Source organism: Pseudomonas sp. FG86, from assembly GCF_057808775.1.
In genome coordinates this window covers 1-55273 of the sequence record NZ_JBMDIS010000040.1, presented here as the reverse complement: position 1 = coordinate 55273, position 55273 = coordinate 1, and the positions used below count along the sequence as shown (strand labels likewise).

Here is a 55273-nt window from a genome sequence, read left to right as displayed (position 1 = left end):
GCTGGTGAGCAGTGAGGGTACAAGCTCAATCAGCTTTGCCGACTACGCCATCGCGATGATTGACGAAGTGGAAACACCGAAGCACTCGCGCCAGCGCTTTACCGTCGGTTACTGAGGCAACTCGGTCAAGGAATGTAGGAGGGGGCTTGCCCCCGATAGCAGTGTGTCAGGCAAAGATGCTCCAACTGAACCACCGCCATCGGGGGCAAGCCCCCTCCCACATTTGCCCTTCAGTGTTCTGGAAATTGTGCCTGGCTCACCAACCAATCCATCAGCGCTTCGAGCCCGGCCGACGGCACCGTTCCCGGTGGATACACCAGGTAATACCCCTTCCCCGTCGGCACCCGCAGTTCAAACGGCATCACCAACCGCCCCGCCTTGAGATCCTCGCCCATCAACGCACTGTCGCCCATCGCAACCCCGGAGCCCTGCGAGGCAACATTCATCGCCAAATCCAACGTCTCGAAATGATGCCCCTGGCTCAAATTGCTCAACCGCGTGTCCGCCGCCTTGAGCCACCTCGCCCAATCGCGCTCATCCCGCGTGGGGTGCAGCAACACCTGTTGCTGTAAATCCGCCGGGGTGTGCAAACCGGCGAGCAGCGCCGGTGCGCAGACCGGGGTGAGTTGCTCATCGAACAAATGCCGCGCTTCGGCCGATTGCTCGGCGATGGGCGCGTAGATCACCGCCGCATCGAATCGCTCCCGGCGAAAATCCACGGTGTAAGCCACGGTGGTGGTGAGTTCCACCGGCACATCCGGGCGCTCCCGTTGCCATTGCATCAAGCGCGGCAACAGCCAGCGCATTACGCAGGTGGACGCCTTGAGTTGCAGGGTCGCGCGGCGGCTGCCGATCTGCTCCACCGCATCCCCCAGCAGGCCAAACACCTGTTGTGCGCGCAGCGACCATTCGCGACCTTCGTCGGTCAGGCTCAGGCCGCGTGCCTGGCGCAGGAACAGCGCATAACCCAGGTGGCTTTCCAGCCCGGCGACCTGTCGGCTCACCGCGCCCTGGGTGATGTGCAGTTGCTCGGCAGCACGGGTGAAATTGCAGCACTGTGCAGTGACCCAGAAGGTATGCAACGCGGGCAGCGGCGGGAGGCGTTTCATAAGGGCTGAGCCATGACGTGGGGACATGGCTAGTATGACTTTTTATCGATTGTTACCGCTACGGGCCAACCGTTCCAATACCGCCTCGAATCCCCGACAAGAGCGACATCAATGGCGACCTGCGGCGAAGTATTGGTCCACCTCCTGGAACGCTACGGCGTAGAACAGGTGTTTGGTATCCCCGGCGTACATACCGTGGAGCTGTACCGCGGCCTGGCCCGCTCCAGCATCCGCCACGTGACCCCGCGTCATGAGCAAGGTGCCGGCTTTATGGCCGACGGTTATGCGCGCACCCGCGGCAAGCCGGGGGTGTGTTTCATCATCACCGGCCCCGGCATGACCAATATCACCACGGCCATGGGCCAGGCCTATGCCGACTCGATCCCGATGCTGGTGATTTCCAGCGTGCAATCGCGCAGCCAATTGGGCGGCGGGCGCGGCAAACTGCATGAACTGCCGAACCAGGGCGCGATGATGGCCGGCGTGGCGGCGTTCTCCCATACCCTGATGTCGGCGGCAGAATTGCCAGCGGTACTGGCGCGCGCGTTTGCACTGTTCCAGGCCGCTCGGCCGCGCCCGGTGCATATCGAAATCCCGTTGGATGTGTTGGTGGAAAACGCCGATGCGCTGCTGGGCACCGCGCCAGTCAGCATCGCGCGTGCCGGTGCGGCGCCGGCGGCGATCCAGCAGATGAGCCAGTTGCTCGCCGCCGCCCAACGCCCGTTGATCCTGGCCGGTGGTGGCGCCATCGATGCCGCCCCGGCATTGACCCGCCTGGCCGAAACCCTCGGCGCACCGGTCGCCCTGACGATCAACGCCAAGGGCATGCTGCCCGGCGCGCACCCGTTGTTGATCGGTTCCACGCAAAGCCTGGTGGCCACCCGCGCCCTGGTTGCCGAAGCCGATGTGGTGCTGGCCATCGGCACGGAGCTGGCGGAGACCGACTATGACGTCACCTTCGCCGGCGGCTTCGAGATCCCCGGCGCATTGCTGCGCATCGATATCGACCCTGACCAGACCGTGCGCAACTACCCGCCCCAGGTGGCCCTGGTGGCCGACGCGCACATCGCCGCCGACGCCTTGCTAGCCGAACTCAACCGCCAACCCCTGCCGCCTCGCCGCAACGACTGGGGCGCTCAACGCGTGACCCGGCTGTGGGCCGACCTGACGCCGACCTGGGACGCCGCCACCCGCGCGCAAAGCGTGTTTCTCAACACGGTCCTGCAAGCGCTGCCCGGCGCGGTGATCGTGGGTGACTCCACCCAACCGGTGTACAGCGGCAACCTGACCCTGAACCCCGACCACCCACGCCGCTGGTTCAATTCGTCCACCGGCTACGGCACTTTGGGCTACGCCCTCCCCGCCGCCATCGGCGCCTGGCTGGGGCGTGGCGATGGGCAGCCGGTGGTGTGCCTGATCGGCGACGGCGGGCTGCAATTCAGCCTGCCGGAACTGGCCAGCGCGGTGGAAGCGCGCACGCCGATTATCGTGCTGCTGTGGAATAACCAGGGCTATGAAGAAATCAAGAAATACATGCTCAACCGTGCCATCGAGCCGGTCGGCGTAGACATCTACACCCCGGACTTCGTCGCCGTGGCCAAGGGGCTGGGCTGTGCCGCCGAGCGCATCCAAGGCCCCGCCTCACTGCGCATGGCCTTGCGCGCCGCGGCTGATCGCGAGGGGCCGACACTGATTGAAATCGACCAAGGGCTGTGGATGAACGAGGTGGCGGTATGAGTGCGGTATTGAACGGTGTGTATATCGATGGCGCGTGGCGCGCGGGCCATGAGGTGCTGGAGGTGATCAACCCGGCCACCGAGGCCCGCCTGGCGCAGGTCAGCGTGGGTGACGCGCGTGCCGTGACCCAGGCGGTCGACGCCGCCAGCGCGGCATTTATCGACTGGGCGAAAACCACCGGGCGCGAGCGCGGCGCGCTGTTGCGCAAGGTCGCCCAGGGCGTCAGCGAGCAACGTGAACCCCTGATGCAGCTGCAGTCGAGCAACAACGGCAAGCCCCTGTTTGAAGCGGGGATCGATGTGGACGACGTGATCGCCACCTTCGAGTACTACGCCACTGTCGCCGAAGGGATGGATGCCGCGCAGGACTGCCCGGTGGCGTTGCCCAGCGACGACTTCAGCGCCCGCCTGCGCCGCGAACCGTGCGGCGTGGTGGGGCTGATCGTGCCGTGGAATTTCCCGATGGTCACCACCGCCTGGAAACTCGCCCCAGCCCTCGCCGCCGGCTGCTGCGTGGTGCTCAAGCCGTCGGAAGTCACGCCCTTGGCGGAGTTGCAACTGGCGCGAATCATTGCCGCAGCCGGCTTCCCTGCGGGTGTGTTCAACCTAGTCTGCGGCACCGGTTTGGCCGTGGGCGCGCCGCTGGCAGCAGACCGTCGCGTGGCCAAGATTTCCTTCACCGGTAGCAACGCCGTGGGCGTGCAGGTGATGCAACGCGCCGCCGAAACCATCAAGGGCGTGAGCCTGGAGTTGGGCGGTAAATCCTCATTGCTGGTGCTGGCGGATGCCGACCTCGACCTGGCGGTGGAACTGGCCTGTGGCGGTGGTTTTTTCAATGCAGGGCAGATGTGTTCGGCCACCAGTCGCGTGCTGGTGGCGGACAGCCTGGCGGATGAATTCCTGCAGCGTTTGCAGGCACGGGCTGACGGCATTCGCGTGGCCGACCCGTTTGCCGAGGACGTGGAAATGGGCGCGCTGATCAACCGTGCGCAGTATCAGCGGGTGCTGGGGCATATCCAGCGCGGCGTTGAGGCTGGCGCGCGCTTGTTGTGTGGCGGTGAACGCCCGGCGAATCTGGCGAAGGGCTACTTCATTCGCCCGACGGTGTTTACCGACGTGCCATTGGACAGTGCGTTGTGGAACGAAGAAATCTTCGGCCCGGTGCTGTGTGTACGACCTTTTGCCACTGAGCAAGAGGCCGTTGCCCTGGCCAACGACAGCGAGTTCGGCCTGGTGGCCAGCGTGGTCAGCCGTAGCGTCGAGACCACCGAGCGCGTGGCGAATGCCTTGCAGGCCGGGATGGTGTGGATCAACGCCCCGCAGGTGATCTTCCCGCAAACCGCGTGGGGTGGTTACAAGCAGAGCAGTATCGGCCGTGAGCTGGGCCCGTGGGGGCTGGCGACGTTTCAGGAGATCAAGCATGTGATTCGGTCTAACTGACGGCGCAGCCTCCCTGTGGAATGTGGACCCATGTGGGAGGGGGCTTGCCCCCGATAGCGCCGCTTCAGTTGGAGCATCTTTGACTGACACACCGCTATCGGGGGCAAGCCCCCTCTCACATTTTGATTGGCGGTATTTCAGTTAACTGCAATTTTTAGATAGCCCCAGCGACTTTCTCATTTGCCCCCCTCCCCCATGCGTGGCCTGATTCGCCCTTGTTCCCACAAGGCAGGCCCATGGAAAACGTTCAGGCAAAACCCACCACCGCCGTTTGGCTGATGATCAGCGTGGTACTCGTCGCCCTTAACCTGCGCCCATCGATGGCCGCCGTGGGGCCGTTGTTGTCGTCGATTCGCGGCGAGGTGCCGTTGAGCTTCAGCAGTGCGGCGTTGCTGACCATGTTGCCGGTCATGGCCATGGGCCTGGCGATGTTTTTCGGCATGGGCCTGGCCAAGCGTTTTGGCGAGCATCGCAGCATTGTGCTGTCGCTGCTGGTGATTGGGTTGGCGACGGTGTCGCGGCTGTTCCTGGATTCGGCGCTCGAACTGATCGTCAGCGCCATCGCCGCCGGCGTGGGTATCGCAATGATCCAGGCGTTGATGCCGGCGCTGATCAAGTCGCGGTTCAGTGACAACGTTTCGCTGTTCATGGGCCTGTACGTCACCGCCATCATGGGCGGCGCGGCGCTGGCGGCGTCGTTCTCGCCGTTCGTGCAGGTACACACCGGCAGCTGGCGTATCGGCCTGGCCATCTGGGCGCTGCTCGCGCTGGTGGCCGTGGTGTTCTGGTGTGGGCAGCGCTCGGGCCTGGCGCCGTTGCCCCAGGCCAGCGGCGGCCCGCAGGAATCATTTTTCGGCAATGGTCGCGCCTGGTTGCTGGCGGTCTTTTTTGGCCTGGGCACCGCGTCCTACACCTGCGTGCTGGCGTGGTTGGCGCCGTACTACGTGGAGCAAGGCTGGAGTGAACAGCACGCCGGGTTGCTGCTGGGGTTCCTGACCGCCATGGAGGTGGTGTCCGGCCTGGTCACCCCGGCCATCGCCAACCGCCGCCAGGACAAACGCGGGGTGGTTGCCGTGTTGCTGGTGCTGATCATCCTCGGTTTCTGCGGCTTGATCATCAGCCCGCAACACCTCAGCCTGCTGTGGCCGTGCCTGCTGGGCCTGGGCATTGGCGGGCTGTTCCCGATGAGCCTGATCCTGTCGTTGGACCACCTCGACAACCCCCGCCGCGCCGGCGGCCTCACCGCGTTTGTGCAAGGCATTGGCTACCTGATCGCCGGCCTGTCCCCCCTGATCGCCGGGATGATCCGCGATCAACTGGGCAGCTTCGAATGGGCCTGGTGGTCGCTGACGGCAGTGATCGTGGTGATGCTGCTGATCGTCACGCGCTTCAACCCCAAGCAGTACGCACAACATATTCGCTGAGGTCGTGTTGCAAACAGTATTTGTCCCACACGAAACATAGAAACGACCTACAGAGCTTTCTATTGGTACGTCCGTTCCGTTAAGCTTTTGCCCTCGTCGCGCGCTGCCACAGTGCCAAGGCTTACCGGATGGAATGGATGCTAAACAGTAACTTGCTCAGAAAGCTTGATATGCAGGACTTGATGGTGTTTATCGCCGTCTACGACCAGAGCAGCGTTACCGAGGTGTCAGAAACGCTGTTCGTCAGCCAGTCCACCGTGAGCTACAGCTTGAAAAAGCTGCGCACCAGCTTCGAAGACGAGCTGTTTATCAACACGCGGGCGGGCATGCGTCCGACGTACAAGGCCACCACCATGTACGGCCATGTGCAGAAGATCCTCGAGAGCATCAACCTGTGCCACGCCGGTGGCCAGGCCTTCGACCCGACGCAGAAGGCGGTGACCTTCAATGTCTGTGCCCCGGAATATTTCGAACAACTGATCCTGCCGCGCCTGTTGAAAAACTTCGACCAGGCCGACCTGCCGGTGATCGTCAATGTGCAGAAGCTGGAAGCCGATATCCCCGCCGATGACCTGCGCGAAGGCCGCCTCGACCTGGTGATCTGCTTCGGCCCGCACTTTCATCGCGCCCACAAGGACTTCAAGACCCAGATGCTGCTGGAGGACGACCTGGTGTGCGTTTTCGACAAATGCGCGGCGCCCCGGGAGTCCACGTTCAGCCTGCAATCCTTCGTCGAACGACGCCATGTGTTCCCCACGCCGTGGACCTCCGACACCAACATGATCGACGGCTGGCTGGCGCGCCAGGCCCACAAGCGCCAGGTGATCGCCCGGGCCAACAGCTACAGCGCCGCCTTGAAGATGATCACCGGCACCGACTTTATCGTCACCCTGCCGCGCCGCGTGCAGAAGCTGCTGGCACAGCCGGAGGTGTTCGGCCATTGCGAGGCGCCCAACGGGTTGCCGGGGTTCACCCTGGATATGCAATGGAATGAAAGCAGTGGGCAGGACAGCGCCAATACCTGGTTCAGGGAACAGGTGGTGAAGGTGTGCGCGGACCAGGGATTACTCTAACCCCCTGTGGGGGGGGGTTAGCCGATAGCGACTTTGCTGTAGGAATCGCGATCCATATCGACCAGCTGGACGCTGAGCTGAACCTGTATATCCGCCGGCCAGTCGCCCAGATCCTGCAATGCGGTCAGCAGGCTTTGCGACAATTGCTGCTTGACCTGCGGCGACCGCCCGCTGAGCAGCGACAGCTTCACCGCGACGAAACCGCGCGGGCTGAGGGAGGTACCCACCTGAAAACTCTCGACCTTCACGGCGCGGCTTTTGATATCGAACTCGGAACCGAACTGCCCGGACGCCATCAGCACATTGTTGAGCCGCAACAGGGTCTTCTCGACGGCCAGGTTGGTCAGGTTGGCGGTGTATTCCAGGTTCAGGTGTGGCATGGATGACTCCGAGTCATTCGTAGGAAGGTTCGTAGATATACCACGGATAAAAGCCTCAGGCCTTCTTCCCCAGGCCGCGATCACTCATGAACGCCTCCAGCCGCGAACGCACCCAACGCTCGGCCGGGTCGGTGTCCACATGGCTGAGCCAGACCATGGACAAGTCCAGGGTCGGCGTCTCGAACGGGAACGGCTCACAGAACAGGTTGCCGGACACGGCCATGGCTTCGGCGGTGTAGTCCGGCAGGCTGGCGATCAGGTCAGTACCGGCCAGCAGTGCAGGCAGCGCGCTGTATTGCGGCACCGACAGCACCACATGGCGCTTGCGGCCGATTTCCGCCAGCCACTCATCGGCGAACCCCGACACGTTGGCGGTGTGGGACACCAGCACATGGGGCCGCGCGCAATATTCATCGAGGGTCAGCGGCCTGTCAGAAGCGTCGGCACGCAGCAGGCGTGGGCGGATATGGCGCAGCAGCTTGCGCTTGGCGTTGGCCGGCAGGCCACGGGTCTGGGTGATGCCGACGGTGATATCGCCGGAGGCCAGCAGGTCGGGGATACGCCAGTAGTCCACGTGCTGCACCACGAACACCACCATCGGCGCTTCCTGGCGCAAGGCACGCAGCAACGGCGGCAACAGGCCGAACTCCACATCATCGAACAGGCCGATGCGAAAGGTCATGGTGCTGATGGATGGGTCGAAATCATGGGTCAGGCTCAGGGCCGAAGACAGTGAATCCAGGGCCGGTGACAGATGCTGGATGATCTCCTCGGCGCGGGCCGTGGGCTCCATGCGGTGGCCGACACGAATGAACAGGGGGTCGTTGAACAAGGTCCGCAGACGGTTAAGCGCCGAACTGATGGTCGGCTGGCCGAGAAACAGCTTCTCCGCCACCCTCGTCACATTGCGCTCGAGCATCAGTGCTTCGAAGACCACCATCAGGTTGATGTCGGCCTTGCGTAATTCATTGCGATTCATCGGCGCCTGCCCTTTCCCCACGACAAGCCGCAGTTTAGAAAGCTCGAGGAGCTGCGTCTATGCGCGCACTGTTCATCCTGGGGCTTTGGGACTATAAATCAGCAGTCCAGGGTCACAGGAATACTGTCGTGCTGTTCATTTTCGCCTTAAGCGTCCTGGTCAGCGGGGTTTTGCTGTGGGCCATCAAGTTCATCGCCCACCCCACTGCCAGGACATTGCTGCGCGTGTTCGTCGGTTTATGCCTGGCAGCCGTGGTGGCTTACCTGGTACTCGCTTCGGGGTTTCCGACCTCATTGCTCGTCTGATACACCTCCTGGCCCTGACGCAAACGCAGCGCAGCCAGCGCGGCGACCACCAGCACCACGGCGATCACCTTCAAACCGTTCATCGCGTTGCCGGTACTCATCTCGATCGCCCCCATCACCGAAGGCCCGACAAACCCGCCCAGCAGGCCACAGGCGTTGACGAACCCGAGGCCACCGGCCAGCGCCACGCCCTTGAGCCGCGACGCCGGGTAGAGAAACACGATCGACTGCACCACGAAAAACATCACCGCCGACAGGCAGAAGCCCAACAGGCTGAAGACCGGCCCCGACACCGACGCAATGCCCAGGCCTAGCGCCATGGTCAGCAACCCCGTGACCAACAGTCGACGACAACGCCCCGGCGTGGTGGCAAACCGCGGGATCAGTACCGCGCCGAGTGCCGCCGCGATCCACGGCAACGAGGTCAGCAGGCCGACGCTCATGGTGCTCAGTTCACCGTATTTACTGATGATGCTCGGCAGGAAAAAGATCACGGTGTAGACGGTGATCTGATGGCAAAAATACACAAAGATCGCCAGCAGGATTTGTGGGGTCAGCCAGTTTTTCAACGAGTGCCCGCCTTCGCCGGCGCCCTCTTCCGTTTCCTGAGCAATACGCTGTTCGATCCCGCGCGCCTCGTCCGCCGTCAACCACGGGGCCTTGCTCGGACGGTCCGGCAACTTGCGCCATACCACCCAGGCAAATGCCACCGCCGGCAAGCCTTCGAGCAGGAACATCCACTGCCAGCCGTGCCAGCCGAGCAGGCCGTCCATGCGCATCAACGCCGCGCCCACCGGGCCGCCGATAATGTTGGCAAAGCACACGCCGAGCAGGAAATAGCCGGTGGCCCGCGCCCGCTGTTCACGGTTGAACCAGTACGTCAGATAGAGCATGACGCCGGGAAACAAACCGGCTTCGGCGATGCCCAGCAGCAGGCGCAACACGTAGAACGAGGTCTCGCCCTGCACAAACGCCATGGCCGCCGAGATCAGGCCCCAGGTCACCATGATGCGGGCGATCCAGAACCGCGCGCCGACCTTGTGCATGATCAGGTTGCTGGGGATTTCCGACAGGGCATACGTGAGGAAAAACAGCCCCGCCCCCAGCCCGTAGGCCGCGGCGGAAATGCCCAGGTCGACGTCCAGGTGGTGCTTGGCCAGGGCGATGTTGGTGCGGTCGAGGAAACTCAGGATGTAGGCGATGATCAGCAAGGGCATCAGCTTGGCGAACATCAGCTTGTTCAGCGCCTGCGGTTCGCGGGCCGGGGTGGCGGTAGTCATCGGGCAGTTCCTCCTGGCGCCCCGCCAGCCTGGCTGGGGGGCGCATCAATGTTGTTCTAGGGTTGAAGTTGCACGGCCATGGCCCGCGGGCGATGGGAAAACAGTTGCAGCACAGCACCGCCCAGGGCGCAGCCGGCCATCACGAAGAAACACACGGTGTAGCCATGCAAGGTGGTCCAGCCGCCGCCCATGGCGATCAGGCTGCCCATCAGCACCGGCGCCAGGCCACCGCCGATAAACATCGCCGTGGTGATGATGCCGTTGGCGGTGGAGGTTGCCGACGACTCGGCCGAGTCACAGGCCACTGCGTAGTAGATCGGCCACACCGCGTTGGCCACCAGGCCGAACAGCAGTTGCACGACGATGATCAGGGTCAGGGTGTTGGCGAAGTAAAACGCGCCGACACTCGCCGCCATCCACAGCCCGCAGATGATCAGGGTGGTACGGCGGCCGATGATGTCCGACAGCGACGGCCACACCAGTTGCCCGAGAATGCCGGTGAGCGTGAACACCACGCTCATCCCCGCCGACTCCGCCAGCGACAGCCCGGCGATGTTGTAGAGGTAGGCCGGCAGCACGATGTTGACGCCCATGTACACCACCTGCGTGAGCATCGTGTTACCCGCCGTCAGGGCGATGTTGCGATTGCGCAAGGTGGCGACAAAGGTGCGCCAGGCATCACCCTTGATCTGGCTGGCCGGGGTGTTGTCCGGTGGGGTCATGCCTTTGGCGGCGATGTCGACGTACAGCGCGGTGATGCGCTCGGCAGTGGAGTATCGCGCCCAAAAGATCATCAGCGGCAGCGCGACCACGAAAGCGAAGAAGAACACGTAGCGCCAGTTGTCCTCGCCAAACACCGTGATGACAAAGCTGGCGACGATGCCACTGAGCATCGCGCCGATCGGGTAACCGGTGTGGTGCGCGCCCAGGGCAAACCCGCGCCGCTCCACCGGCCACCATTCGGCGGTGTTGCTCACGCCGACCGGCTCGCCCCAGCCGGCGCCAAGGTTGACGCCGACACGCAGGGCGATAAACGTCGCGAGGTTGCCGCTCAAGGCTTTGAAGCCCGACAGAAACGAAATCGCCGTGTAGCCGAGCACCAACGGCACCTGGAACCGCGCACGTTTCCAACCACCGCCGTAGCGGTCGCTCCACATCGAACCGGGGATATCCAGCAAGGCCAGCGCGAGCATGACCACCGTGGCCACGGTGCCCCACTGATCAGCCGACAAATCGAAATGCTTGGAGATGGTCGGCCCCAGCCGCAACACGATCTCACGGTCGTAGGCGTTGAGGATCCAGATCATCCAGCAGACCAGCAGCGACACCCAGGAATGCCGGTGAATGCTGCGCAGCGACGCTTTTTTTAAAGTTGCCATGGGCCTCTCCAGGCGCGCGAGGGCGCGCACTGACACAAGGTTGCGGAAGGAAGGTGCCTGGTTGAAAAAACGCGCTAGCTGGCGAACCTTCGCTCGGCTATTCCTTGCACGCCCAGCCCGCTGATCGCGAACAACGCACCGCGCTGCTGACCGTCGGCCGGAAAACGCGGCAGCGGCGGCCTGGCCATGGAGGTCACGAACAGGGTGTCCAGGTTCGGCCCGCCGAAGGTCAGGCTGGTGACCTTTTTCACCGGCATCGGGATCACCCGATCGACCTGCCCATCAGGGGTGTAGCGCACCAGTTGCCCGGCATAGACCAGCGCCTGCCACAGGCAGCCTTCGGCATCCACGGTGCAGCCGTCGGCCGCACCGCCAGCGGCGGTATCGACCTTGGCGAAGGTGCGTCGGTTGCTCACGGCGCCGCTGGCGAGGTCGTAGTCATACGCCCAGATCTCGCCGGACCAGGTGTCGCAGAAGTAGAAGGTTTCGCCGGACGGGCTCCAGCACGGACCATTGGACACGATGATGCCTTCGTCCAGGGTGTGCAGGCTCAAGTCGGGGTCGAGGCGATAGAGCTTGGCGCTGGGGCTGTCTTCCAGGGTGTCCATGGAGCCGAAGACAAAGCGGCCCTGGCGGTCGACCTTGCCGTCGTTGAGGCGGTTGTTCGGCAGGTGCGGTTCCGGGTCCTGGATCAGGGCCAGTTCGCCACTGGCCAGGTCCAGGCTGTGCACGCCGTTTTGCAGGGCAACGATGGCCGCCTCGCCGGTATGGCGCAGGGCCATGGAACCGATCTTCTGGCCGACGTCCCAGGCCCGCAGTTCGCGGCCGTCTTCGGTGCAGCGCAGGATGCGGCCGTCGGCGCTGTCGATCCAGTACAGCCGTTGTTGTTCGACGTCCCACACCGGGCCTTCGCCCAGGGTGGTCTTGACGTCCACAAGCACTTCGATACGCATGGTGTGATCCCCTTATTGTTGTTGTGCGGGATGCAGGCCACGCCCAGATGGGTAACCCCTTGTAGGAGCGAGCAAGCTCGCTCCTACAGTGGATCGGTGAATATCACCGGGGCGCGACCTCAGTTGTGGGTTAGAAGTTGACCTGGTCACGCCCCTTGAGCCCGAGGATTTCCCGTGCTTCATCCGGCGTGGCGACGCGATGGCCGAGGGCTTCGATCACCGTGCGAATGCGCCGCACCTGGTCGGCATTCGACGCCGCCAACTTGCCTGGGCCGTCCCACAACGAATCCTCCAGGCCGACACGGGCGTTACTGCCCATGGACAGGCCCATGGTTGCCAGCGGAATTTGCCCACGCCCGGCACCGAGGATCGACCACACGTAGTCATCGCCAAACAGGCGGTCGGCGGTGCGCCGCATGTGCGCCAGGTCTTCGGGGTGACCACCGATGCCGCCCCGCAGGCCGAACACCGACTGGATAAACAACGGCGGCTTGAGCAGGCCCCGCTCCAGGAAGTGCGCGGCGGTGTAGAGGTGGCCGATGTCGTAGCACTCGATCTCGAAACGGGTGCGGTTCTCGGCGCACGAATTGAGGATATGGGCGATGTCGCGGAAGGTATTGCGAAAGATCCGGTCGTCACTTTCTTCGAGGTACGGGCGCTCCCAGTCGTGCTTGAACTCGGTAAAGCGGTTGAGCATTTCGTACAGGCCGAAGTTCATCGAGCCCATGTTCAGCGAGGCCAATTCAGGCTTGAACTGCATCACCGGTTGCAGGCGTTCTTCCACGCCCATGGTGGGAGCGCCACCCGTGGTGATGTTGATCACCACGTCGCTGGCGGCCTTGATGTGCGGCAGGAATTCAGCGAACAGGGCCGGGTCCTGGCTGGGGCGACCGTCAATCGGGTCGCGGGCATGCAAGTGGACAATGGCCGCACCCGCTTGGGCGGCACCGATGGCGGCGGCGGCGATTTCCTGGGCCGTGATCGGCAAATGCGGCGACATCGACGGCGTATGAATGGCGCCGGTGACGGCGCAGGTAATGATCACAGGGCGATTTTTGGGCATGACGATTCTCCGACTTTTATTCTTATGAAAAAAAATCCCGGTGCAGCGGTGGGTTCTTCCTTGGCGAAGCGCGTGCGGCTTACAGGTACTCGACGTTACCGTCGACGCTGATCGCTTGGCCGGTCACGTTGCGGGCGGCGGGCGAACAGAGAAACAAGGCCATGGCCGCGACGTCTTCGGCGCTGACCATGCGCTTGAGGGAAATCTTGTTGAGGTACTCCTGGCGCATCTCGGCTTCCGGCACGCCGACCTGTTCGGCGCGGGCGCGAATCACACTGTCCATGCGCGGGCCTTCGACGATGCCAGGCAGCAACGCGTTGACGCGGATATCACTCTCGCCCAACTCCGAGGCCAGGGATTTCATCAGGCCGACAATCGCCCATTTGGTCGCCGCATACGGCGTGCGCCACGCGTAGCCCAGGCGCCCCGCCACCGAGGCGATATGCAACAGGTGGCCGTGGGAGGATTCCTTGAGCATCGGCACCGCGTGGTGGGCAAACCGATATTGCGCAGTCAGGTTGATGTTGATGGTGGCTTGCCATTCGGCGTCGCTGATCGCATCGATCCCGCCGGTGGGCCCGGCGATCCCGGCGTTGTTGACCAGCACATCCAGGCCGCCGAATTGCTCGCGCTGCACCGTGAACACGGCTTCGATCTGCGCGGCATCGCTGACGTCGGCACGCGTGGCGACGGTGCCTGGGTATTTATCGCGAAAGGCCGCCAGGGCCGGTTCGCTGACATCACACACATGCACCTGGGCACCGGCTTCCAGGTACGCCGCCGCCACGACCTCACCGATGCCGGCAGCCCCGCCGGAAATCAACACACGTAACCCAGGATAGGGCTGCAACCGTTGTAGGACACTCATGCCCGTTTACCTCCTGAAGCAGACGACCGCGAACGGTCGTTCTTGACGAGCAGGCGCGCCAGGGAGTCGGCGGCCTGCATGATGTCATCGGTCACCGCCGCGCGGGCACCGGCGCCATCGCGGGCAGCCAGGGCCTCAACGATGCGCGTATGCGCCTCCATCGAGCGTTGCAGGTGAGCTTTATCGGGGGCGACCAGGGCAAAGCAGGGGCCCATGTGCAGCCAGAAGTTTTCCACGGCGGCCATGGTCAATTCGGCCTGGGCCACAGCGTAGATGCGCCGGTGGAACGCGAAGTTGGTCCACAGGTAGCGCGACACGTCGACTTCATCCGCGGCGTGCTGCATCTGCTCGCACAGGTCGGTGATTTCGTCGAGGTCAGCCTTTTGCAGGAGCAACACGGCCTTTTCCGCCAGCAGCCCTTCGAGGGCGACCCGCGCATCGCGAATTTCGCGCAGGCGTTCGACCGTCATCATGCGTACGCGCAGACGCGAGGTTTCCGTGACTTCAAAGGCGTTTTCGGCACTGAGGCGTTGCAGCGCTTCGCGCACTGGCATGGGGCTGGAGCCAAGCGCTTCGGCCAGGCCACGGATGGTGAGTTTCTGGCCAGGCTGGAAACGGCCACTCATCAAGGCTTCACGGATCTGGCGATAGACCTGGTCTTGCAAGGTATCGCGGGACACCTGGCGCAGGGTGGGCAGGAGAAGCGGACCATCTGTCATGAGGCAAACCTGTGTTGTCGTTCTTATGGCGACAATATGTGATCACAAATCAAATATGTCAAATAATTTCCCAAACCCACGACAGCACACTTGTCACAGAGTTGGCCCCTGTTGATCATGAATACCCTCTGGAATGGACGCTGACCCCCTGATGAAAATCCACTGCGTTGTGCTCCCGCTGCTGTTGGCCGGATGCACGGCCATGGCGCCCTATAAGGCACCGCTCGACGGCCCCCGAGCACAGGTCAAAAGTGAATTGAGCACCCACGACAGCTACAACGAAGGGCTGTCTGTCAGCGTTTCGACGGATCATGAGTGCCTGGAAGGCAGGGTGGGAACGCCGAGTCAGGAAACCGCATTATTTGCCGTGCACGGCACCACTTCGCGCCCCGACGGTTACGTGGACATCGCCGCCAACCAAGCGCTGCACCTGATCGTGTCGGGCCTGGCGAGCGCCGGGCGGCGCTGTGTGATCGAGTTCAACACTGAGTTCGCCGCCCAGGGGCGTTACCTGCTCAAAGGCGGGATTGCGGACAGCGACAGCGGCTGGTGTCGCGTTGAGGTGATTAATGCCGATACCGGTGCCTCGCTGGTTAAATTCGAGACCCCGACCCAGGTAACACCTGCCCCCACGGAGCGCTATTCGTGGAGGCAGTTCATGGCCCATCAAGGTTGCTTTTTGCCCTCGATCGAACATTGATCAGGGCTTGAGCGGACGCTCCTGATCGCGCTCGGACAGCTCTGTTCCGTCGTCCGGATGCTTCCAAGTCTGGGGTTTTTCCTCTTCGTGTCGCCGGGGTTGCTCACGCTTCGGCTGCTCTTGACGCTTCTGTTCATTACCCATAGCCACCTCCCATCCGTAAGAATTGGACACACCTGCAAGCATAGAACACGGCAGTCATTTGGGGCGGGCTCGCGGATTGATAATCTGCACGCATCAATACATCCAAATAACTCACTTATCATTTCTAAATGTGTCAGCCACTATCCGCGGTCTTAAGCGAAACAAGCACTTTAAAAGAACGCTGGAGACACAAAACCATGAATAGCCCTTCTCGGCCTGACGCCGCTCGCTCGAAAATTGGTGCGGTTTTCCGCGTGACTTCGGGCAACTTCCTCGAACAGTTCGACTTCTTTCTGTTCGGCTTCTATGCCACCTACATTGCTGCCGCGTTCTTTCCCGCCGCTAATGAGTTTGCGTCATTAATGATGACCTTCGCCGTGTTCGGCGCAGGCTTCCTGATGCGGCCATTGGGCGCGATCATTCTGGGCGCCTACATTGACGACGTCGGTCGCCGCAAAGGGTTGATCGTGACCCTGTCGATCATGGCCAGCGGCACGCTGCTGATCGTGTTGGTGCCCGGTTATCACAGCATTGGCCTGTGGGCCCCGTTGCTGGTACTGGTCGGCCGCCTGCTGCAAGGTTTCTCGGCCGGCGCGGAACTGGGCGGTGTGTCGGTGTACCTGTCCGAAATGGCCACGCCCGGCCGCAAGGGCTTCTACACCAGCTGGCAATCGGGCAGCCAACAGATCTCCATCGTGGTGGCCGCCGCATTGGGTTATGGCCTGAATGTGTGGATGGAACCGGCCGTGGTGGCCGATTGGGGCTGGCGTATCCCGTTCGCCTTCGGTTGCGTGATCATCCCGTTCATCTTCGTACTGCGCCGCAACCTGGAGGAAACCGAAGAGTTCGCCAACCGCAAACATCGCCCCACCATGCGCGAAGTGTTGGCGACCCTGGCGAAGAACTGGACGGTGGTCATCGGCGGCATGCTGATGGTCGCCATGACCACCACGGCGTTCTACCTGATCACCGTGTACGCGCCGACCTTCGGCAAGACCGTGCTGCAACTGAGCACCTCCGATGCACTGCTGGTGACCTTGCTGGTGGCCGTGTCGAACTTTGTCTGGCTGCCCATCGGCGGCACCTTGAGCGACCGCTTTGGCCGCAAGCCGGTACTGGTCGCCATGACCGTGCTGACGGTTCTCACTGCTTACCCGGCGTTGTCCTACGTGGTCAACGCGCCGAGCTTTGCGCATATGTTGGAAGTCCTGCTGTGGTTCTCCTTCCTCTATGGCATGTACAACGGCGCAATGATCCCGGCGCTGACCGAAATCATGCCGGTGGAAGTGCGCGTGGCGGGCTTCTCCCTGGCCTATAGCCTGGCGACCGCACTCTTTGGCGGTTTCACTCCGGCGATTTCCACCTGGTTCATCCACCTCACCGAAGACAAGGCCTCCCCGGCCTACTGGATGATGTTTGCCGCGCTGTGCGCTTTGTGCTCGACCCTGGCGCTGTATCGCCGGGCCAACACCCGTGGGCAAGTGATGCAGGAGGCCGTGTGATGAAGACGCTATTCAAGACCCTGACGACCCTGGCCCTCGGCACCCTGGCACTGACGGCCCAGGCCGAAGAACTCAAGGTCATGACCTCGGGTGGCTTCACTGCGGCGTATAAATTGCTGGGCCCGCAATACGCCAAACAGAGCGGCGATACCCTCGACACGATCCTCGGCCCCTCGATGGGCAAGGCGCCGGAAGCGATTCCCAACCGCCTGGCCCGTGGCGAACACGCCGACGTGGTGATTATGGTCGGCTACGCCCTGGATGAGTTGATCAAGCAAGGCAAAGTCGACCCGGCGTCCCGCGTGGAATTGGCGGATTCGCGCATCGGCCTGGTGGTGAAAGAAGGCGCGGCGAAACCGGCGATTGGCACTGACGCCGAGCTCAAGGCCGTGCTGCTCAAGGCCAAGTCCATAGCGTATTCGGACAGCGCCAGCGGTGTGTATGTCGAGAAGGAGCTGTTCAAGAAACTCGGCATGCCCGCCAAGGGCAGCATGATCGAACGCATCCCGGTGGCCGAGAAGGTTGCCAAGGGTGAATACGAGGTGGGCTTGCAACAGGTCGCGGAACTGTTGCCGGTGCCGGGGGTGACTTACGTGGGCAAGATCCCGGAAGACGTGCAGTCGGTGACACGCTTTGCGGCGGGCATTCCGGTTAACGCCGAACACCCGGCCCAGGCCAAGGCACTGTTGCAGTACCTGGCCTCGCCCGAGGCACAACCGCTGGTGCAATCCACCGGCCTGGACTCGGTGTCACGCTGACCGAAACGGCATCTCCCGCACCAACCGCTCCAACTCCAGCGCCGCGGGCGGCAATGTCCGCCCGCGACGCTTGATCAAGCCCACGTTGCGCATCACCGGCGGCTCGACCAGCGGCACACTCACCAGAATCGGGTGTTCGCCCGCCGGCATGGCGATCGACGGCACCATTGCCACCCCCAGCCCCGCCTCCACCAAGCCGATCATCGTGGTCACGTGGTGTGTCTCGCAGACGCTCGGTTTTTTCACCCGCACGCCGTGCAAGGCCTGGTCCAGCAGGGCGCGGTTGCCCGACGTCTTGTCCACCGTGATGTAGTCGTGCTCGTAGGCCTCGGCCCAGGTCACGCTGTCGCGTCCGGCCAACGGGTGGTCCCGACGACACGCCAGTACATAGCGCTCCTGCATCAGCAACTCGAATTCCACTTCATCGGCCAGGCTGCCGCTGAAACTCACGCCAAAATCCGCCTCGCCACTCCCCACCGCGCTGCACACCTCACCGGCACTGGCGTCCAGCACCCGCAGGCGAATCTTCGGGTACAGCTTGTGGAACTCGGAAATCACGTGGGGCATGAAGTAATACGCCGTAGACGGCACGCAGGCGATGGTGACGTCGCCCATGCGCGTGGACGCCACGTTACTGATGCCCATCAAGGCAATGTCGAGGTCGTCGAGCATGCGCTCGACCTGAGGCAGGAATGCACGCCCGACCATGGTCAGGCTGACCCGGCGCGTGGTGCGTTCGAACAGCTTTACATCGAGGGCGGATTCAAGCTTTTCGATACGGCGGCTGAGGGCCGGTTGCGAAATCCGGATGGCCTCGGCGGCGGCGCGAAAACTGCCCTTGTCTACCACGGCGCGGAAGGCTTGGAGGTCGTTGAGGTCGAAGTTGATGATCACGGAGGATAGCCAGTGGGAATCGGAATGCCGGCATTATCGTATGGGCGACGACAGGGCGCCATGCGCGCGGGGACGGCCGCCCGAACACTGCGGGGTCTGCTGCGGGTCTTCAGCATGAAACTGCGCAGTATGGCGCGCTTTGACGGCCTTAGAACCTGTCAGAAATGACAGTACCGTTGGTCTCGCGCCGTGTTGACGGCTGGCTGACGCGGGGCTTTTATTAAGTATGTTGCGTCGCATCGGCGCGCAGCAGGACACAAGGGTTTAGAGGATACGAACAATGAGCAACAGACAGAACGGCACGGTGAAGTGGTTCAACGATGACAAAGGCTTTGGGTTTATCACTCCGGAGAGCGGGCCCGACCTGTTCGTACACTTCAAGGCGATTGTGGGCGAAGGATTCAAATCATTGAAAGAAGGACAGAAAGTCAGCTTCGAAGCGGTGCAAGGGCAAAAAGGCATGCAGGCCGACAAAGTCCAAGTGGTCGGTTGATAAACCGTTGAATGACCGCTTCACCCCGCCCACCACGGGCCATGTATTGCACTGAAAAAGGAGAACGGCCATGTCCAGAACAACTCCACAGACTGCAATCTTCATCAGCAGCGAAACTGCCGTCCACGATACGCAAGACGTGTTCTTTCGCAGCAGCACCGCCCAGGGCGGTCGGGTGCTGCGCGAGGGGCAAATCGTCAGCTACGAATTGGAACGGGGGCCGGGGGGTGAGTGGCAAGCGGTCAATATAAAGATCGAGGAAGAACCGACGCTGAATTAGCGCTCTCCTGCCCGCCGCCACTCACGGCGCACGTCACTACAGCTGAAAGCGTGCCACCGCCTCGTTGAGGGCGACCGCCAACTGCGCCAATTCACGGCTCGACCCATTGATCTGCCCGGCGCCGGAAGACGACTGGGCAGACAGGTCGCGAATATTAACGATGTTGCGATCGACCTCCTTGGCCACCTGGGCCTGCTCCTCGGCGGCGCTGGCGATCACCAGGTTGCGCTGGTGAATCTGGTCGATGGAGTCGGTGATCTGACTCAATGCACCACCGGCCCCTTCGGCCAGGGCCAACGTGTCAGTGGCGCGCTGGGTACTCGACTGCATCGATGTCAGTGCCTGGTCGGAGCCCGTGCGCATCGCGGTGACCATCTGGTCGATTTCCAGGGTCGATTGCTGGGTACGGTGGGCCAGTGCGCGCACTTCGTCAGCCACCACCGCAAAACCACGCCCGGACTCACCGGCCCGCGCCGCTTCGATAGCGGCATTGAGGGCCAGCAGGTTGGTCTGCTCGGCAATGGAGCGAATCACGTCGAGCACCTTGCCGATATCCCGCGATTGCTCGGCGAGGTTCTGTACCAGGGTCGAGGTTTCGCCGATGTTGGTGCTCAGGGCTTCAATGGCGCTGACGGTTTCGCCCACTCGGTGCTGGCCCTCGCGCGCCGTTTCATTGGACAGGCGTGTGGATTCGGAGGTGGACACCGCATTGCGCGCCACCTCATCCGCGGCCGAGGTCATCTCGTTGACCGCCGTGGCGGCCTGCTCGATTTCAGCGGTCTGTTTTTGCAGGCTGCGGCTGCTTTGGTCGGTGATGCCATTGAGGTCGGTGGCGGAAGACGCCAACTGACCGGCCGACTGGCGAATCAGTTGCAAGGTCCCGCGCAGGCTGGCTTGCATGCTCTGGAGCGCCACGAGCAGGCGGGTCACTTCGTCGTCGCCGGTCACCGCCACCGTTTGGGTCAGGTCGCCTCGGGCGACGTTTTCTGCGGCCCGCACTGCATGGCTCAAGGGGCCGACGATGCTGCGCGTCAGCAACCACGCCAGCGCCACGGTGCTCAACGCGGCCAGCAGCACAAAACCGAAGACCATCGTACGCGAACGGCCGTACTGCGCCTCAGCCGCCTGGCCCTGCTGGTTGATCTGCGCGTTGTAGTAGTCGGCCAGGGCGTTGAGTTGGGCTCCGGAGCCATCCACCACGGTTTTCATGTCCACCAGCAGCAACTTGTTGAGCTCGGCGCCCTTCTGCTGGTCGGCAAGGACAAACGACTGGGCCAGCCCCTGCTGGTATTGGCGCAGCGAGACCTGAAACTGCTCATACAGCGTGCGCACCTCGGGGGTGTCGATCACCGCGTTGAGGTCGGCCAGCCGCTTGGCCAGGTCCTGGCTGCGGGTGTCCATCTGGCTGCGGTATTGCGGGATGCTCGCGGGGTTCGGGTCCAGCGCCATGCGCAAAGAAATCGTACGAATGCGCAGCATGATTTCGCGAATGTCCGCCACCAGGCGCATCTTGGGCACCAGCCCGCTTTCCACCTGCACCGCACTGGCACGAATGCTGGCCATGTTCGAGAGCGCGAAAAACCCCAGCAGAGCGACGAGCAAGGCAATCAGGGCAAAACCCAAGCCCGCGCGACGGGCGATGGACAGGCTGCGAAGGGACATGTTTGGCGACTCTCTTTTTTTTAGGAATACGACATCGTATGAGAGCGTGTCGGCCTGCTGGGACAGTACTTTAGCCGCACGGAAGAAAGTGTTGCCAACGCGTCTCACAGTGTTTGGCAACCACTGAACGCCTGCTGGGCATGGAGCCCAGCAGGCGTTTCGGTTTCAGCCCCTGAGAAGTTGCCTGATTACACTCTCCAAGCCTGTGGGCCGTTGAAAAACGCCTGGGCATTACTGTCCAGCGTCTCCAGGTGATACCCCCCTTCCTGCACGATCACACAGGGCAACCCCAGCCCACGGATACAGTCTCCCAACTGCGCAAACCCCTGCCGCGTCACCGCGACTTTGCTTTGCGGGTCGAGTTCGTAGATATCGAAGCCCAGGGACAACACCAGCACCTGCGCCGAGAAGTCTTTGACTGCCTTGAGCGCCCGCTCCAGTTGTGCAAAAAACACCGCCTCGCTGGCACCGTGCGCCATCGGCAGGTTGAGGTTGCAGCCTTCACCGGCGGCGTTGCCGCGCTCTTCGGCGAAGCCGGCGACGCCGGGGTAGAAGTTGGTGGGATCGCCGTGGATCGACACGTAGAGCACATCGTCGCGGTCGTAGAAAATTTCCTGGATGCCCTGGCCGTGGTGCATATCGGTGTCGAGGATGGCGACGCGCTGGAAGCCTTCGCGCAACGCCTGTGCCGCGACGGCCGCGTTATTGATGTAGCAGAAGCCGCCTGCCGCATCGAAGCGCGCGTGATGACCTGGCGGGCGACACAGTGCATAGGCTGCGGGCGCCCCGTCGAGGATGGCCCTGGCGGCAGCGACGGCGCTTTGGGCTGACCAATATGCCGAGCGCCAGGTGAGTTCACCCACCGGGCAACTGCCGTCGGCCAGGTAGCGCGCAGCCTGTGCCAGGACGCCGCGCAGGGCGTTGGGCTCGCGCACGAAGATATTGGACATGACTTCGTCGCCCCAGTCCTCGGGGATTTCTTTCCAGAGCGCGTGGGCTTGCTGGAGGAAAGTCAGGTAAGACGCGCCGTGGACGGCCAGCAAGGGCTCAAGTCCATAATCCTGCGGTTGTTGAATGTCGAAGCCAAGGGTTTGCGCAGCCAGCAGCAGGTTGCGGGCACGCTCGGGGACTTCCTGCGGCGTGCGCATCTGGCCGCGGGAATAGTAGCTGCGCGGATGGTGCAGCAGCTGTTCGGGGTGGAAAAACGTACGCATAAGAGGCTCCTGGATGAACACTGCGCCCCTGTTTGAGCGGGACGGCGCCAGTCTTCAGGTATGAGTGGTCATGTGGCCTGGCCGGCGCGAGCCAACACGGCGTTAAGCAATACATCGGTGCCCTGGCGCACGTCTTCGGGCAATACATCTTCGGCTTCGTTGTGGCTGAGGCCGCCGACGCAGGGGATGAAGACCATTGCGGTGGGGCAATAGCGTGCCAGGTGAATCGCGTCGTGACCGGCGCCGCTGACGATCCGCTGCTGGCTGTAGCCCAAGGCGTCCACCGCGGCTTGCACGCAGGCCACGCATTGCGCATCGAACGGTGTCGCCGGGCTGATCCAGTGGGGGCTGATGGTGACGTCGAGCCCACGTTGCGCGGCGATGGCCTGCAACTGTTTGCGCACCTGCTGTTCCATGGCATCAAGGTCGGTGTCGCGGTGATGGCGCAGATCGACGCTAAAATGCAGCAGCCCGGGGATGGTGTTACGGGAGGATTTGGCGATGCTCAATTCACCAACGGTCGTCAGGCCCTCGGGAGCGAAATCCTTGGCCAGGCTTTCCAGCGCCTGGATCATTTGCGCAGCGCCATACAGCGCGTCCTTGCGCAGCGGCATCGGCGTCGTGCCAGCGTGCGCCGCCATGCCGGTGACGCGCACGTCGAGCCAGCGAATCGCCTGGCCACCAGTGACCACGCCGATGCTCTTGGCGTTGTCTTCCAGGATCGGGCCTTGCTCGATATGCGCTTCGAAATACGCATCCACCGCACCACCTGACGCGCGCTCACCGTGGTAGCCGATGGCGCGCAAGGCCTCGGCCACGCTGATGCCGTCCACGTCGACACTGGCCAGGGCCTTGTCCAACGCCAGGGCGCCAGTGAAGACCGCCGAGCCAAGCATCGCCGGGGTAAACCGGGCGCCCTCCTCGTTGGTCCATACGGCGATTTCCAACGGTTTACGCGTTTGAATACCGTGGTCGTCAAGGCTGCGGATCACTTCCAGGCCAGCCAGCACACCGTAGACACCATCGAAACGCCCGCCCTTCGGCTGAGTGTCGAGGTGGCTGCCCATCATCACCGGGGCGGCGTCCTCCTCCGTCCCGGCGCGGCGGGCGAACAGGTTGCCGATGGCATCCACGCTCAAGGTCAGCCCCGCCGCAGTGCACCAGTGGCTGAACAGCTCGCGACCGGCCTGGTCCTCAGCGCTCAAGGCCAGGCGGCAACTGCCACCGCGTGCGGTCGCACCCACTTCAGCCATGGCCATCAGGCTGGCCCACAGGCGCTGGCCATTAATCTTCAACATTACCCATCTCCCCTCAGACACTTGGGGCCATTTCGAGACGGCGGGCGGTGGCGTGGCGGCGCGATAACGCCAATACGCACACCAGCGAGACCGCCGCGATCAGGCTGTAAAACACCGCCATCGGCCACCATTGGCCCTGGTAGGCATGGGCCAGCCAGGTGCCGATCAATGGCGTCAGACCACCGGCCAGCGCACCGCACACCTGATAGGCCAAGGAAATCGCGGTATAGCGCACACGGGTTTCAAACAGGCCGCTGACAAAGCCGGCGATGACCGCATAAAACGAGGCCATGCACACCACGGCCAGGGCGATGCCGAGGATGATCAACGGCGCCTGGCCGCTGCTCACCAGCACGAACATCGGGTACGGCGAAGCCATCGCCAGTACCGTCATCGCGCAGAGAAACCGCGTGGCGCCGACCTTCTCCGCCACCCAGGCCGCCAGCGGCTGGACACAGAACTGGATGATGGCAACGAAGAACAAACACTCCAGAATCAACGAGCGCGGTAAGCCCAGTTGCTGAGTGCTGTAGGCAATCATGAACGTGTTGGTGAAATACACGCCGGCGATGCCCAGGGTGTTGGCGCCAATGCACAGCAACAACGGGCGCCACGCGGTTTTCAGCACTTCGATCACCGGGGCCTGGTCGGGCTTGATCGCCCGGGCCTTTTGCGCCAGGGCCTGGTCTTCGAGGAACTCAGGGGATTCGTTTACGCCCAGGCGAATCGCCAGGCCCACTATCAGCAGCAAGGCACTGGCCAGGAACGGCAGGCGCCAGCCCCAACTGAGCAGGTCTTCTTCCGGCAAACGCGTCACCGCGCTGAACGCCAGCAGCGACAAAATCAACCCCGCCGGGCTGCCCAGCTGAGCAAAGGACGCGAAGAAGTTCCGCCGCCCTTTGGGCGCATGCTCACCGGCCATCAGCACCGCACCGCCCCACTCGCCACCGACGGCAATACCTTGCACGATGCGCAGCAGGACCAGCATGACCGGCGCCGCGACGCCGATCTGCGCGTAAGTTGGCAGCAGCCCGATACACACGGTGACCACGCCCATCATGACCAGGGTGATCACCAGGGATTTCTTGCGGCCAATGCGGTCGCCGATATGCCCGAACACGATGCCGCCCAACGGCCGCGCGAAAAAGCCCACGGCAAAGGTACCGAACGCAGCCATGGTGCTGAACAATTTGTCTTCGGAAGGGAAAAACAGCTGACCGAACACCAACGCCGCGGCGGTGGCATAGATGTAGAAGTCGTACCACTCGATCATGGTGCCGATAAAAGCGGCGGCCGCAGCACGGCGAGGCTGGGGCGAAGCGGAAGGCTTCATGGGGCGGGCTCCTTTGGTTATTTTTTTGGCAGGAGAAAGGTCGAACGCATGCGCTCTGATGGCGCTTGTCAGGGGTGATTTATCGTCGCGGGGCTATGATTAGTCAATTTTCTATTTATTATTCCAATTATAAATTCTGCTTATTATTGAGCCGCGCCATGTCCGAACCCCGTCGCGATATTCACCCCCTGCTCAACGACCGCCTGGACTGGAACCTGCTGCGCACCTTCCGCGTGATCGGCCAGGAACTGAGCATCAGCCGCGCCGCCGCCCGCCTGCATTTGACCCAACCGGCGATCAGCCAGGCCCTCAAGCGCCTGGAAGAACAACTCGACTGCCAACTCATCGCCCGCCGTGGCCCGCGTTTCGTACTGACCGAGGCCGGTAAACAGATCTTCGCCATTGCCGGCGAGATGTACGGCCAGGTCTCGCAGATGAGCAATGCCCTGCAGAAGCCTGGCGATGAAGTGATCGGCAAGGTGCGTTTGCTGATGATCAGCCGGATCAACTCGGACCTTTTCGATGAGTTTCTCGCGGACTTTCATCGTGAACATCCACGGGTCGACCTGGAAGTGGAGGTGATGCGCAGCTCCGACATCGTCGCCGCCCTGCTGGAAAAAACCGCCACCCTGGGCCTGAGCCTCAACCGTCGATCACAGCCACGGCTGGAGCAGCATCTGTTCCTGCGCCAGCGCTACGCGTTCTTTTGCGGACGGCACCATGCCCTGTTCGGACGCAGCGGATTGGCGGAGGGGGATTTGCAGTCGGAGAACTTCGTGAGTTTCACCAGTGATCAAATCGGCGGGATGCTATCGCCGCTGACGATCTTTCGTGATCAGCAGGGCTTCAGCGGGCGGATCGTGGCGTCGTCATCCAGCCTGGAAGAGGTACGCCGCCTGGTGATCGCCGGGTTTGGTTTGGGCTGCCTGCCGGTTCACGTGGTGGCGGAGGATGTGAAGAACGGGCTGCTGTGGCGGCTGCCGCCGGATGAGGGGATTGCCGATGTGGATATCCACTTGCTGTGGCATCGGGAGCAGAAGATGAGTCGAGCGGAAAGGGTGTTCATTGAGTCGCTGTTGGGGCGGTTGGCGAGTGCAGCAGACGATGCCGGCTCACCGGGTTCAAGCTATTAACGTCCGTTCGACGCGGCTGGCCATGATCTGCAAATCCTCGAATGTGTTTCTACCGATCAGCATGAAGCCATGGGACAGGCTGGCCCAATACACCACATTCATGCCTCGGCGCTGCTCGGTAGCGACGGGCTGCGCGCCCTTTTGGCTGGCGGTGATACACAGTGCCAATGGACCATGGCGCGGATCCAGGTAGGTCAATTGGCCGATCACTACGCCTTCATAGTCGAGGATCTGCGCACGCCGGAACTCGGCGCCGGGCAGAGTTACCGCCTCTGGAGATAACGACAGCCCCAATTGTGCTCCCACGCCATTGAGTTGGGCGATGTGAGAGGCGCGATCAGCGCTGAGGTTTTCCAGGGTCTGCGGTGTGTACAGGGCCATGTATTCGGCAACCGAGGCACGCCAGCCTTGAGCGGATTGCGCGCGAGGCCAACTGATGAACAGGCGGTCGGCAACTGCGCCTGCCACGGCAAAACCGGCGGCTACGGCCAGGAAGCGACGTCGACTCAGCGCTGGGGCTTGTGCCGCTGGCAAGGCGTTGAGCATTGCCTGCATCCGCGCGGTAGGTGCTTGACCCAGCACCGAGTCGAAGGCGGCCTTGAAGGGTAAGTCAGCGCACTGCAAAGCCTCCAGGCGTGCGGCCAGCACCGGGTCCGTGCGGACCTGATTGGCGATGAACGCCCGCTGCTCCACCTCCAGCTCGCCATCCAGATAAGCCACCAACCACTCATCGGACGGTACGTTAGTCTGAGTCATCGCCGTTCTCCGCTGGATTTATCCTGCTGGGCCGTAGAGGGTGTGGTCTGCACCAGTTTCAAGCGGGCGGCGGCCAACCGGCTCATCACAGTCCCGACGGGAATATGCAGCACCTCGGCAATTTCCTTGTAGGAAAGCCCTTCGACGTACGCCAGAAACACTGTTTCCCGCTGTGCTTCAGGCAACCCGTTAACGAGCTTGATCACTTGCGCGGCCAATACCTGATCCTGAGCCTGGCTCTCGCCATCGAAGGACAACGCCTGTTCCCCCTCGACAAACCCCTGCCCCTGGCGTACCCGTTGCGAACGCACCTCGTTGAGCCAGATGGAATGCATGATCGACAGCAGCCAGCGGTCCAGGCGCGTGCCGGCCGCGAACTGCCCGGCACGCTCCAATGCTCGCACACAGGTCGCCTGCACCAAGTCTTCGGCCAGATGCTTTTGCCGCGACAACACCAACCCATATCGCCATAAACGCGGCAACAACAGGCCCAGCTCGCGACGAAACTCAGCCTCTCTGGTGATGGCTGCCCCCTGTCGGTTCACTCATCGGTTTCAAGCCTGTGGCGCGGCGGCGATAGCTTCGGCGAGGTCTTGGTACTCTTCGCAGGTGGTGCTGCACAAGGCTTTGATTTTCACCAGTTGCTCTTGCGCCAGGTCGACGCGCCCTTTGATCACATAGGCCTCGCCCAGGTACTCGCGAACCTGCGCGTAGTTGGGGTCGAGCGCGACGGACTTCAGGTAATAACCGATACCTTCATCGGTGCGCCCCAGTTTGCGCGTGGCATAGCCGCGATAGTTGAGAGCCTTGGCGGTGTTCGGGTTTTGCAGGGTATCGAGCAATGCCAGGGCTTCGTCGTAGCGCCCATCTTTGGCCAGGCGGTAGGCGTAATCGGTACGGTCGGCGTCCGAAGTGGCTTTGCTGGTTTGCAGCACGCATTTTCCGCTCTTGGTATCCCAGACCTGGCCTTTCGGGCAGTTAGGCTTGGGCGGGGCCGATTCGTCACCGGAGGCGTGAGCTGGGCCTGCGAGTAAAGCGGCGGCCAGGCAAGCACTGAAGAACAGCGCGGTGCGGTAAGTGACGGGGTGTTCGTGGCGGTTTTTCATGGTTGTCATGCTCCGTAACGATGGGGAGGTGCAACAGCGAACATCACTTTTGAAGCGCATTACCTGAACCGGGCAACATACGGCGCAGCGTGTTGTCGCCGACGACAACGTGATGCCAGAGCGCAGCCGCGGCATGCAGGCCCGCCAGCAGGATGATCGCCCATGCCACATTGTCATGCAGACCACCCAGGGCGCCCCTCCATTCGTGATCAATCACAACGGGAGCAGGAATGGGGAACAGCCCGAAGAAATTGAACGGCTCGCCTTGAGCCCAGCGAAACATAAAGCCCAGGACGATCTGCGCCAACAGCAACAGGTACAGGCAACCATGCGCCATTTTCGCCAGCAGGTTAAGCGCCCGGGGACTGTCGGACTTTGGATGATGACCCGCAATCAATCGCCAGGCGATCCGCACGACAATCAACAGCGCCATCGCAATGCCGAGCGAGATATGCAGCGATTGCAGGCCCTTGCGCAGCGGCGTGCCCTTCTCCAGGTTTTCCCAGAGATGGGCACTGGCAAACATGAAGATCACCACGGCAGCGGTGAGCCAGTGGAAGATGCGGGTCCAACGGTCGTAGCGGTCGGTCGGTATGTTCATGGGCATTCCCTGATGGTGTGAGTAGTGAACACCGCAGCGGGGAAAGTTATTCGGTGAGGCGCAAAAAAATAGATGTGCTTCGGCCGTTGCCAAGCGAATACCCGGAAACGAAAAAGCCCCGTAGCTTATTCAGCTACGGGGCTTTTTCTATGTAATGGCGGAGAGATAGGGATTCGAACCCTAGGTACCGGTGAAGGTACAACGGATTTCGAATCCGTCCCATTCGGCCACTCTGGCATCTCTCCAACGGCGCGCATCATAACAGCCTGTTTCGTGGAAGCAAAGCTCGAATAGAGATTTTTTTCCGTGCTATCAGATGCTTGCGTCGATTACAGCGGTACGCCGAGACGATGGGCGACTTCTTCGTAGGCTTCGATCACATCACCGAGGCCTTGGCGGAAGCGGTCTTTGTCCATCTTCTTCTTGGTGTCCTTGTCCCACAGGCGGCAGCCGTCCGGGCTGAATTCGTCGCCCAGGACGATAGAGCCGTCGTGGAACACACCGAATTCCAGCTTGAAGTCCACCAGCAGGAGGCCTGCGTCGTCGAACAGCTTGCTCAGCACGTCGTTGACCTTGAGGGACAACTCCTTCATGCGCGCCAGTTGCTCAGCGGTGCCCCAACCGAACGCCACGACGTGGGATTCGTTGATGAACGGGTCGCCCTTGGCGTCGTCCTTCAGGAACAGCTCGAACGTGTAAGGGTTGAGCTTGAGGCCCTCTTCCACGCCCAGGCGCTTGACCAGGCTGCCGGCGGCGTAGTTACGCACGACGCATTCCACCGGGATCATGTCTAGCTTCTTGACCAGGCACTCGTTGTCGCTCAGCAGTTTGTCGAATTGGGTCGGGATGCCGGCCGCTTCGAGTTTCTGCATGATGAAGGCGTTGAACTTGTTGTTCACCATGCCCTTGCGATCCAGTTGCTCGATGCGCTTGCCGTCGAACGCCGAGGTGTCGTTGCGAAACAGCAGGATCAGGCGGTTGGCGTCGTCGGTCTTGTACACCGACTTGGCTTTGCCGCGGTAGAGTTCTTCACGTTTTTCCATGATGGGCTCCGCTTTGAGTGAGGTGGGCTAGGCGATGTGTCGCCAGTCGAGCCCTGAATCTTGATCGGCCAGTTGCAGCCAGTCCGGGTCGCACCCAAGGGTGTCGACAAAACATTGCCGGGCAAGCGTCGGCAGGTTGTTCTTGCTGCTCAAGTGGGCCAGGACCAGGTGTTGCAGGTCTTGCCAGCCCAACTCGTACACCAGGTACGCCGCCTGGTGGTTGTTCAAATGTCCCAGTTCGCCACCCACCCGCTGCTTGAGAAAGTACGGATAGTGACCGCGAGCCAGCAGGTCTCGGCAGTGGTTGGACTCGATCATCAAGGCATCGAGGTTCCGGTAACCGTCCAGCACCTTGGCACAGTAGGAGCCCAGGTCGGTGAGCACGCCGAAGCGCCGCTCCCCATCACTGAATACATACTGCGTAGGTTCCTGGGCGTCGTGCGCCACGGCAATCACATTGATGCTCAACGCGCCAATCTGCAGTTGCTCGCCACCCGCCAGGAAACCTGCGGGTTCAATGGGCTTGCGCATCCCGCGCAACGTACCGCGACTGAGGTACACCGGAAGATTGTAGCGCCGAGACAGCAAACCCACGCCATGCACGTGGTCGGCATGTTCGTGGGTCACCAGGATCGCGCTCAGCTGCGAGGGGTGAACCCCCAGGCGCAGCAGGCGCCGCTCGGTTTCCCGCAAGGAGAAACCACAATCAACCAGCACGTACGTGTCGTCGTGGGCGACCAGCGTACCGTTCCCTTGGCTACCGCTGCCGAGAACGGCAAAACGCACCGGATCAGCCCAGGTTGTCTTGAATCACGCCCAACACTTTGCGCGCTGTTTCAGCGGGCGCAACGGTGTTGATGTTTTTCTCGACGGTGACTTGTACGGTTTCGCCAACCTTGCTCAGGCGAACCTGATAACGCTCGGCGCGGGTTTCGATCTCTTCCTTGGTCGGCTTGCTGCCGAACAACTTGCCGAAGAAACCAGGCTCGTCGTCTTTCTTCTCGGCTTTTTCAGCCACGTTGATGTAGTACAGGCCGAGGCTGCGGTTGATGTCTTCAACGCGCCAAGGGCCTTGTTCCAAAGCACGACCCACACTGGCCCAGGCACGGTCCAGGTCTTCACCCAGGTTCAGCACCACGTTGCCGCTGCCGTCCTCGGTGAGACTGACGCGGCTAGGGGTGTCGTAATCACGCGCCGCGAGCAGGGAAACGGAACCGCCCTTCTCGGAAATACGGCTCATGCTGGCCAGCATCTCGTCGACCAAGGCGGCATCGACGCCGGTGTTGACCGAGCGGTTGGTGAACTCGACGTTGGACGTGCTGCCGGCAGGACGCTCGGCGCTGACCACATAGACTTCACTGGTATTGCGCTGTACGCCAGGCTCGATGCGCACACGCACACGGGCTTCGCTGTCAGCCGCGACGCCACCGGCCTGCAGGCGCTTGGCCATGTTGGCGGACAGCTCGCTGCCTTGCTGCCATGCGGTGGTGAACTCACCGGTCTGCGGGCGCTGCTCGTCGATGCGGAAACCGTTGTCCTGGAAGAACTGCACGGCCACCGGCCAGACTTCGGCAGGTGGGCGCTGCGCCACGATCCAACGCGAGTCACCGCTCTTCTGCAAGCTGTAGTCGCTGGCATCCGCCACGGCCGAGATCGGCTGTGGACGTGGCACTACGTACTCACCCTTGGTGGTGTCGTCGGCCACGTTACGCGGGATCGGCAGCAACGGGTCAAGGCGCTTGGCAACATTGACGTCCGGTGGCAATTGCATCGGTTTGGTTGCTTGTGCTTCCAGGTAATCGCTGCCGCGGTCACGGAAGTAGCCTTCCGGGCCCCAGATCCAACCGCAGCCACTGGTGCTGGAGATAATCAAGGCAAGTGCGGAAAGTCCGGCCAATCGCTTCATGCGTAGTGCTTCCTCAATTAAACCAGGACGCCGGACTGGCGCAGGGCCTGTCGCAGCGGTTCGTGAAAGGCTTCGCTCAGACGGGTGAGCGGCAGACGGATACCGTCCGGCATCATGCCCATCTCGAACAGCGCCCATTTCACGGGAATAGGGTTGGATTCGATAAACAGTGTCTTGTTGAGTGGCATCAGCTTCTCGTGGATCGCACGGGCAGTCACGGCATCGCCAGCAAGGGCGGCTGCGCACATGTCGCTCATGGCGCGGGGGGCCACGTTGGCGGTCACGGAAATGTTGCCCTTGCCGCCCAGCAGGATCAGCTCGACTGCCGTGGCGTCGTCACCGGAATACACCAGGAAGTCGCTGCGCACGCCGGCCAGGATGTCCTTGGCACGTTGCAGGTCGCCGGTGGCTTCCTTGATGCCGATGATGTTCGGCACGGTGGACAGGCGGATCACGGTCTCAGCCTTCATGTCGCACGCGGTGCGGCCCGGTACGTTGTAGAGGATCTGCGGAATATCGACGGCTTCGGCAATGGTACGGAAGTGCTGGTACAGGCCTTCCTGGGTCGGCCTGTTGTAGTACGGGGTCACCAGCAGGCAGGCATCCGCGCCGGCTTTCTTGGCGTTCCTGGTCAGCTCGATGGCTTCACGCGTCGAGTTGGCGCCCGTACCGGCGATCACGGCGATACGGCCCGCGACACGCTTGACCACGAATTCGATCACCTGGATGTGTTCTTCCACATCGAGGGTGGCCGATTCACCCGTGGTGCCGACCGCCACGATGGCGTTGGTGCCTTCTTGCAGGTGGAAGTCCACCAGTTTGCCAAGGCTGTCCCAGTCGAGATGACCTTGTGCATCCATGGGTGTGACCAGTGCCACCATACTGCCCGCAATCATGCAACCGCTCCTGCCGGAAAAAGAGAGCCGTAATGGTACTGGCGCCAAGATGCTTGTACAAGCGAAGTACCGCCTGAGGATGCGTTCTGGATCAACTAAACGACGGGCAATGCCATCATTGCGCGAAAGTGGAGGTCGCGGTGGGGTAAAAACCCGCCGATCACGCAATGAAAACGCCACCTCCTATCCCTTGGCGACGCTTTTCGCTACCCTTCATGCTTTGATCGATACAGCCCTCACCGTATCGACCGCTCATCGTTTTAGGAAGGCTGCATGTCCACCCCCACAGTTCGCGAACAATTCCTTGTTATCAGTGCCCTCGGCGCCAACCCCATGGAGCTGACCAACGTCCTGTGCCGCGCCAGCCATGAAAACCGCTGCGCCGTCGTGACCTCGCGCCTGACCCGCCATGGCGAGTGCAGTGCGCTGGTGTTGCAGATCTCCGGCACCTGGGACGCCCTGGCGCGGCTTGAGACTGGCCTGCCGGGCCTGGCCAAGAAGCACGACTTCACCGTCAACGTGGTGCGCAGCGCCGCCCTGGAGAACCGTCCCCAGGCCCTGCCTTATGTCGCGTATGTCAGCTCGGCCTATCGCTCGGACATCGTCAATGAGCTGTGCCAGTTCTTTATCGACCATAACGTCGAACTGGAGAACCTGACCTGCGACACGTACCAGGCCCCGCAAACCGGCGGCACCATGCTCAATGCCACCTTCACCGTGACCTTGCCGGCCGGCGTGCAGATCAGCTGGTTGCGCGACCAGTTCCTGGACTTCGCCGATGCCTTGAACCTTGACGCGCTGATCGAGCCTTGGCGCCCACAGAACCCAATGTAAGGAACCCTCCATGGCGGTAGTCATCGACAAACCCGTAGCCGATTTCGAAGCCCCGGCCACCAGCGGCCAGACCTTCAGCATCAAAGCCCTCAAGGGCAAGCAAGTGGTGATCTACTTCTACCCGAAGGACAGCACCCCGGGCTGCACCACTGAAGGCCAGGGTTTCCGTGACCAGTACGCAGCGTTCAAGGCCGCCAACACCGAGGTGTTTGGCGTGTCGCGCGACAGCGTGAAGTCCCACGAGAACTTCAAGGGCAAGCAGGCATTCCCCTTTGAGCTGATCAGCGACAAGGACGAGGCGGTTTGCCAACTGTTCGATGTCATCAAGCTGAAGAAGCTATACGGCAAGGAATACCTGGGTGTGGATCGCAGCACGTTCCTGATCGATAGTGAAGGAGTGCTGCGTCAGGAATGGCGCGGCGTGAAAGTGCCAGGGCATGTGGACGCCGTGTTGGCGGCGGCGCAGGCTTTGAACAAGGCTTGATCAGCAGCGCGAGCCACTGTAACGAGGGCGCTTGCTCCGGCTGGGCTGCGAAGCGGCTCCAATAAAAAGGCAGCAAGCGCCCTCGTCACAATTCGCCCTGCCGCTATAACAAAGGCGCCACCACCGGATCCTGCCGCGGCCACGCGTCCAGCACCGCCTTGAACAGCGTTGCCAGGGGAATCGCAAAGAACACCCCCCAGAATCCCCACAACCCGCCGAACAACAATACCGCGCAGATGATTGCCACCGGGTGCAGGTTGACGGCTTCGGAGAACAGCAGCGGCACCAGCACGTTGCCGTCCAGGGTCTGGATAATCCCGTACACCGCCATCAGGTAGATGAACTGGTCGCTCCAGCCCCACTGGAACAGGGCGATCAATGTGACCGGTACCGTCACCACCACGGCGCCGACATACGGTACCACCACGGAAATGCCGACCAGCAAGGCCAACAGCGCTGCGTAGTTCAAGTCCAGGGCGATAAAGGCGATGTAGGTCACGCCCCCACAGATAATGATCTCAATGACCTTGCCCCGAATGTAGTTGGCAATCTGCCGGTTCATCTCCTCAGCCACCCGGGTAATCAGCGCCCGCTCGCGCGGCAGGTAGCCACTGACCCAGCGACCGATCATTGCGCGGTCTTTAAGGAAGAAGAACACCAGGATCGGCACCAGCACCAGGTAGATCATGATATTGACCAGCAGCGGCAGGCTGGACAGGGAAAAAGTCAGCGCCCATTGGCCGAATTTTCCGATCTCGCCACGGGCCACTTCGATGGCCTGTAGCACCTGCTCGTCCGATACCAGGTGCGGATAGCGCTCCGGCAACAGCAGCAACAGTGACTGCCATTTGGCGAGCATGCCCGGCAGCTCGTTGAACAGGGTGATCAATTGGTGCCACAACAGCGGTACCACGATCACGATAAAGACCAGCAGCAACCCCATGAACAAGGCAAACACCAAGCCCACCGCCGCCGCGCCCGGCAAGCGCAGACGCTCCAGGGTGGTAACCAGGCCTTGCATCAGGTAGGCCAGCACCATCCCCGCCAGCACCGGCGCGAGCATGCCGCCCAAGGTGAGTACGGCGGTGAACGCGAGGAAGAGCAGGACCGCCAGCACCACGGCTTCTTCATCGGAAAAGTAACGCTGAATCCAGTCTCGTAACACCTTGAACATCAATCAACCTCAGACAATGGGGGGCAAACGGCTCAGGCCTTGCGCAACCAGTAACAGTAGACGCCGGCTGCATCTTCTTCATGCAACAACGTGTGGCCTGCCAGTTTGGCAAAGGTGCGAAAGTCACGCTGGGAGCCTGCGTCCGTGGCGATCACCTTGAGTATTGCGCCACTGGCCAAACGATTGAGTTCCAACTTGGCCTTGAGCAAGGGCAACGGGCAATTGAGGCCGCTGGCATCGAGTTCGGCATCAAAGGCTACAGCGTCGGTCATGGTTTTACTCCGGGCAGCGTTCGGGGTGCTTAGAATATCTGGTCCGAAGCTCAGTGTCCGGCTACAGTAAGCTCTTTGTCCAAAGGCTCTGTGCATGACTTTCTTGCGCCCCACCCTGCTGACGCTGGCTTGCCTGCTGGCCTCTCCAGGCTTCGCTGACGACCTGCCGTCACTTGGCGACGCCAGCTCTGCCATTGTCTCGCCACAACAGGAATACCAACTGGGTCGTGCCTGGCTGGCTTACCTGCGCGGCCAGGTCTCACAGCTTAACGATCCGCAGCTCAAGGATTACGTCGAAACCAGCGTGTACAAGCTGGTGGAGACCAGCCAGGTCAATGACCGGCGCCTGGAGTTCATCCTGATCGACAGCCCGCAGCTCAACGCCTTTGCCGCACCTGGCGGCATTGTGGGGGTCAACGGCGGCCTGTTCCTGAATGCGCAGACCGAAGGTGAGTACGCTTCAGTGCTGGCTCACGAATTGGCTCACTTGTCGCAACGCCATTTCGCCCGAGGCGTGGAAGCACAGCAACGCATGCAGATCCCGATGATGGCCGCCCTGCTTGGCGGCATCATTGCTGCCGCCGCAGGTGCCGGCGATGCCGGTATTGCCGCGATCGCCGGCACCCAGGCCGCCGCGATCCAGGAACAACGAAGGTTCTCTCGCCAGAATGAGCAAGAGGCCGACCGTATCGGCATCCTCAACCTGGAAAAAGCCGGTTATGACCCGCGCTCCATGCCGACCATGTTCGAGCGCCTGATGCGCCAATACCGCTTCGACGCCAAGCCCCCTGAATTCCTGCTGACTCACCCGGTAACCGAATCGCGGATCGCCGACACCCGCAACCGCGCGGAGCAAGCCAAGCCCGGTGGCAAGGAAGACAGTCTGCGCTATCAGTTGATTCGCGCACGGGTGCAGTTGCAATACGAAGACACGCCTGGGCTGGCCGCCAAGCGCTTTCAGGCACAGCTGGACGAGAACCCGAAGAACGATGTGGCGCGCTATGGCCTGGCCATTGCCCAGATCAAGGGCACCCAGCTCAAGCAAGCCAGGGAAAACCTGGCCCCGTTGCTGGCCAAGGCCCCCAACGACATCACCTACAACCTCGCGCAAATCGAGCTGGACATCACCAGCAATCACTTGCCGGATGCCCAGCAACGGACCGACCGGATGCTTACCCAGTACCCCGGCAACTATCCGCTGAACCAGGTGCGGGTTGACTTGCTGCTCAAGCAGAACCGCACCGCCGATGCAGAAAAAGCCCTGGACGGCTTGCTCAAGTCCCGCCCGGACGATCCGGACGTGTGGTATCAGGTCGCGGAGACGCGCGGCTTGTCCGGCAACATCATCGGCCTGCATCAGGCTCGCGCCGAGTACTTTGCACTGGTGGGCGATTTCCAGCAGGCGATCCAGCAGCTGGACTTTGCCAAGCGCCGCGCCGGCAACAACTTCCCCCTGTCATCCCGCATTGATGCACGCCAGCGCGAGCTGATCGAGCAGGAACGCCTGGTCAAAGGGATGATGAGTTAAACCCATCGCCCACAAAAAAGCCCCGCCTTCGCTGAACGAAGGCGGGGCTTTTTTATTGGGCTGTGTTACTCAGCCAGCTTGAAGGTAATGAAGCTGGCACGGCCCTGACGCAATACCCGCATCGATACCGTACGGTTCTTCGGCAGCGCCTTGGCGATGTCGGTGAACTGCTTGGTGTTGTCGATCGCCTGATTGTTCAGGTGAGTAATCACGTCACCTGGCTGCAGGCCAATCAACGCCGCAGGACCGTCCTGGACTTCCTTGATCACCACGCCGCTTTTCAGGTCGAAGGTCTTTTTCTGCTCATCGGTCAGCTCGGCCACGGCAATACCCAGGCGATTGCTGCTGCGTTCGGCGCCCGGCTTGGTGTTACCCAGGGCGTCGAGGGTCGCGCCTTCTTCAGGGATCGCGCCAACGGTCAGTTCAACGTTCTGGCGCTTGCCTTCACGGATCACTTCCAGCTTGGCCTTGCTACCTGCCTTGAGTGCGCCCACCAGGTGCGGCAGGTCTGCCGACATGATGATCGGCTGGCCATTCATGCTCAGGATCACGTCGCCCACTTGCAGGCCGCCTTTGGCAGCAGGGCCGTCGTCCTGGATCTGCGCGACCAGGGCACCCGCCGGTTTGTCGAGGCCGAAGGATTCAGCCAGGTCTTTGTTCACTTCCTGAATCACTACGCCCAACCAGCCACGGCTGACCTTGCCACCGCTTTTCAGCTGGTTGGAAACATCCATGGCCACGTCGATCGGGATGGCGAACGACACGCCCATGAACCCACCGGAACGGGTGTAGATCTGCGAGTTGATCCCCACCACTTCGCCGTTCAGGTTGAACAGTGGACCACCGGAGTTGCCCGGGTTGATCGGCACGTCGGTCTGGATGAACGGTACATAGTTTTCGTTCGGCAGGCTGCGACCGATGGCGCTGACAATACCTTGGGTCACCGTATGGTCAAAGCCAAACGGCGAACCGATTGCCACTACCCATTGCCCTGCCTTCAGGTCCTGGGACTTGCCCAGTTTCAGCACCGGCAGGTCCTTGCCATCGATTTTCAGCAAGGCCACGTCGGAACGAGGATCGGTGCCGACCAGCTTGGCTTTCAACTCACTGCGGTCGGCCAGGCGCACCAGAATCTCGTCAGCGTCGGCAATCACATGGTTGTTGGTGAGGATGTAGCCATCCGGCGAAATGATGAAGCCAGAGCCCAGGGATTGCGCTTCACGCTGACCGCCGCCACGGGGGGATCGCTGTTGCGGCGGCATGCCACGCTCGAAGAACTCGCGCAGCATCGGCGGCAACCCCTCCAGGTCGGGCATCTGCTGGTTCGAGACTTTGCGATCCGGCAATTTCTGCGTGGTACTGATATTCACCACGGCAGGCGAGGCTTGCTCAACCAGTTGAGTGAAGTCAGGCAGCTCGACCGCTTGCGCGGACACGGCCTGACCCAGCACCAATACCGTGGCGACTATGGATAGGTAAGACTTCAAACGTGGTATCGACATACAGCTCCCGTTACGACGAGCAGGGTTGAGCGACAGGGTTCAAAAAACGCCGGAAACTGCGACCGACATCTTTGTTCCGCGAACAAAACAAGGCCAGAGCCGACATGCCCTGACCTATAAAAAACATGAGGGATTTTTGCAAGTGAAAATGCTGATCCGGACATTTCATGTCTCTCGGCAACCAACCTGGCAGGGACTTAGAGTGAAAGGTCAGGATGAACATAAGATTAACGACTCACGGCTTGGTCACTGGCTTTTTATCACCGCGTACCGACAGCGCGATGCGCTCGGCAGTGCCAATCGGGATTTCGCCGACGACCGTCACCATCATTTCTCCCTCCACCGTGTTCAGGCGGCGAGACACAGCAACCGTAGGGCCTAGCTGTGTACGAGTTTCCGACACGCTTACGTCGCTGATCGGCTCAAGAAACACCGAAAAACGCGCCAGCCCATCTTCGTACATCAGGCTATCGACGGTTGCTTTGGTCTGGGTGTCTTTACGGGTACTGCGACTGGTCAACTGAAATCCGGGAGGCAGCCATTCAAGGTGCCAGGCCTCCGTAGCCTCGACTTCAGGCGCCTTGCTGTTGACGACTGCAATAGGCGTGCATTCGCTGCTGGGCTGCAAGTCACGGTCATCTGGCAGGACCGCAGTGTTCAGTCGCGTGAACTGGAAGCGCTCGAGTAATTGGCCCTGGTCATTGAGCAGCAGGGACTTGAGCGGCAAGGCAGTCTCACGGTCCAGATGCAACTCGAACCCATAACGGTATTGGTCGCGCGGGGTGATCGACACAATCACTGCATTACGACCGGCCACGCGAGATTTGCCGATAACGGCCAGTTCGTAGAATTGAGTGAGTTTTTGCGGATCAAGCGTACGCGAAGGCGCGTCACGCGAATTACCAAGACCTGCGACCAATGTGCCACTGACGCACTGTGTCCGGCCATCTACGCGCACGACTTCCTGAGCCGAACCGTCAAGCTGCAAAAGCCGCTCACGGACTTGGCCATCCTGGACACGATGCCAGATGTCATGGGTAGAGAAACTGCCGTTACGCTCATAGACGAACGTCCCTTGAAAGCTTTGCTGCTGCTCTGCACGCCCAAGTCGAGTCAGCCAGTCTTGGGCTTCATCGGCGTGGGCGGGGAGTGCAAACCAGCCACTAAGCAAAAGCGTAAGGAGCGGTATGGCGCGCATAGGGCTCCTTAACGGTTCAGCGGTTTTCCAGGCTTGCTGCGCGAGCGTATGGCAAAGCGCTTTCAGTGCCTTTCAAGGCCGATTCCTGGGCGTGTTGGCGCAGGTAGCCTGGAAGACGCTGGTCCTGCCAGCCGGATTGCCCTTGAAGAACGCCATTGGCCATTGGGCCAGTGGTTTCGGAGCTTTCCTTGTAGCCGGCCAGTACAGCTGGGCCCTTGACTTGGGGACCGGCCATGACCGGCTGCTGGGTCTGCTGGGCCAGTTCGGCACCGGCGATCTCGTCCTGGTTGTACAGGCGAACACCGGCCAATACGGCAACAGTCACCGAAGCAGCCACTGCCAGACGACCCAGGCTACGCCACGGTCCGCGTGCAGCTTTTGCCGGAACGGCTTCATCAGCCAGTGCAGCAGAAACGGCCGCAGCAATATCCAGACGAGGGATTAGGAGATCCTTGTGCATCACCGCCCGAGCAACTTGGTAACGAGACCAGGTGTCACGGGTTTCGGCATCATCAAATGCGTTGAGCACTCGACGAAGTTCCAGTTCATCCGCTTCGTTATCCATCACTGCGGACAGCGATTCCTGCAGGGCATCACGACTCATGGCGGTTCCTCTCTTGGCTGTCGCCGCTGTCTTTAGTTTTCCTGCAACAACGGTTGCAAGGCTTTATCGATGGCTTCCCGGGCCCGGAAAATCCGTGACCTTACAGTCCCCACCGGACACTGCATGACGCTCGCAATGTCTTCGTAACTCAGACCATCGAATTCACGTAAAGTTAACGCCGTACGCAAATCTTCTGGCAGTTGCTGAATTGTGCGATGAACGGTTCCTTCGATCTCGTCGCGCAGCAATGCACGCTCCGGCGACTCGAGATCTTTGAGGCCGTGATCACCATCGTAAAATTCTGCATCTTCTGAACTTACATCACTATCCGGTGGGCGGCGTCCGCGAGACACCAGATAGTTCTTCGCCGTGTTGATGGCGATGCGATATAGCCACGTGTAAAACGCACTATCACCGCGAAAATTGCCCAGTGCACGGTATGCCTTGATAAAGGCTTCCTGTGCAACGTCCTGCGCTTCATGGGTGTCGTGCACAAACCGCACGATCAACCCGAGAATTTTGTGCTGGTATTTCAGCACTAGCAGATCAAAAGCTCGCTTGTCGCCGCGTTGAACGCGCTCGACCAGCTGCTGATCCTCTTCCTGGGTTAGCATGAACACTCCTCGTTGTACTTGAAGGAGGCTTGCATAACTAAACGATCAGGCTTGCAAACATAGACTAGGACTTTTCGCAAAAGTTCTCCCCCTCCAAGCAAGTTTCCGGCATGCACTGATTTGGCACACACGAAAAACGCAGTACGGGCAACGCCGACTGCGCGAATAATCTTGTCGTCGGTTTTCTGACGCGTCCAATGCTCCCGACGGGCCAATAAACTCAACGTTTTCCCAGCTTCCGGGCAACCTGCTATTGAGTCGGGGCTTATGCAAAAAGTTCCCGTTTCAATAACTGGCCGATTTTACCCTGGCCGTGCACCGTAATCTCACATTGCCACGAATGCCCGACTATTGTGCCGCTCCCCCCCTCTATATACTAGTGGCCCGTGTGCCCCTTTGATTCGCCGATCCAGGCGTCCTGTTTGCGCCAATCCTTCGGATCGCTTTTTGCGGAATCCTTCCAATGAGCCAACAGTTTCAACACGATGTCCTGGTGATCGGTAGCGGCGCGGCCGGCCTGAGCCTTGCACTGACCCTCCCCAGCCACCTGCGCATTGCCGTACTGAGCAAAGGCGACCTGGCCAACGGCTCGACATTCTGGGCCCAGGGCGGTGTCGCCGCGGTATTGGACGACACCGACACAGTGCAATCCCACGTCGAAGACACCCTCAACGCGGGCGCCGGCTTGTGCAACGAAGACGCGGTGCGGTTCACCGTCGAGCACAGCCGCGAAGCGATCCAATGGCTGATCGACCAGGGCGTGCCATTCACCCGCGATGAACACGCGGGGAGCGACGACGGTGGTTTCGAATTCCACCTGACCCGCGAAGGCGGCCACAGCCATCGACGCATCATTCATGCGGCCGATGCCACCGGCGCTGCAATCTTCAAGACCCTGCTCGACCAGGCCCGCCAACGCCCCAACATCGAATTGCTCGAGCAACGCGTCGCCGTCGACCTGATCACCGAAAAACGCCTGGGCCTGGAAGGCGAACGCTGCCTCGGCGCCTACGTACTCAACCGCACCAGCGGCGAAGTCGATACCTACGGCGCGCGTTTCACCATCCTCGCCTCGGGTGGCGCGGCCAAGGTATACCTCTATACCAGCAACCCCGACGGGGCCTGCGGCGATGGCATTGCCATGGCCTGGCGCTCAGGCTGCCGGGTGGCCAACCTGGAATTCAACCAGTTCCACCCCACCTGCCTGTATCACCCGCAGGCCAAGAGTTTCCTGATCACCGAGGCTCTGCGCGGCGAAGGCGCCCACCTGAAACTGCCGAATGGCGAGCGCTTCATGCAACGCTTTGACCCGCGCGCCGAGCTGGCGCCGCGGGATATCGTCGCCCGCGCCATCGACCATGAAATGAAGCGCCTGGGCATCGACTGCGTCTATCTCGATATCAGCCACAAGCCCGAAGCCTTCATCAAGACCCACTTCCCAACGGTCTACGAGCGCTGCCTGGCCTTCAACATCGACATCACCAAGGGCCCGATCCCGGTAGTGCCGGCCGCGCACTACACCTGCGGCGGCGTGGTGGTCGACCAACATGGCCGCACCGACGTACCTGGCTTGTACGCGATCGGCGAAACCAGCTTCACCGGCCTGCACGGCGCCAACCGCATGGCCAGCAACTCACTGCTCGAATGCTTCGTCTACGCACGCTCGGCCGCGGCGGACATCCTGGACCAACTGCCGCGCATTCCTGTGCCTGCCGCCCTGCCCCGCTGGGACGCCAGCCAGGTTACCGATTCGGATGAAGACGTGATCATCGCCCACAACTGGGACGAGCTGCGGCGCTTCATGTGGGACTACGTGGGGATCGTGCGCACCAACAAGCGCCTGCAAAGGGCTCAACACCGGGTGCGCCTGCTGCTGGATGAGATCGATGAGTTCTACAGCAACTATAAGGTCAGCCGTGACCTGATCGAATTGCGCAACCTGGCCCAGGTTGCGGAACTGATGATCCGCTCGGCCATGGAACGCAAGGAAAGCCGGGGCCTGCACTACACCCTCGACTACCCACAGATGCTGCCCGAGGCCCGCGACACTATCCTGGCGCCAACCACCTACGGCGGCTGAATTTCAAGCGAACGCGCAGGCGCCGGTGCACATCGGCGCCCAGCGAATCCCTCGGCACGCAGGTCGAACGGACTCGCCACTCCCCCTGCACGCGATAGCGCAACACCACGATCAGCGGTAAGGCCAGGCTGTCCGGGCGCAACTGCACGCTGTGCCAGCCTCGCGCCGCGCTCCACAACTGCCAGCCGTCTTCGTCGCGGCGCAGGCCACGAATCGACGAACGGTGTGTCAGCAAGATATGGCGCGGCACAACCCAAGCCCCATGCGCCAGGCACAGCAAGCCAGCCAGGCTGGAGAACGGTAGGTCGATAACGAGCAAGGCACCCAACGCGAACAGCTGGGCCAGGAGATACACCGCCAGCATCAGCCGTGAGGCCTGCCAGCGGCATTCAAAGCGATTACTTGGGCTGGACACGGTCCAGGATCATCCGAACCATGCGTTGCAGTTCCGGGTCTTCGGACTCTGCGCGCTCCATGAACCAGCCGAACATGTCCTGGTCTTCGCATTCCAGCAGCCGCACGTAACAGGCGCGATCCACCTCGTTGAGAGTGGCGTAAACCTCTTTGACGAATGGCACCAGCAACACGTCCAGTTCAAGCATGCCGCGGCGGCTGTGCCAGTAGAGGCGATTGAGTTCTACATCTTCGACCATGGAGCGCTCCTCAAATAGAGCGCAAGTATACAGGCCCGACGGCACCGGAACAGTCGGCTTTGGTCGCCCTTACAGAAACTATCCATTTGCCGGGCGCCCCTCTATGATGCACCCATGACTTTTTGACCTGCGATGACCCATGGCTGACTCTGCTTTTTTCTGCCCCCTGTCCCACGAAGGCGTTCTCGCCGTCCGCGGCTCCGACGCTGCCAAGTTCCTGCAGGGACAACTGACCTGCAACCTCAATTACCTGAGCGACACCCAGGCCAGCCTCGGCGCGCGCTGCACCCAAAAAGGGCGCATGCAGTCGAGCTTCCGCATCCTGTTGCAAGGTGACGGGGTGTTGCTGGCCATGGCGACCGAGCTGCTGGAGCCGCAACTGGCGGACTTGAAAAAGTACGCGGTGTTCTCAAAATCCAAGCTCACCGACGAAAGTGCCGCCTGGGTACGGTTCGGCCTGTCGGATGCAGACGCGGCCCTCGCCAGCCTGGGCCTGGTGCTGCCCACCGAGACCGATAGCGTGGCGCGTACCGAAGCGCTGATCGCCATTCGCGTCTCACCCGGCCGCGCTGAGCTCTGGGTACCTGCCGAGCAGGCAGAAGCCGTGCGCAGCCAATTGAGCGCTCAATTGAAAGAATCAGCCTTGAATGAATGGCTGCTGGGCCAGGTCCGCGCCGGTATCGGCCAGGTGATGGCGCAAACCCGCGAACTGTTCATTCCACAGATGCTCAATCTGCAAGCCGTTGGCGGCGTCAGCTTCAAGAAAGGCTGCTACACCGGCCAGGAAATCGTCGCGCGCATGCAGTACCTGGGCAAGCTCAAGCGCCGCCTGTACCGCCTGAGCCTGGATGCCGCTGAACTGCCCGAGCCAGGCACTCCACTGTTTGCCCCCAGCCACACCAGTGCGATCGGCGAAGTGGTAATCGCGGCAAAAGCACACCAGGGGATTGAACTTCTGGCCGTGTTGCAAGCCGAAGCAGCCGAGAGTGGCGATGTTCATGTAGGCACACTGGAAGGCCCCGGTTTGCAACTGCTTGATCTGCCTTACCTACTCGACCGGGATCGAGAGATCCAGCGCTGATCGCCGTACCCTTTTGCAACACCCTAGAGAGCATGAATGAACAAGCTGGAGGAAAAAGTCCAACAGGCTTTGGTGAAGGCCATCGACAACGATGACCTGGTTCTGCCGACATTACCGGAAGTGGCCCTGAACATTCGTCAGGCCGCTGAAGACCCGGAAATCAGCATCAGCCATTTGAGCAAGGTGATCGGTCGCGACACCGCGCTGTCGGCACGCCTGATCAAAGTGGTCAACAGCCCGCTGCTGCGCGCGACCCAGGAAGTGACCGACCTTCACACAGCCATCACTCGGCTGGGCACCAACTACAGCAGCAACCTGGCTATCGGCCTGGTGATGGAACAGATCTTCCACGCCCGCTCCGATGTGGTTGAACAGAAAATGCGCGACGTATGGCGCCGCAGCCTGGAAGTGGCCGGTGTCAGCTATGCCTTGTGCCGCAACCACAGCCAGCTCAAGCCAGACCAGGCGGCCTTGGGTGGCCTGGTCCACCAGATCGGCGTGCTGCCGATCCTGACCTACGCCGAAGACCACTACGAGCTGCTCTCAGACCCGGTCAGCCTTAACCACGTGATTGACAGCATCCACCCGCAACTGGGGGACAAACTCCTCGGTCGGTGGGACTTCCCGGAGATGCTGGCAAAACTGCCCGGCCAATACCTGGACCTGGAGCGCGACTCTGCCCACCTCGATTACGTCGACATCGTCCAAGTCGCGGTGCTGTACTGCTATCGCGGTACCGATCATCCCCTGGCCGACGTTCCCATCTCCAGCGTACCGGCGATGAAAAAGCTGCAAGTCGATCCTTACAGCGATGCCTTGCGCGCCGAGCTCGATGAAGCGCGCTCGATGTTTGATTGATCAACCGGCGATAAAACTCACCCGCACCTTCAACCCTGCCTGCTCCCCGTCGTGCAAGCTGATCTGCGCCAGGTGCGCCCGACAGATCTCGCCGACAATCGCCAGCCCCAGGCCGGACCCCATGCCCTGTTGGCTACGTCGATAGAAGCGTTCGAACACCCGATCCCGTTCATCCAGCGGGATGCCAGGGCCATCGTCTTCCACTTCCAGTACCGCCGGCGCCGTGACCCGCAGGATCACATTGCCGCCGGGAGGCGTATGGGCCAGGGCGTTATCCACCAGGTTGCTGAGCAGCTCATTGAGCAACGTCGGTTCACCGCGCAACCACACCGGCTCATCCGCCTCCAAGGCCAATGCAACCCCACGCGCATGGGCCAACGGCGCCATCGCCATACCCAGTTCACGGGCCAATTGGCTGAGGTCCAGCAACTGCGCGCCGCCTTCGGCAATCGCCCGCGCGCCGTTTTCAATACGGGCCAACGACAGCAATTGATTGGCCAGATGGGTCAGGCGGTCGGTGCCTTGGGCCGCGCTTTCCAGAGTGCTACGCCAGGTCGCAGGGGCGTCGCTGCGCAGGCCCAGTTCAAGGCGGGCCTTGAGCGCCGCCAAAGGGGTTCGCAGTTCATGGGCGGCGTCGGCAATAAACTGCGCCTGGCGCTCGAACTGCCCGCGCAAGCGTTCGGTGAAATGGTTGAGCGAGCGCACCAGCGGGCCAAACTCAAGCTGCACTTCCACCAACGGCAACGGCCGCAAATCATCGGGCTGGCGCTCTTCCACGGCCGTACGCAGGCGCTCCAACGGGCGCAGCGCCGCACTCACGGCAAACCACACCAGCAGCAACGCGCCAATGCCGAGCATGCCCAGGCGCAGCAAGGTGTCGGCCATCAGGCTGCGGGCCATGCTGACCCGGGCTTCATCGGTCTCGGCCACGCGAATTTCCGCCATGCCGTTCATGTTCGGCTCGGAGACAGCCTTGAGCAGGCTGACCACACGCACGGGCTGGCCCTGGTACGTGGCGTTATAGAAGCGCGCCAACGCCGGGTAATCGTCGGTACGCGGCGTGCCGGGTGGCGGGCCGGGGAGGTTTTCATAACCGGAGATCAGCTTCTGGTCGATGTCATTGACCTGGTAATAGATGCGACCGGCGCTGTCGTAGGCAAAGGTGTCCAGGGCCACATACGGCACATTGGCGCTGAGGGTGCCATCCACCTGGGTCAAGCCGGCGGCAATGGTGCGTGCCGAGGCCAGCAGCGTGCGGTCATAGGCGGTGTCGGCGGCTTCGCGACCGTTCCAGTAGGCACTCATGCCGCTGGCGAGCATCAACAGCACCATGAGCAGTGCCAGGTTCCACAGCAACCGCCAGCGCAGGCTGCTGGGCTTATGCATCGCGGGCTTCCAGCAGGTAGCCCAGGCCACGGAAGGTCACGATAGCGATGGGTTGGCCATCGAGTTTCTTGCGCAGGCGGTGTACATAGATTTCGATGGCATCGGGGCTGGCCTCTTCGTCGAGGCCAAAAACCTGGGAGGCCAGTTGCTCCTTGCTCATGACTCGGCCGGGACGCGCGATCAGCGCTTCAAGCACCGCTTGCTCGCGGGAGGTCAACGTCATCAGCTCGCCGCCTACCGTGAAGCGGCGGGTGTCGAGGTCATAGACCAGCACACCGCAGGTTTGCTGACGCTCGCCGCCCAGGACGCTGCGCCGCAACAACGCCTTGACCCGCGCTTCCAACTCCGTCAGCTCAAATGGCTTGGCCAGATAATCATCGGCCCCCAGGTTCAGGCCATGCACGCGGTCCTTCACGTCACTGCGCGCAGTCAGCATCAACACCGGCAGATTTTTCCCACGCGCCCGCAAGCGCGCCAGCACCTCAAAACCGTCCATGCGCGGAAGGCCTACATCAAGGATGGCCACTGCGTATTCCTCACTGCTCAAGGCCAGGTCCGCGGCCACCCCATCGTGCAGCACATCGACGGTCAACCCCGTGCTCTTGAGCGCTTGGGCGACACTTTCGGCCAGTTGCAGATGGTCTTCAACCAGGAGGACACGCATGGATTTCTACCTCGTTCGGGGGTGGTCGGCGCCACGCTTTGCGAGGCAGTTTACAGGCGCGGCCTGGCCTGTGAAGCCCGAAAACATTGAAAGCCAACTGAAAGGTTAGTGAAAGCTTCGCCCTTTAGCATCCAGCCACGGTAGGTCATGCCTGCCGCGCTACCTGATCCGTAGCGACCGAAAAACGCCTCGAAGCGTTTTCGCCAAAATAAGAACAATAACGGAGTGCACAACGATGCTGTCGACACAGCCCCAGGCTTTCCCGCCTGTGCGTTTTTCCCGCCTGACCCACACCGCCCTTGCCAGTGCCGCTGCCTTTGCCGGCTTTTCGCCGCTTAGCCAGGCTGCCTTCTTCGAAGACAGCAGCGCGACCCTGGAAACCCGCAACATGTACTTCAACCGTGACTTTCGCGACGGCACCAGCGCCCAGCAATCCAAGCGCGACGAATGGGCCCAGGGCTTCATGCTCAACCTGCAATCGGGCTACACCGACGGCACCGTGGGCTTTGGCGTAGATGCGCTGGGCATGCTCGGCGTCAAGCTCGACTCCAGCCCCGACCGCACCGGCACCGGCCTGTTGCCCACCCACGACGACGGCCGCGCCGCCAACGAGTACGCCAAGCTGGGCCTGACCGGGAAAATGAAGATCTCCGCCACCGAGCTGAAGATCGGTGCACTGATGCCCGAGCTGCCGATCCTCAAGCCCAACGACGGCCGCATCCTGCCGCAGACCTTCAACGGTGGCCTGGTCACCTCCAAGGAATTCAAGAACCTGGTCTTCACCGGCGGCCGCCTGGACAAAGCCAAGGACCGCGACGATACCAACTACGAGGACATCGCCCTCAACAACAAGAACAGCCGCTTCGTCAGCGGCGCCACCGGCAAGCACTTCAACTTCGGCGGCGTGGACTACAAGTTCGCTGACAAGATCACCGGCAGCTACCACTTTGCCCAGCTCGACGATGTGTACCGCCAGCACTTCCTCGGCCTGGTTGCCGCGCGCCCGATGGGCCCCGGCACCTTCGGCGCCGACCTGCGCCTGGCCGTCAGCGATGACACCGGCAGCGCGCGTGGCGGCAAGATCGACAACACCTCCCTCAACGGCCTGTTCAGCTATGCCCTCAATGGCCATAAGCTCAGCGCCGGCTACCAGCACATGTCCGGCGACAGCGCGTTTCCCTATGTGGATGGCAGCGACCCGTACCTGGTCAACTTCGTGCAGATCAACGACTTTGCCGGCGCTGAAGAGCGCTCCTGGCAGGCACGCTACGACTACGATTTCGCCAAGCTGGGCATTCCCGGCCTGAGTTTCATGAGCCGTTACCTCTCGGGTGACAACATCAAGCTCAAGAACGGCGAGACCGGCAAGGAGTGGGAACGCAACAGCGAGATCAAGTACGTGGTGCAAAGCGGCACGTTCAAGGATGTGGCCGTGCGCCTGCGCAACGCGACTTATCGCTCCAACTATTCAGCCCGTGATGCGGATGAAATGCGCCTGCTGGTCAGCTACAGCGTCGCGCTTTGGTAAGTAGTGCCTGGTAATAGCCACTCATAACAACAACGACGGAGATAACCATGACCCTTTCATTGCGAAAACTCGCCCTCGCCGCCGGCTGCATGCTGTTCGCTGGCCAACTGCTGGCCGCTGACGAACCCAAGCGCCCGGAATGCATCGCCCCGGCCTCCCCCGGCGGCGGTTTTGACCTGACCTGCAAACTGGCGCAAAGCGCGCTGGTCAACGAAAAGCTGCTGAGCAAGCCGATGCGCGTGACCTACATGCCCGGCGGCGTGGGCGCGGTGGCGTACAACGCGGTGGTCGCCCAGCGCCCGGCGGATGGCGGCACCTTGGTGGCCTGGTCCAGCGGTTCGCTGTTGAACCTGGCGCAGGGCAAGTTCGGGCGTTTCGACGAGAGCGCCGTACGTTGGCTGGCGGCAGTCGGCACCAGCTACGGCGCCATCGCGGTAAAAGCCGATTCGCCCTACAAGACCCTCGATGATCTGGTAAAGGCCCTGAAGAAAGATCCAGGCAGCGTGGTCATCGGCTCCGGCGGCACCGTCGGCAGCCAGGACTGGATGCAAACCGCGCTGATCGCCAAGGCGGCCGGGATCAACCCGCGCGAGCTGCGCTACGTGGCGCTCGAAGGCGGCGGCGAAATCGCCACGGCCCTGCTCGGTGGGCATATCCAGGTGGGCAGCACCGACATCTCAGACTCCATGCCGCATATCCTCAGCGGTGACATGCGCCTGCTGGCGGTATTCTCCGAAGAGCGCCTGGACGAGCCGGAAATGAAGAATATTCCGACCGCCAAAGAGCAAGGCTACGACATCGTCTGGCCAGTGGTGCGTGGCTTCTACCTCGGGCCAAAGGTCAGCGATGCGGACTATGCCTGGTGGAAAGACGCGTTCGACAAACTGCTGGCCTCCGACGACTTTGCCAAGCTGCGTGACCAGCGCGAACTGTTCCCGTTCGCCATGACCGGCCCGGAACTGGACACCTACGTGAAGAAACAGGTGGCTGACTACAAAGTGCTGGCCAAAGAGTTCGGCCTGATCCAGTAATCGCCCCTCTGTGGGAGCGGGCTTGCTCGCGAAAAACTTCAACGATGACGCGTGCTACCTGGATACACGCGGCGTCCTTGCGTTCTTCGTGAGCAAGCTCGCGCCGACAAGAGTCTCCAAGGAGTTTCCAATGCTCTTACAACGCATTTTCGCCGCCATGCTGCTCGTGGCATGCGCCGCGCTGGCCTTGATGGCCTGGCCGTATCAGGCGTCTTTTTCCTACGAGCCCGTGGGACCTCGGGCCTACCCGCTGCTGATGCTCGGGCTGATGAGCCTGGCGCTGATCTACATGCTGTTTCGCCCGCAGCCAACCAAGCACACCGAGGAAGAACCGGCACTGGACCGCGCAACCCTGATCAAGATCGGCGTGTGCGTGACACTGTTGATCGTGTTTGCCACCACCTTCGAATCGCTGGGTTTCATCCTCAGCAGCATGCTGATCGGCATTCCGATGGCGCGCCTGTATGGCGGCCGCTGGGTGCCCAGCATGGTGATCGTCAGCCTGATGGCCATCGGTCTTTATCTGCTGTTCGATAAAGCCATGGATGTTCCGCTGCCCCTCGGCCTGCTCGACGTTCTGGAGAACTGATATGGATACTTTTGGCTATTTGGGCCAGGGCTTCGGCGTTGCACTGTCCCCCTACAACCTGGTGACCGCGTTGTGTGGCACCTTGATCGGCACCGTGGTCGGCCTGCTGCCGGGCCTGGGCCCGATCAACGGCGTGGCGCTGTTGATCCCCATCGCATTTGCCCTGGGCCTGCCGCCGGAATCGGCGTTGATCCTGCTGGCAGCCGTGTACCTGGGCTGTGAATACGGCGGCCGTATCAGCTCGATCCTGCTCAACATCCCAGGCGAAGCCTCCACCGTGATGACCACCCTCGACGGCTACCCGATGGCCCGCAAAGGCCTGGCCGGCGTCGCCCTGTCGTTGTCGGCGTGGAGTTCGTTCATCGGCGCGTTCATCGCCACCTGCGGCATGGTGTTGTTTGCGCCGCTGCTGGCCAAGTGGGCGATTGCCTTCGGCCCGGCGGAATATTTCGTGCTGATGGTGTTCGCGATTGTCTGCCTCGGTGGCATGGCCGGCGACAAGCCGCTGAAGACGTTTGTGGCGGCACTGATCGGCCTGTTCCTGTCAGCGGTGGGCATCGACGCCAACAGCGGCGTGTACCGATTTACCGGGGATAACATCCACCTCACCGACGGCATCCAGTTCGTGGTGTTGGTACTCGGCTTGTTCTCCATCAGCGAGATCCTGTTGCTGCTGGAAAAAACCCACCGTGGCCAGGAAGCAGTCAAAGCCACCGGACGGATGATGTTCAACCTGAAGGAAGCGGGTTCGGTGTTCGTAGTGAACATTCGTTGCGGCCTGCTGGGCTTCATCATGGGTGTGCTGCCGGGCGCCGGTGCCACCTTGGCCTCGGCCGTGGCCTACATGACCGAAAAACGCCTGGCCGGTGCCAGTGGCAAGTTCGGCCAGGGTGACATGCGCGGCCTGGCAGCGCCGGAAACCGCCATCGGTGCGTCCGCCTGCGGTGCCCTGGTGCCGATGCTGACCCTCGGCGTTCCCGGCTCGGGCACCACGGCGGTGATGATCGGCGCGCTGTCGCTGTACAACATCACCCCAGGCCCACTGTTGTTCCAACAGCAACCAGACATCGTCTGGGGCCTGATCGCTTCGCTGTTCATCGCCAACATCATGCTGGTGATCCTCAACATCCCGATGATCCGCATCTTCACACGCATCCTCGCCGTGCCGAACTGGGCGCTGGTGCCAGTGATTGCCATCATCACCGCGATCGGGGTGTACGCGGTGCACGCCACCACCTTCGACCTGTTCCTGATGGTCGGTATCGGCATCTTCGGCTACATCCTGCGCAAGCTGGACTTCCCGCTGTCGCCGGTGCTGCTCGGTTTTATCCTTGGCGGCCTGATGGAGCAGAACCTGCGCCGTGCGCTGTCGATCTCCAACGGCGCGCTGGAGATCCTCTGGTCGAGCCCGATCACCTTTGGCGTGTGGATACTGACCGCCATCATGCTGTTCATGCCGCTGCTGCGTATCTGGCGCAAACGGGCGCAACAGCGTCGTACCGTGGCCGATGTCTGAGGTCACCTTCAAGCAATGGTGGGGAACACCGCTGGTCGGCTTGGCCGGCGGTTACCTGGCCAGCCTGGTGGGCTGGCCTTTGCCGTATATGGTCGGCTCGCTGCTGGCGATTATCCTGGTGCGTTGCCTGACGCCGTGGCAGTTGGCGGAGATTCCCGGCGGGCGCAAATGCGGCCAATGGGTGGTGGGTATCGGCATCGGCCTGCACTTCACCCCACTGGTGATCGAACAGGTGATGAGCCACTTCGGCCTGATCTTCTTCGGCGCGTTGGTCACCAGCCTGTCGAGCGTGGTCAGCGTGTGGTTGATGCGCCGCAGCGGTGAAGACCGCGCCACCGCGTTTTTCTCCAGCATGCCGGGCGGTTCCGGTGAAATGGTCAACCTCGGCGCGCGCAATGGCGCGGTGCTCAGCCGGGTCGCGGCGGGGCAGAGTTTGCGCGTGCTGGTGGTGGTGCTGTGTGTGCCGGCGATCTTCAAGTATCTGCTCGACGGCGGCGCACCGCAGTTTCATCCGGCGCCCGTGAGCTGGGCATGGCTGGCGTTGTTGTTCCCCATCGGCGCACTGGTGGCGTGGGGCTGGCAACGTCTACACCAGCCCAACCCATGGCTGTTCGGCCCGTTGCTGGTGAGTGCGACGGCCAGTGTGGTGTGGGACCTGCATATCGGCTTGCCCGACGGCGGCAGCCAGATCGGCCAGTGGCTGATTGGCAGCGGGTTGGGCTGCCATTTCAACCGGCAGTTCTTTCGCAGCGCTCCCTCATTCATGGGCCGCACCTTGATCGGCACGGCCCTGACCATGGCGCTGGCGACATTGGCGGCGCTGGGTTTGAGCGCCCTCACCCAGCTGGACCTGCGCTCGCTGACACTGGGCATGATGCCCGGCGGGATTGCCGAGATGAGCCTTACGGCCGAGACCCTGCAACTGTCGGTGCCGTTGGTGACGGCCATGCAGGTGATGCGGTTGTTGTTTGTGCTGTTTTTGGCGGAGCCGTTGTTCAGGCATTGGAACCGTCAGCCGCAAACGACCTAAACCTTCAAATGTGGGAGGGGGCTTGCCCCCGATAGCGGAGTGTCAGTCACTGAATGTGTTTCTGATACACCGCCATCGGGGGCAAGCCCCCTCCCACATTTTCTGGATGTGCTTGGCCCTAGAGCGGCGGTAGACGCCACTCGATCGGGGCCTCGCCATTCTGCTCCAGGAACTTGTTGGTCCTGCTGAAATGCCCACAGCCCAGGAACCCGCGATACGCCGACAACGGCGACGGGTGCACCGAGGTCAACACCAGGTGTTTGGTCGCATCGATCAGCTTCTGCTTGCTTTGTGCATGGGCGCCCCATAGCAGGAACACCAGGTGCGGCTGGTGCTCGCTGACCACTTCGATAATCCGATCGGTAAAGAACTGCCAGCCCTTGCCCGCATGGGCGTTGGCGTTGGCCCGCTCCACGGTCATGGTGGTGTTGAGCATCAGCACGCCCTGGTCGGCCCAACTTTGCAGGTAGCCGTGGTTGGGGATGTCGATGTTCAGGTCGCGCTTGAGCTCTTTATAGATATTGACCAGCGACGGCGGCGCCGGCACCCCCGGTTGCACCGAGAAGCACAGGCCGTGGGCCTGGCCGGGGCCGTGGTACGGGTCCTGGCCGAGGATTACCACTTTGACCTTGTCCAGCGGTGTGGAGTTGAGCGCGTTGAAGATCAGTGGGCCGGGCGGGTAGATCTCTTTGCCGGCAGCATGTTCCTGGCGCAGGAACTCGCGCAACTGGCCCATGTAGGGCTTATCGAACTCATCACGCAGGGCGTGTTTCCAGCTGGGTTCGAGTTTGATACGGTCGCCTTCAGTCATGTTCGAATTGTCTTGTAAAAAAGAATGAGGCGAACCCTAGGAAAGCCGGCCCTGCTTGTCAATTGATCTGACACACCACCGGCACTTTCCCACGAAGCGATCATACTGATCCTTCACCTTCTCGATTGAGGTCACGATGAACCTGCACTTCGAAGAACTGACCAGCAGCAACGGCGCCCGCGTCGGCATCGCCAGCCTTGACGCTGAAAAGTCCCTCAACGCGCTCTCCCTGCCGATGATCCTGGCCCTGACTGATCGCCTGGAGGCCTGGGCCAAAGACCCGAACATTGTCTGCGTGCTGCTGCGTGGCAACGGGCCCAAGGCGTTTTGCGCCGGCGGCGAAGTGCGCAGCCTGGCCCAGGCCTGCCGCGAGCAGCCGGGGGAAGTGCCCGCCCTGGCCGCACAGTTTTTTGCCGCGGAATATCGCCTCGACTACCGCTTGCACACTTACCCTAAACCGCTGATCTGCTGGGGCCACGGTTACGTGCTGGGCGGTGGCATGGGCCTGCTGCAAAGCGCGGCCATACGGATTGTCACGCCGAGCAGCCGCCTGGCCATGCCCGAGATCAGCATCGGCCTGTACCCGGATGTGGGCGCCAGTTGGTTCCTGTCGCGCCTGCCGGGCAAGCTGGGGTTGTTCCTTGGCCTTACCGGCGCGCACATCAATGGCCGTGACGCGCTGGACCTGGGCCTGGCCGACCGCTTTCTGCGCGATGACCAACAGGACGAGTTGATCGAAGGCCTGCTGCAACTGAATTGGCAGGAACAGACCGCGATGCAACTCAACAGCCTGCTCAAGGCCCTGGCCCAGGAAGCTGTCGGCCAGCAACCAGAAGCCCAATGGCTGCCGCGTCGGGCGCAGATCGACGCGTGGCTGGACGTCGGTGATGTACGCAGTGCCTGGCGCGCCTTGAACCCGCTGCGCGACCACGCCGACCCGCTGTTCAACCGCGCCGGCAAGACATTGAGCGAAGGCTGCCCGCTGACTGCACACCTGGTGTGGGAACAGATCCAGCGTGCCCGTCATCTGTCCTTGGCCGAGGTGTTCCAGATGGAATACACCTTGAGCCTGAACTGCTGCCGCCACCCGGAATTCAGCGAAGGGGTACGTGCGCGATTGATCGACAAGGACCAGACACCCCATTGGCACTGGCCGGACATCAATACCATCCCGGACGCCGTGGTGCAGGCGCATTTCACCAAGGCATGGGAAGGCCGGCATCCACTGGCGGACTTATCCGATTACTGACGCTTTGCGCCCATAAAAAAACGGCGCCTCATGCGCGAATGCCAAGATAGAACGAGCAAACAATAAGCCTGTGGCGAGCAGGCTTGTTGTGGTGAATGGGCTTGTTGTGGCGAGCGGGCTTGCCCCGCGTTGGGCTGCGCAGCAGCCCCAATAAGGCCAC

The 55273-nt window shown here is 61.7% G+C and carries 58 protein-coding genes, 1 tRNA gene and 1 pseudogene (1 of these 60 cut by a window edge); 24 read left to right on the top strand and 36 right to left on the bottom strand.

Translation table 11 applies throughout. From position 1 onward, the window contains the following. Positions 1–115: the end of an NAD(P)-dependent oxidoreductase gene (locus ACODSV_RS22625; RefSeq protein ID WP_024074033.1), read on the top strand. The gene continues 500 nt to the left of window position 1, outside the view; 115 of the gene's 615 nt are visible here — the last part of the coding sequence; its start codon lies off the left edge, out of view; it ends in the stop codon at positions 113–115. A 115-nt stretch (positions 116–230) separates the two neighbouring features. Here ACODSV_RS22625 and ACODSV_RS22620 read toward each other — a convergent pair whose 3' ends face one another. Next, positions 231–1109: a LysR substrate-binding domain-containing protein gene (locus ACODSV_RS22620; protein ID WP_024074032.1), complete on the bottom strand. Its 879-nt coding sequence runs from the start codon at positions 1107–1109 to the stop codon at positions 231–233. Between the two features lie 111 nt (positions 1110–1220). Here ACODSV_RS22620 and ACODSV_RS22615 point away from each other — a divergent pair, with 111 nt between their 5' ends. The 4 genes from ACODSV_RS22615 to ACODSV_RS22600 all read left to right on the top strand — a co-directional run bounded on the left by ACODSV_RS22615 (position 1221) and on the right by ACODSV_RS22600 (position 6782). Further along, positions 1221–2846 (top strand): 5-guanidino-2-oxopentanoate decarboxylase, encoded by a 1626-nt coding sequence (locus ACODSV_RS22615; RefSeq protein ID WP_150053760.1) that lies wholly within the window; start codon positions 1221–1223, stop codon positions 2844–2846. Then, a complete protein-coding gene (locus ACODSV_RS22610; protein ID WP_150053761.1) occupies positions 2843–4285 on the top strand; it encodes an aldehyde dehydrogenase family protein in 1443 nt (480 codons plus the stop codon). Before ACODSV_RS22615 ends, ACODSV_RS22610 begins: the two co-directional genes overlap by 4 nt. Positions 4286–4521: 236 nt before the next feature. Further along, complete coding sequence (locus ACODSV_RS22605) at positions 4522–5709, top strand: cyanate transporter (RefSeq protein WP_024074029.1); 1188 nt, start codon at positions 4522–4524, stop codon at positions 5707–5709. Between the two features lie 137 nt (positions 5710–5846). Next, entirely contained in the window at positions 5847–6782 is a 936-nt protein-coding gene (locus tag ACODSV_RS22600; protein ID WP_041161118.1) for a LysR family transcriptional regulator, read from the top strand. 17 nt (positions 6783–6799) lie between these two features. On the opposite strand, the gene ACODSV_RS22595 is transcribed toward ACODSV_RS22600, so the two are convergent. Both ACODSV_RS22595 and ACODSV_RS22590 read right to left on the bottom strand, forming a co-directional pair. Continuing rightward, a complete protein-coding gene (locus tag ACODSV_RS22595) occupies positions 6800–7162 on the bottom strand; it encodes a 5-carboxymethyl-2-hydroxymuconate Delta-isomerase (RefSeq protein WP_024074027.1) in 363 nt (120 codons plus the stop codon). A gap of 55 nt (positions 7163–7217) precedes the next feature. After that, positions 7218–8141, bottom strand: coding sequence for a LysR substrate-binding domain-containing protein (locus ACODSV_RS22590; RefSeq protein ID WP_489045950.1), 924 nt, complete (start codon positions 8139–8141; stop codon positions 7218–7220). Between the two features lie 59 nt (positions 8142–8200). Between ACODSV_RS22590 and ACODSV_RS22585 the strand changes: the two genes are divergently transcribed. After that, complete coding sequence (locus tag ACODSV_RS22585) at positions 8201–8446, top strand: hypothetical protein (RefSeq protein ID WP_069075450.1); 246 nt, start codon at positions 8201–8203, stop codon at positions 8444–8446. On the opposite strand, the gene ACODSV_RS22580 is transcribed toward ACODSV_RS22585, so the two are convergent. The 6 genes from ACODSV_RS22580 to ACODSV_RS22555 form a co-directional block, all read right to left on the bottom strand. Continuing rightward, positions 8401–9726, bottom strand: a complete 1326-nt coding sequence (locus tag ACODSV_RS22580) for an MFS transporter (protein ID WP_024074025.1) — start codon at positions 9724–9726, stop codon at positions 8401–8403. The genes ACODSV_RS22585 and ACODSV_RS22580 overlap by 46 nt on opposite strands. Positions 9727–9782: 56 nt before the next feature. Beyond that, on the bottom strand, positions 9783–11105 hold the full coding sequence (locus tag ACODSV_RS22575) for an MFS transporter (RefSeq protein WP_024074024.1): 1323 nt from the start codon (positions 11103–11105) through the stop codon (positions 9783–9785). A 74-nt stretch (positions 11106–11179) separates the two neighbouring features. Next, on the bottom strand, positions 11180–12058 hold the full coding sequence (locus tag ACODSV_RS22570) for an SMP-30/gluconolactonase/LRE family protein (RefSeq protein WP_069075451.1): 879 nt from the start codon (positions 12056–12058) through the stop codon (positions 11180–11182). 130 nt (positions 12059–12188) lie between these two features. Further along, positions 12189–13121: a 3,5-dioxohexanoate:acetyl-CoA acetone transferase gene (gene kce / locus ACODSV_RS22565; protein ID WP_150056370.1), complete on the bottom strand. Its 933-nt coding sequence runs from the start codon at positions 13119–13121 to the stop codon at positions 12189–12191. A gap of 79 nt (positions 13122–13200) precedes the next feature. Further along, entirely contained in the window at positions 13201–13989 is a 789-nt protein-coding gene (locus tag ACODSV_RS22560; protein WP_150095296.1) for an SDR family oxidoreductase, read from the bottom strand. Continuing rightward, entirely contained in the window at positions 13986–14708 is a 723-nt protein-coding gene (locus ACODSV_RS22555; protein ID WP_069075453.1) for a GntR family transcriptional regulator, read from the bottom strand. The genes ACODSV_RS22560 and ACODSV_RS22555 overlap by 4 nt, the downstream gene beginning before the upstream one ends. 133 nt (positions 14709–14841) lie before the next feature. Here ACODSV_RS22555 and ACODSV_RS22550 point away from each other — a divergent pair, with 133 nt between their 5' ends. Continuing rightward, on the top strand, positions 14842–15408 hold the full coding sequence (locus tag ACODSV_RS22550) for a hypothetical protein (RefSeq protein WP_102625589.1): 567 nt from the start codon (positions 14842–14844) through the stop codon (positions 15406–15408). On the opposite strand, the gene ACODSV_RS22545 is transcribed toward ACODSV_RS22550, so the two are convergent. Beyond that, entirely contained in the window at positions 15409–15552 is a 144-nt protein-coding gene (locus tag ACODSV_RS22545) for a hypothetical protein (RefSeq protein ID WP_173860561.1), read from the bottom strand. A 197-nt stretch (positions 15553–15749) separates the two neighbouring features. On the opposite strand from ACODSV_RS22545, the gene ACODSV_RS22540 reads away from it, so the two are divergent. Together ACODSV_RS22540 and ACODSV_RS22535 are read left to right on the top strand one after the other, a co-directional pair. After that, positions 15750–17054, top strand: a complete 1305-nt coding sequence (locus ACODSV_RS22540) for an MFS transporter (RefSeq protein ID WP_024074017.1) — start codon at positions 15750–15752, stop codon at positions 17052–17054. Continuing rightward, positions 17054–17812 carry a substrate-binding domain-containing protein gene (locus tag ACODSV_RS22535; RefSeq protein ID WP_069075456.1) on the top strand — a complete coding sequence of 253 codons (759 nt, stop codon included), beginning with the start codon at positions 17054–17056 and terminating at the stop codon, positions 17810–17812. Before ACODSV_RS22540 ends, ACODSV_RS22535 begins: the two co-directional genes overlap by 1 nt. Here ACODSV_RS22535 and ACODSV_RS22530 read toward each other — a convergent pair. Continuing rightward, positions 17804–18706: a LysR family transcriptional regulator gene (locus ACODSV_RS22530; protein WP_024074015.1), complete on the bottom strand. Its 903-nt coding sequence runs from the start codon at positions 18704–18706 to the stop codon at positions 17804–17806. The genes ACODSV_RS22535 and ACODSV_RS22530 overlap by 9 nt on opposite strands. 280 nt (positions 18707–18986) lie before the next feature. On the opposite strand from ACODSV_RS22530, the gene ACODSV_RS22525 reads away from it, so the two are divergent. Next, positions 18987–19199 carry a cold-shock protein gene (locus ACODSV_RS22525; RefSeq protein WP_150056466.1) on the top strand — a complete coding sequence of 71 codons (213 nt, stop codon included), beginning with the start codon at positions 18987–18989 and terminating at the stop codon, positions 19197–19199. A 70-nt stretch (positions 19200–19269) separates the two neighbouring features. Further along, complete coding sequence (locus ACODSV_RS22520; RefSeq protein ID WP_024074013.1) at positions 19270–19479, top strand: cold-shock protein; 210 nt, start codon at positions 19270–19272, stop codon at positions 19477–19479. A 36-nt stretch (positions 19480–19515) separates the two neighbouring features. Here ACODSV_RS22520 and ACODSV_RS22515 read toward each other — a convergent pair whose 3' ends face one another. The 5 genes and pseudogenes from ACODSV_RS22515 to ACODSV_RS22495 all read right to left on the bottom strand — a co-directional run bounded on the left by ACODSV_RS22515 (position 19516) and on the right by ACODSV_RS22495 (position 24986). After that, positions 19516–20379, bottom strand: coding sequence for a methyl-accepting chemotaxis protein (locus ACODSV_RS22515; protein WP_370531108.1), 864 nt, complete (start codon positions 20377–20379; stop codon positions 19516–19518). Next, positions 20374–21141 (bottom strand): annotated as a pseudogene (locus ACODSV_RS22510) (MCP four helix bundle domain-containing protein); the annotation flags it as partial. The gene ACODSV_RS22515 and the pseudogene ACODSV_RS22510, both read right to left, overlap by 6 nt. Positions 21142–21329: 188 nt before the next feature. Next, on the bottom strand, positions 21330–22355 hold the full coding sequence (locus ACODSV_RS22505; protein ID WP_150054718.1) for a histone deacetylase family protein: 1026 nt from the start codon (positions 22353–22355) through the stop codon (positions 21330–21332). A 68-nt stretch (positions 22356–22423) separates the two neighbouring features. Continuing rightward, positions 22424–23653, bottom strand: coding sequence for a Zn-dependent hydrolase (locus ACODSV_RS22500; RefSeq protein WP_150054719.1), 1230 nt, complete (start codon positions 23651–23653; stop codon positions 22424–22426). 13 nt (positions 23654–23666) lie between these two features. Beyond that, complete coding sequence (locus ACODSV_RS22495; RefSeq protein WP_150054720.1) at positions 23667–24986, bottom strand: MFS transporter; 1320 nt, start codon at positions 24984–24986, stop codon at positions 23667–23669. Between the two features lie 158 nt (positions 24987–25144). Here ACODSV_RS22495 and ACODSV_RS22490 point away from each other — a divergent pair, with 158 nt between their 5' ends. Then, positions 25145–26119 carry a LysR family transcriptional regulator gene (locus tag ACODSV_RS22490; RefSeq protein WP_150054721.1) on the top strand — a complete coding sequence of 325 codons (975 nt, stop codon included), beginning with the start codon at positions 25145–25147 and terminating at the stop codon, positions 26117–26119. Here ACODSV_RS22490 and ACODSV_RS22485 read toward each other — a convergent pair. The 9 genes from ACODSV_RS22485 to dapA all read right to left on the bottom strand — a co-directional run bounded on the left by ACODSV_RS22485 (position 26108) and on the right by dapA (position 32427). Further along, positions 26108–26875: an anti-sigma factor family protein gene (locus ACODSV_RS22485; protein WP_489045941.1), complete on the bottom strand. Its 768-nt coding sequence runs from the start codon at positions 26873–26875 to the stop codon at positions 26108–26110. The two genes, ACODSV_RS22490 and ACODSV_RS22485, sit on opposite strands and share 12 nt — an antisense overlap. Next, complete coding sequence (locus ACODSV_RS22480; RefSeq protein ID WP_041161116.1) at positions 26872–27369, bottom strand: RNA polymerase sigma factor; 498 nt, start codon at positions 27367–27369, stop codon at positions 26872–26874. The genes ACODSV_RS22485 and ACODSV_RS22480 overlap by 4 nt, the downstream gene beginning before the upstream one ends. A gap of 60 nt (positions 27370–27429) precedes the next feature. Beyond that, positions 27430–27981, bottom strand: a complete 552-nt coding sequence (locus ACODSV_RS22475) for a tetratricopeptide repeat protein (protein WP_024074005.1) — start codon at positions 27979–27981, stop codon at positions 27430–27432. A gap of 43 nt (positions 27982–28024) precedes the next feature. Next, complete coding sequence (locus ACODSV_RS22470; protein WP_069075461.1) at positions 28025–28582, bottom strand: cytochrome b; 558 nt, start codon at positions 28580–28582, stop codon at positions 28025–28027. A gap of 155 nt (positions 28583–28737) precedes the next feature. Then, positions 28738–28827 (bottom strand) — tRNA-Ser (locus tag ACODSV_RS22465). A gap of 84 nt (positions 28828–28911) precedes the next feature. After that, the gene (gene purC / locus ACODSV_RS22460; RefSeq protein ID WP_024074003.1) at positions 28912–29625 is read right to left on the bottom strand and encodes a phosphoribosylaminoimidazolesuccinocarboxamide synthase; all 714 of its coding nucleotides are present in this window, start codon (positions 29623–29625) and stop codon (positions 28912–28914) included. 27 nt (positions 29626–29652) lie between these two features. Next, on the bottom strand, positions 29653–30411 hold the full coding sequence (locus ACODSV_RS22455) for an MBL fold metallo-hydrolase (protein ID WP_150054723.1): 759 nt from the start codon (positions 30409–30411) through the stop codon (positions 29653–29655). A gap of 4 nt (positions 30412–30415) precedes the next feature. Next, positions 30416–31531: an NlpB/DapX family lipoprotein gene (bamC, locus tag ACODSV_RS22450; protein ID WP_024074001.1), complete on the bottom strand. Its 1116-nt coding sequence runs from the start codon at positions 31529–31531 to the stop codon at positions 30416–30418. A gap of 17 nt (positions 31532–31548) precedes the next feature. Beyond that, the gene (dapA, locus tag ACODSV_RS22445) at positions 31549–32427 is read right to left on the bottom strand and encodes a 4-hydroxy-tetrahydrodipicolinate synthase (RefSeq protein ID WP_024074000.1); all 879 of its coding nucleotides are present in this window, start codon (positions 32425–32427) and stop codon (positions 31549–31551) included. Between the two features lie 273 nt (positions 32428–32700). Here dapA and ACODSV_RS22440 point away from each other — a divergent pair, with 273 nt between their 5' ends. Beyond that, complete coding sequence (locus ACODSV_RS22440) at positions 32701–33261, top strand: glycine cleavage system transcriptional repressor (RefSeq protein WP_003172487.1); 561 nt, start codon at positions 32701–32703, stop codon at positions 33259–33261. Positions 33262–33271: 10 nt separating this feature from the next. Next, positions 33272–33745 carry a peroxiredoxin gene (locus tag ACODSV_RS22435; RefSeq protein WP_024073999.1) on the top strand — a complete coding sequence of 158 codons (474 nt, stop codon included), beginning with the start codon at positions 33272–33274 and terminating at the stop codon, positions 33743–33745. A gap of 103 nt (positions 33746–33848) precedes the next feature. Here ACODSV_RS22435 and ACODSV_RS22430 read toward each other — a convergent pair whose 3' ends face one another. Beyond that, positions 33849–34919, bottom strand: coding sequence for an AI-2E family transporter (locus ACODSV_RS22430; protein ID WP_150054724.1), 1071 nt, complete (start codon positions 34917–34919; stop codon positions 33849–33851). Between the two features lie 32 nt (positions 34920–34951). Then, a complete protein-coding gene (locus ACODSV_RS22425) occupies positions 34952–35191 on the bottom strand; it encodes a sulfurtransferase TusA family protein (RefSeq protein WP_024073997.1) in 240 nt (79 codons plus the stop codon). A gap of 94 nt (positions 35192–35285) precedes the next feature. On the opposite strand from ACODSV_RS22425, the gene ACODSV_RS22420 reads away from it, so the two are divergent. Next, complete coding sequence (locus ACODSV_RS22420; protein ID WP_024073996.1) at positions 35286–36719, top strand: M48 family metalloprotease; 1434 nt, start codon at positions 35286–35288, stop codon at positions 36717–36719. A 65-nt stretch (positions 36720–36784) separates the two neighbouring features. Here ACODSV_RS22420 and ACODSV_RS22415 read toward each other — a convergent pair whose 3' ends face one another. The 4 genes from ACODSV_RS22415 to rpoE all read right to left on the bottom strand — a co-directional run bounded on the left by ACODSV_RS22415 (position 36785) and on the right by rpoE (position 40637). Further along, positions 36785–38221: a DegQ family serine endoprotease gene (locus tag ACODSV_RS22415; RefSeq protein WP_024073995.1), complete on the bottom strand. Its 1437-nt coding sequence runs from the start codon at positions 38219–38221 to the stop codon at positions 36785–36787. Between the two features lie 235 nt (positions 38222–38456). Continuing rightward, positions 38457–39419, bottom strand: a complete 963-nt coding sequence (locus ACODSV_RS22410) for a MucB/RseB C-terminal domain-containing protein (protein WP_024073994.1) — start codon at positions 39417–39419, stop codon at positions 38457–38459. Positions 39420–39435: 16 nt separating this feature from the next. After that, entirely contained in the window at positions 39436–40023 is a 588-nt protein-coding gene (locus tag ACODSV_RS22405) for a sigma-E factor negative regulatory protein (protein ID WP_024073993.1), read from the bottom strand. 32 nt (positions 40024–40055) lie between these two features. Continuing rightward, complete coding sequence (gene rpoE, locus ACODSV_RS22400) at positions 40056–40637, bottom strand: RNA polymerase sigma factor RpoE/AlgU (protein ID WP_003172477.1); 582 nt, start codon at positions 40635–40637, stop codon at positions 40056–40058. Positions 40638–41100: 463 nt separating this feature from the next. Here rpoE and nadB point away from each other — a divergent pair, with 463 nt between their 5' ends. Continuing rightward, positions 41101–42717 carry an L-aspartate oxidase gene (nadB, locus tag ACODSV_RS22395; protein ID WP_150054725.1) on the top strand — a complete coding sequence of 539 codons (1617 nt, stop codon included), beginning with the start codon at positions 41101–41103 and terminating at the stop codon, positions 42715–42717. Here the strand turns inward: nadB and ACODSV_RS22390 are convergent. Both ACODSV_RS22390 and ACODSV_RS22385 read right to left on the bottom strand, forming a co-directional pair. Then, on the bottom strand, positions 42686–43132 hold the full coding sequence (locus tag ACODSV_RS22390) for a protein YgfX (RefSeq protein WP_102624468.1): 447 nt from the start codon (positions 43130–43132) through the stop codon (positions 42686–42688). The genes nadB and ACODSV_RS22390 overlap by 32 nt on opposite strands. Beyond that, positions 43116–43370, bottom strand: coding sequence for an FAD assembly factor SdhE (locus tag ACODSV_RS22385; RefSeq protein WP_069075462.1), 255 nt, complete (start codon positions 43368–43370; stop codon positions 43116–43118). Before ACODSV_RS22385 ends, ACODSV_RS22390 begins: the two co-directional genes overlap by 17 nt. A 139-nt stretch (positions 43371–43509) precedes the next feature. Here ACODSV_RS22385 and ygfZ point away from each other — a divergent pair, with 139 nt between their 5' ends. Beyond that, the gene (gene ygfZ, locus ACODSV_RS22380; protein WP_069075463.1) at positions 43510–44451 is read left to right on the top strand and encodes a CAF17-like 4Fe-4S cluster assembly/insertion protein YgfZ; all 942 of its coding nucleotides are present in this window, start codon (positions 43510–43512) and stop codon (positions 44449–44451) included. 36 nt (positions 44452–44487) lie between these two features. Further along, positions 44488–45309 carry an HDOD domain-containing protein gene (locus ACODSV_RS22375; RefSeq protein WP_024073988.1) on the top strand — a complete coding sequence of 274 codons (822 nt, stop codon included), beginning with the start codon at positions 44488–44490 and terminating at the stop codon, positions 45307–45309. Here the strand turns inward: ACODSV_RS22375 and ACODSV_RS22370 are convergent, their stop codons facing one another. Together ACODSV_RS22370 and ACODSV_RS22365 are read right to left on the bottom strand one after the other, a co-directional pair. Beyond that, positions 45310–46695: a sensor histidine kinase gene (locus tag ACODSV_RS22370; RefSeq protein WP_024073987.1), complete on the bottom strand. Its 1386-nt coding sequence runs from the start codon at positions 46693–46695 to the stop codon at positions 45310–45312. It abuts the gene before it with no gap. After that, positions 46688–47359 (bottom strand): response regulator, encoded by a 672-nt coding sequence (locus tag ACODSV_RS22365; RefSeq protein WP_024073986.1) that lies wholly within the window; start codon positions 47357–47359, stop codon positions 46688–46690. The genes ACODSV_RS22370 and ACODSV_RS22365 overlap by 8 nt, the downstream gene beginning before the upstream one ends. A 235-nt stretch (positions 47360–47594) precedes the next feature. On the opposite strand from ACODSV_RS22365, the gene ACODSV_RS22360 reads away from it, so the two are divergent. The 5 genes from ACODSV_RS22360 to ACODSV_RS22340 all read left to right on the top strand — a co-directional run bounded on the left by ACODSV_RS22360 (position 47595) and on the right by ACODSV_RS22340 (position 53053). Continuing rightward, on the top strand, positions 47595–48887 hold the full coding sequence (locus tag ACODSV_RS22360; RefSeq protein ID WP_150054726.1) for an OprD family porin: 1293 nt from the start codon (positions 47595–47597) through the stop codon (positions 48885–48887). A gap of 41 nt (positions 48888–48928) precedes the next feature. Further along, positions 48929–49918 (top strand): Bug family tripartite tricarboxylate transporter substrate binding protein, encoded by a 990-nt coding sequence (locus tag ACODSV_RS22355; RefSeq protein ID WP_172831377.1) that lies wholly within the window; start codon positions 48929–48931, stop codon positions 49916–49918. Positions 49919–50048: 130 nt separating this feature from the next. Further along, positions 50049–50507 carry a tripartite tricarboxylate transporter TctB family protein gene (locus tag ACODSV_RS22350; protein ID WP_024073982.1) on the top strand — a complete coding sequence of 153 codons (459 nt, stop codon included), beginning with the start codon at positions 50049–50051 and terminating at the stop codon, positions 50505–50507. Between the two features lies 1 nt (position 50508). Further along, positions 50509–52023: a tripartite tricarboxylate transporter permease gene (locus tag ACODSV_RS22345; protein ID WP_024073981.1), complete on the top strand. Its 1515-nt coding sequence runs from the start codon at positions 50509–50511 to the stop codon at positions 52021–52023. Continuing rightward, positions 52016–53053, top strand: a complete 1038-nt coding sequence (locus ACODSV_RS22340; protein ID WP_150056115.1) for an AbrB family transcriptional regulator — start codon at positions 52016–52018, stop codon at positions 53051–53053. The genes ACODSV_RS22345 and ACODSV_RS22340 overlap by 8 nt, the downstream gene beginning before the upstream one ends. Before the next feature lie 118 nt (positions 53054–53171). On the opposite strand, the gene ung is transcribed toward ACODSV_RS22340, so the two are convergent. Then, positions 53172–53864 (bottom strand): uracil-DNA glycosylase, encoded by a 693-nt coding sequence (gene ung / locus ACODSV_RS22335; protein ID WP_024073979.1) that lies wholly within the window; start codon positions 53862–53864, stop codon positions 53172–53174. Positions 53865–54000: 136 nt separating this feature from the next. Here ung and ACODSV_RS22330 point away from each other — a divergent pair, with 136 nt between their 5' ends. After that, a complete protein-coding gene (locus ACODSV_RS22330) occupies positions 54001–55113 on the top strand; it encodes an enoyl-CoA hydratase/isomerase family protein (protein WP_150055929.1) in 1113 nt (370 codons plus the stop codon). The last annotated feature ends 160 nt before the right edge of the window (positions 55114–55273 follow it).

Coding starts and splice junctions, on each gene's coding strand:
- ACODSV_RS22505 (WP_150054718.1), bottom strand. CDS start 22,355: ATGCGTACGTTTTTCCACCCCGAACAGCTGCTGCACCATCCGCGCAGC.
- ACODSV_RS22520 (WP_024074013.1), top strand. CDS start 19,270: ATGTCCAGAACAACTCCACAGACTGCAATCTTCATCAGCAGCGAAACT.
- ACODSV_RS22330 (WP_150055929.1), top strand. CDS start 54,001: ATGAACCTGCACTTCGAAGAACTGACCAGCAGCAACGGCGCCCGCGTC.
- ACODSV_RS22430 (WP_150054724.1), bottom strand. CDS start 34,919: ATGTTCAAGGTGTTACGAGACTGGATTCAGCGTTACTTTTCCGATGAA.
- ACODSV_RS22350 (WP_024073982.1), top strand. CDS start 50,049: ATGCTCTTACAACGCATTTTCGCCGCCATGCTGCTCGTGGCATGCGCC.
- ygfZ (WP_069075463.1), top strand. CDS start 43,510: ATGGCTGACTCTGCTTTTTTCTGCCCCCTGTCCCACGAAGGCGTTCTC.
- ACODSV_RS22360 (WP_150054726.1), top strand. CDS start 47,595: ATGCTGTCGACACAGCCCCAGGCTTTCCCGCCTGTGCGTTTTTCCCGC.
- ACODSV_RS22410 (WP_024073994.1), bottom strand. CDS start 39,419: ATGCGCGCCATACCGCTCCTTACGCTTTTGCTTAGTGGCTGGTTTGCA.
- ACODSV_RS22550 (WP_102625589.1), top strand. CDS start 14,842: ATGGACGCTGACCCCCTGATGAAAATCCACTGCGTTGTGCTCCCGCTG.
- ACODSV_RS22475 (WP_024074005.1), bottom strand. CDS start 27,981: ATGAAAAACCGCCACGAACACCCCGTCACTTACCGCACCGCGCTGTTC.
- ACODSV_RS22340 (WP_150056115.1), top strand. CDS start 52,016: ATGTCTGAGGTCACCTTCAAGCAATGGTGGGGAACACCGCTGGTCGGC.
- ACODSV_RS22365 (WP_024073986.1), bottom strand. CDS start 47,359: ATGCGTGTCCTCCTGGTTGAAGACCATCTGCAACTGGCCGAAAGTGTC.
- ACODSV_RS22420 (WP_024073996.1), top strand. CDS start 35,286: ATGACTTTCTTGCGCCCCACCCTGCTGACGCTGGCTTGCCTGCTGGCC.
- ACODSV_RS22545 (WP_173860561.1), bottom strand. CDS start 15,552: ATGGGTAATGAACAGAAGCGTCAAGAGCAGCCGAAGCGTGAGCAACCC.
- ACODSV_RS22600 (WP_041161118.1), top strand. CDS start 5,847: ATGCTAAACAGTAACTTGCTCAGAAAGCTTGATATGCAGGACTTGATG.
- dapA (WP_024074000.1), bottom strand. CDS start 32,427: ATGATTGCGGGCAGTATGGTGGCACTGGTCACACCCATGGATGCACAA.
- rpoE (WP_003172477.1), bottom strand. CDS start 40,637: ATGCTAACCCAGGAAGAGGATCAGCAGCTGGTCGAGCGCGTTCAACGC.
- ACODSV_RS22470 (WP_069075461.1), bottom strand. CDS start 28,582: ATGAACATACCGACCGACCGCTACGACCGTTGGACCCGCATCTTCCAC.
- ACODSV_RS22485 (WP_489045941.1), bottom strand. CDS start 26,875: ATGACTCAGACTAACGTACCGTCCGATGAGTGGTTGGTGGCTTATCTG.
- kce (WP_150056370.1), bottom strand. CDS start 13,121: ATGCCCAAAAATCGCCCTGTGATCATTACCTGCGCCGTCACCGGCGCC.
- ACODSV_RS22535 (WP_069075456.1), top strand. CDS start 17,054: ATGAAGACGCTATTCAAGACCCTGACGACCCTGGCCCTCGGCACCCTG.
- ACODSV_RS22615 (WP_150053760.1), top strand. CDS start 1,221: ATGGCGACCTGCGGCGAAGTATTGGTCCACCTCCTGGAACGCTACGGC.
- ACODSV_RS22345 (WP_024073981.1), top strand. CDS start 50,509: ATGGATACTTTTGGCTATTTGGGCCAGGGCTTCGGCGTTGCACTGTCC.
- ACODSV_RS22515 (WP_370531108.1), bottom strand. CDS start 20,379: ATGCAAGCCAGCCTGCGCGGGACCTTGCAACTGATTCGCCAGTCGGCC.
- ACODSV_RS22620 (WP_024074032.1), bottom strand. CDS start 1,109: ATGAAACGCCTCCCGCCGCTGCCCGCGTTGCATACCTTCTGGGTCACT.
- ACODSV_RS22375 (WP_024073988.1), top strand. CDS start 44,488: ATGAACAAGCTGGAGGAAAAAGTCCAACAGGCTTTGGTGAAGGCCATC.
- ACODSV_RS22590 (WP_489045950.1), bottom strand. CDS start 8,141: ATGAATCGCAATGAATTACGCAAGGCCGACATCAACCTGATGGTGGTC.
- ACODSV_RS22415 (WP_024073995.1), bottom strand. CDS start 38,221: ATGTCGATACCACGTTTGAAGTCTTACCTATCCATAGTCGCCACGGTA.
- ACODSV_RS22370 (WP_024073987.1), bottom strand. CDS start 46,695: ATGCATAAGCCCAGCAGCCTGCGCTGGCGGTTGCTGTGGAACCTGGCA.
- ACODSV_RS22495 (WP_150054720.1), bottom strand. CDS start 24,986: ATGAAGCCTTCCGCTTCGCCCCAGCCTCGCCGTGCTGCGGCCGCCGCT.
- ACODSV_RS22525 (WP_150056466.1), top strand. CDS start 18,987: ATGAGCAACAGACAGAACGGCACGGTGAAGTGGTTCAACGATGACAAA.
- ACODSV_RS22385 (WP_069075462.1), bottom strand. CDS start 43,370: ATGGTCGAAGATGTAGAACTCAATCGCCTCTACTGGCACAGCCGCCGC.
- ACODSV_RS22595 (WP_024074027.1), bottom strand. CDS start 7,162: ATGCCACACCTGAACCTGGAATACACCGCCAACCTGACCAACCTGGCC.
- ung (WP_024073979.1), bottom strand. CDS start 53,864: ATGACTGAAGGCGACCGTATCAAACTCGAACCCAGCTGGAAACACGCC.
- ACODSV_RS22575 (WP_024074024.1), bottom strand. CDS start 11,105: ATGGCAACTTTAAAAAAAGCGTCGCTGCGCAGCATTCACCGGCATTCC.
- purC (WP_024074003.1), bottom strand. CDS start 29,625: ATGGAAAAACGTGAAGAACTCTACCGCGGCAAAGCCAAGTCGGTGTAC.
- ACODSV_RS22585 (WP_069075450.1), top strand. CDS start 8,201: ATGCGCGCACTGTTCATCCTGGGGCTTTGGGACTATAAATCAGCAGTC.
- nadB (WP_150054725.1), top strand. CDS start 41,101: ATGAGCCAACAGTTTCAACACGATGTCCTGGTGATCGGTAGCGGCGCG.
- ACODSV_RS22555 (WP_069075453.1), bottom strand. CDS start 14,708: ATGACAGATGGTCCGCTTCTCCTGCCCACCCTGCGCCAGGTGTCCCGC.
- ACODSV_RS22435 (WP_024073999.1), top strand. CDS start 33,272: ATGGCGGTAGTCATCGACAAACCCGTAGCCGATTTCGAAGCCCCGGCC.
- ACODSV_RS22490 (WP_150054721.1), top strand. CDS start 25,145: ATGTCCGAACCCCGTCGCGATATTCACCCCCTGCTCAACGACCGCCTG.
- bamC (WP_024074001.1), bottom strand. CDS start 31,531: ATGAAGCGATTGGCCGGACTTTCCGCACTTGCCTTGATTATCTCCAGC.
- ACODSV_RS22405 (WP_024073993.1), bottom strand. CDS start 40,023: ATGAGTCGTGATGCCCTGCAGGAATCGCTGTCCGCAGTGATGGATAAC.
- ACODSV_RS22610 (WP_150053761.1), top strand. CDS start 2,843: ATGAGTGCGGTATTGAACGGTGTGTATATCGATGGCGCGTGGCGCGCG.
- ACODSV_RS22570 (WP_069075451.1), bottom strand. CDS start 12,058: ATGCGTATCGAAGTGCTTGTGGACGTCAAGACCACCCTGGGCGAAGGC.
- ACODSV_RS22425 (WP_024073997.1), bottom strand. CDS start 35,191: ATGACCGACGCTGTAGCCTTTGATGCCGAACTCGATGCCAGCGGCCTC.
- ACODSV_RS22560 (WP_150095296.1), bottom strand. CDS start 13,989: ATGAGTGTCCTACAACGGTTGCAGCCCTATCCTGGGTTACGTGTGTTG.
- ACODSV_RS22500 (WP_150054719.1), bottom strand. CDS start 23,653: ATGTTGAAGATTAATGGCCAGCGCCTGTGGGCCAGCCTGATGGCCATG.
- ACODSV_RS22605 (WP_024074029.1), top strand. CDS start 4,522: ATGGAAAACGTTCAGGCAAAACCCACCACCGCCGTTTGGCTGATGATC.
- ACODSV_RS22580 (WP_024074025.1), bottom strand. CDS start 9,726: ATGACTACCGCCACCCCGGCCCGCGAACCGCAGGCGCTGAACAAGCTG.
- ACODSV_RS22440 (WP_003172487.1), top strand. CDS start 32,701: ATGTCCACCCCCACAGTTCGCGAACAATTCCTTGTTATCAGTGCCCTC.
- ACODSV_RS22540 (WP_024074017.1), top strand. CDS start 15,750: ATGAATAGCCCTTCTCGGCCTGACGCCGCTCGCTCGAAAATTGGTGCG.